We start from the raw sequence: 57671 nt of genomic DNA, 5'->3' as shown, positions 1-57671 counted from the left end.
GTGTACCCCGACTTTTTTGGATAACACATAGATTTCCGTCAGTAAATCGGACATCATCTGTCTTGTCTCCTTAATCTCCATTATTTCGCCATACGTTGTTTTTGTGACGGCTAATAGGCCACTGACACAAATTGCCAAGAATTTTCCCCATAGATCGGATGCAATATCATTGGATATTTCCGAACGTATACCCGCCTTGGCAAAAAGGGCCTTTAATTCCTGTGATCGTTTGGCGTCCGTATCAATAAGCTCTCCAAATACGATAATGGGATCTACTCCAAAATGGTTGATGGTTCCGGGGGATTCTATTTTGGAGATTATTCGGCATAAACCACCAAGGATATGTTTTTCGTCAATCGCTTCTTTTAATTCCTCTGAGGCCAAGATTCCATTTTGTAAGGGTAAAACCATACTATCATCGTGGATTATACGCTTTAGATCCGTACTGATTTCCTTGATCTGCCATGCCTTAACACATAGGATGATCAAATCGGATTTTCCGATTTTAGGGATACTGTCGGTTGCGGTTAAATGATCGGTATGGAAATCCCCAAGAATACTTTTTACGTGTAATCCGTTTTCTTGTATCGCTTTTAAATGTTTCCCCCGTGCCAAAAAGGTTACGTCAAATCCTGCTTGGGCCAATTTAGCACCAAAGTATCCGCCTACTCCTCCTGTTCCGATTATTGCAATTTTCATCCTGTTACTGTTTTCGTGGTATTGAGATTTTTTTCGTATATAAAGCAAGGGGTATCATTGATGCTGATACCCGTCATATGCTTCGAATTGTAAATTTCTGACAATAATCAGAGGCAAACAAGTTAGGGCGGATATATTTCGGGATGAATGGGTAGTGTCCTAAAAGGTGACACGGATTATTGTGATAATAGTTTTAAGGTTGAGGCTCAATCGCAGTATTTTTTTTAATTCCTGATTTCTTGTTTTTGAGATACATAAAAGCGGAAGTAATCAACAGAATAGAACAGCCATAGATCAAATTCTGAAAGACGGAATGGAATAGGCAGACGATTAGGACTATGGCTGAAATGGAGGCTAAAGCGTAGAACGCAATTTTGAATTTCGAAAAGTCAATGCTCACCAATAAACTTGTTGCCAGACCTACCAACCCTAAAATCGGGGTGGAATAAATCAAGATGTAATCTAGGATTCCCAATACGGCTTTTGAGGTTCTTTCACCTGTACTCACATAGTTGAACTGTATGTCTGCCGAATACACTAAAACGGTACCCAATAGCAGAAAAATGTAACCTGCACTGCCTTTCCATACCTTGTTTAAATAAGGGAATATTATCGCTATTTCAGGATTTTTGGTTCTTTTGGGTAATTCAACAAGAAATACCAACATCAAGGATATTAAACTAAAGACAAAGGCGAGGGAAGAATAGTAAGCGGTGATGGTCACGGTGAATATCCCCAAGAGGATAAACAAAAAGACCTTGACGATTTTATGGACGTTAGATCTATTCAGGATAAGATTAATACCCAAAAAAATCATGGATAGGGTAATGGTCGGTTTCAATATTCTTTCATTAAAAAGCATAAAGTCTGCCTGTGAGAAAAAATCAAATCGAAAGTGATTGTTGAAATACGTTGATTTGGTATACAAATTAGCCAAGAGTCCGACTACTATCAACAGGATTCCAATTATGGCATTGATGTTCGTTTTTCCTATTTTGCTTTTATCCAAAGCACTCTTGATTTCCTTGGTCGGATATCCCCTTTTTAAAAGTTCCTGTGCGATTCTGATCTTGTCGTATTTCTTATATGCTAAATCGGAAATGGCGTTTGATATTTCGGTCATACGGGTATAAAGTATTGGTTAGAATATACTAACATAAATACCGTTGTCCTTATTGTATTTTATTGTAAGATTCCTACAAAATATTACGCTAGGTAATTCAGTGTGGATAAACCTAAGCAAAAAACGATAGCTTATTGGGTAGGGTATTTGCCCATAGCTTTCCGATGTGTATCGATTCCTTACTTTTGTAAGCTGAAATACATTTTATTAATCCAATACAAGAATGACCGATACACTTACAATAGCCCTGGGACAAATGGATGTGGTTCCCGGGAGACCCCGATTGAATGTAGACAACATGCTACGCATGATCCAGGAAGCAAAGGAGCAATCCGTTGATTTGATCTGCTTTCCCGAAATGTGTGTGGGCGGTTATTTATTGGGCGATAAATTCCTTGAGGATGCCTATTGCGAAGAGCTTATGAGTTATAACGAGGAGCTTCTGGCGGCCAGCAATGACATCGCCATAGCCTACGGCAATATTTATGTGAATGGGTCCACCGAGGGCCATCACCCCAACAAGGATGGGCGTAGTAGAAAATACAATGCCGTATATGTGATGCAAAACGGCACCTATGCCGAGCGTGTTCAGGAGAACGGTATTCTACCCACAGGGGTACAACCCAAGACCTTGTTGCCCAATTATCGGTTTTTCGATGATGAGCGCTATTTTTTCTCCTTATACGATGTCGCCATTGATTATGGAAAAGACCTGAGTGCATTGTTGTCCCCATTCCTGATTTCGAAAGGTGACCAAAGAATCCCTATTGGAATGGAGTTGTGCGAAGACCTTTGGTGCCATGACTATAGGGCCGACGGAGAACCCATAAACATCACCAAAATACTCATAGCGGCAGGGGCGGAGAGCATTGTAAACCTATCGGCATCGCCATGGACCTTTATGAAGAACAATGCGAGGGACCGGCGTGTAAAGTATTTAAGGGAACAATCGGGATCCTTTGTAAAGTACTATTATGTAAACTGTGTCGGGGTACAGAACAACGGGAAGAACGTGATCACCTTCGACGGGGGTTCCACGGTCTACAACGAAGAGGGGGATCCCTGTATCTTATCCAAAAAGGGTTGGGAAGAGGATTTAATGGTCATTGATGAAAAGGCTTCCTTTTTACCTACAAAAAGGCCTAGGGGTAATACCATTAGGGAAAAATACCTCGCCATTTTCAACGGATTGAAAAATTCGAGTAACATGCTGGGCGATGACCCCCATTTTGTCATTGGATTAAGTGGTGGTATCGATAGTTCCTTGGTAGCGACCCTCTTGGTGTTGGCCTTCGGGAAGGAAAAGGTCGTTGGTGTGAATATGCCCTCCCAATACAATAGTGATAAGACCAAAGGGGCGGCAAAGGCACTGGCCGAAAATTTGGGAATTGAATACTTGGTACTTCCGATTGAGGACATGGTAAAGTCCAACACCCATATTTTGCAGCTGGACGGGAAACCGTTGAGTGAATTCAATCTGGAGAACGTACAGGCGAAAATACGTGGGGCTTCCATACTTTCCAACCTGTCCGCCAAATACAGGTACTTTTTCACGAACAATGGCAATAAGGTGGAGATTGCCCTAGGGTATGCCACCCTGTACGGCGATTGGGGTGGTGCGATTACGCCCATTGGGGACCTGACCAAAACCGAAGTTGCCGATATGTGCCACTATATCAACGATGAGGTATTCGGAAAGGAAATCATACCCGAACTGTTATTGCCCGATGCCTTATGGCGATTCGGGGAAGCGCAGATACAACCGACGGCCGAATTGAAAAGCAACCAGGTAGATCCGATGAAATTCGGTTACCATTGTAAATTATTGGAGGAGATAACCAATTTTAGGAAAAAGAGTATCGAGGATATCATGACCTGGTATGTTGAGGGGAACCTGCATGAAAAACTGGGTATTGGGTTAGACATGATGTTGCGATGGCATATTGACGACCCGAAGGAGTTTTTGAGGGATCTGGAATGGTTTTATGATACCATTCAAAAAAATGTTTTTAAAAGGGTGCAGAGTCCGCCGATCATTCTTACCAGTAAATCGAGCTACGGGTATGATATTCGGGAATCGATCTTACCGGTATTGAAGACCAAAAAGTTCAAGGCATTGAAAGAAAGAATCATGGCGATGGATACCTATATGGCGAAGTAGGGCAATGCCTGGTTTTTAGGGGGTACGATAAGGATGATAAGCGGGACCCTCTGGTATTTTAGTCGAATTTTTTTTAGTGTTACATCACAAATGGAACGTGAATTGGAACACCATAAAATTAAATATGCAATTTGTTACGTTAATCTTTTGAATAGGAGGAATTTCTATGGTACTTTTATAGTACTATTAAACACTATTAAGATGGCATTAACAAAACAAACAAAAGGCTCACAAACTGAGGTAACATTTACGATTGCGGAGCATGAGGCTCCAAGTACGGCCCCCATTCTACTTTTGGGTGACTTTAACGATTGGCAGACCAATGATAGTTCTTGCCAAATGGAGAAAGAAGGGAATACTTATGTAAAGCGTATAAAACTAAAGAACGGTAAACGCTATGAGTATCGTTATTTGAGTGAAGACAAAGGGTGGTTCAATGACCACGCAGCGGATGCGTATGTGCCTTCGCCCTATGAAGGGATAGACAACGGGGTGGTCGATTTAACCACTGTGGGAGAGAAAAAGAAGGTCGTAAAAAAAGCGGTTAAGAAAACCGTGAAAAAACCCGTAAAGAAGGCCAAAAAGGATGACCTGAAAAAAATAGAGGGGATAGGTCCGAAGATAGCTTCCATTTTAACGGAAAAGGGTATCGGTACTTTTAAAAAGTTAAGTGCGACCTCGGCTGCAAAGCTTGAAGGAATCTTAAAGGAAGCCGGACCCCGTTATACCATGCACAAACCAGGTTCGTGGCCAAAACAGGCTAAATTGGCCGATCAAGGAAAATGGGCGGAATTAAAAAAATTACAGGATAAATTGGACGGGGGAAAATAATACCCTGAGTCGAAAACAACGCAAAGCCCCAAGATCATTCTTGGGGCTTTTTGTTTGGTTTTACGCCTTGATTCGCTACTAAAAAGATAGTAGGCCGAAAAATTTTTCGATACGTTTTTCGAACCGTATGGAGGTGTTGATTGCAACGAACTTGCCGAAATTCGGACCGGAATTTATTTTTAAGGTCGGTCCCCTACAGTAATGTAATTGTTAGGGCCGTTAAATACTATTTCAAGATGGGGGGAATATTTTCGATTCCGTACAAAACCATCAATGTCTATGGTGGTTTCTTTTATAAGTGAAAATATGGATAATCAAGGCTATACAGGCCAATAAGAGTAGTGTAATGGCCGCCCAATCGGGAATGGTAAAGATGAATCGATCAATCAAAAGGGTCGCGGAACAGATACCAAGTCCTACGGATAGGAAAAGTAGATTCTTATTTTCCATGGATATATAATATATTTTCAGTTTCAAAAGAATTTGGTAATTCGAACCTCTTCGTAGATTTAAACCGTTTTATGCAATACGCCTAATTTGGGGATATAGGTATTGCACACCATCTCATTACCTCCCATAAATTTCTGATAATATTCGGAGGTAACCAAATTTGTGGGACTTATTATTCAGAATGAATGATAGGGCCTTAATTGAAGTTGTAGACCGTTTTAAGTTAAAACCTGTATCCCAACCTTATGTGCAGATTTGCCGTTGTTTCGCCTTCGTTTTCTAAATATCCGGCCTGTTTGGCAAAAATATACCTATACCCGATTCCGATTCCAACTTCATATGTAAAGTGATCGCCAATGTTTCTTCGTATACCCCAAGTTGGAATTATAGAGATATCACTTATGACACTGATATTATCGGTATTGGAAATGACAAACCAATCCGGATGGTAACTTGTTTTCAGGGAAACGAAATTTCCGCTGTTCCCATCAATGCGTCTGGACTTTCCCATTCTTTTGTTTAGATTGTAATACCACCGTGGTTCTAAGGTGATTACCGGGGTTAATAGAAACCCGGTTTTGTCATAGTAACTACCGCCCCAAATGCCTGTATCGAAACCAAGTTCTGTCCGCAGTGCCACTAGATTGGATAACTTTGTCTCTTGATGTCCCCAAATTCCCAGAAATCCAGTTTGGATTCCGTAAGTAGATTGTTCTACACTTGCGTTTTGGGCTATTGCGGTTAAAGAAAGTCCACAAAGCGTGAGGGTCAGCAAAATTATTTTCATATAGCTCCTTTTTTTATCATTGAAATCTTGTAGGAATTTTATCAATAATTATACCGCTTTCTAAAATTGTATGGATATAAAAAAGGATTTTTTTGGAAGGGCAATTTTAGGCTTTGTTTGTTTGGAATTTAGTTTTGGCAAAGTTCTGTAAAATCGATAAAGCACCTGTAGTTGTATCTGTGGTTGTTGTAGCCAAACCTATGGTGGCTGGTTTTCTCTTGCTAAAGCGGGCCATAAAAGAAAGTTGGTCAATATTTCGACCGAAGCTAAAAAAGCTAAAAGCACTTTTTCTTTTATTGATAAATATTGTAGAATTCAGACTTTATGGATTCAAAATTTTAGGGTAACCCCATTATACACGTTCAATTTTGTTAATTATTGAATTAACATTCCCTTTAACAGTATTTTGGTGAAATATGTTTCGAATAATTCTAATTTTATTGTGAATTATTCAAAGAATCTCATATTTCTGTAGAAAATTGATAATCAACCTTAAGCATATCAAATCAAGATTTTTGGCCCTCATTTTTATAATGGGATTGGCTCAGGAGATAATGGTTAAATATTCGGCTGATACCGCCATAGTCTTTGCATTGGAACTGGATGGTCAGGATGACTCGGAATCCGATGTTGATGGGAATGTTTTGGATTTTGATCTTCCTGTTGATCAAATGCTCCTGACTAAAGATTTTTCAATGGATAAAAGGTTTAAGATAGCCACCTACTTGAATTTAGGCTTTCAAATAATAGGAATCTCCCAACCCACACCACCTCCGGAATATTTAGGATAACAATTTATGCTTACCGTAAAACAACGATGTTTATGGTAATTGACCATCACTAATTATTTAGGGCCGTCCGATTATTGAATATCTTGGAAGGTCCGTATACCCTTATATTCTAAACTTATAATTTCATGAATTTATTTAAACACTGGAAAAAGGACTTGCCAGCAAGTCTTGTTGTTTTCTTTGTCGCATTACCATTATGCTTAGGAGTCGCACTAGCGAGTGGTGCGCCGCCATTTGCCGGACTTATTGCCGGATTAATAGGTGGGGTCCTGGTAGGTTACCTCTCCGGCTCCTCAATTGGGGTGAGCGGTCCCGCTGCCGGATTGGTGGTCATCGTTTTTAACGCAATAGCCGAATTGGGAAGTTATGAACTCTTTCTTACCTCCGTGATTTTAGCAGGAATCATTCAAATTTTATTGGGCGTTTTTAGAGCAGGGGTAATCGGTTATTATTTTCCTTCGGCAGTCATCAAAGGAATGTTGAGCGCCATAGGGATAATGATTTTTGTACAACAGATTCCGTTGGCAATTGGGTTTAGTGGGGAAGTGAACACCGACCGAATAGACCTTAGTGGCCTTCACGATCATATTACCCCTGGAGCCATATTGGTTACGGTGATATCTTTGTTGATATTATTGACTTGGGATGGAATCCTGGCCAAAAAGAATAAGATTTTTAAACTCGTTCCCGCTCCCTTAATTGCTGTAATCGTAGGAATCATTATTTATGCGACCTTAGGGTCGTCCGGTTTTTTTGCTTTGCATGAAAGCCAATTGGTGAATGTACCGGTTCCCAAGGATGTATCTTCTTTTATGGGGCAGTTTACATTACCTGATTTTTCAGCCTTAACCAATGAAACAGTTTACATAACGGCCTTTACTATTGCTATCGTAGCAAGCCTTGAAACATTATTGAGTGTCGAGGCATCTGATAAACTTGATCCTTATAAGCGGCAGACACCCACGAATAGGGAACTTATTGCGCAAGGAGTTGGGAACACCGTTTCCGGTTTGATCGGGGGTATACCCATTACGCAAGTAGTTGTCCGTAGCTCGGCCAACGTAATGAGTGGGGCAATGACCAAGTTGTCTTCCATCTTACATGGACTGCTAATTTTGCTTAGTGTTATTGTGATACCGACGTTGCTCAATTTGATACCCCAAGCTGTTTTGGCGAGTGTTCTTCTGGTAATTGGTTATAAACTGGCCAAACCCAATTCTTTTGTTCAGATGTACAAATTGGGAAAGACCCAATTTGTACCTTTTATCCTGACTGTAGTAGGGATTGTGGCCACCGATCTGTTGAAAGGTATTATGATAGGGTTGACCATAGGGCTGATCACCGTTCTTTTAAAGTCGTATTACAATTCGCACCATTTGCTCCTTAAAGAGTACCAAGGGAAAAAGAATCTTTTTCATATCAACTTTGCCGAGGAGGTTACCTTCATAAATAAAGGACGAATCATTAAGGAGTTGGATGCATTGAAAAAAGGGGCTTATTTGGAATTGGATTTTAGAAAGACCAAGGTGCTGGACTATGATATCCTGGAGTATTTGGATGAATTTTCAATAAAGGCAAAAAACAACAACATCAACATTAAAATGATTGCGGAAAAGGAAACCTTGGACAATCCGGAAAGTTTTAGGAAATATTTTGGGCATCAAGTGTTTCAAATGGAACATTGATAATAAAAAGAAAACATGATGAAATCAGATTTTTATAAAAGTTTAATCGAAAATAATAAGGAATGGGTACTGTCGAAATTGGATAGTGATCCGGAATTCTTTAAAAAATTGGAAAAGGGACAGCAACCGCCATTGTTTTGGATTGGATGTTCAGACAGTCGTGTGCCTGCCAATGAGATTATAGGCGGAAAACCCGGGGAGGTATTTGTACATCGGAACATTGCCAATATGGTCGTACATTCCGATATGAACATGCTTAGTGTTTTGGACTACGCTGTTAATGTGCTTAAGATCAAACATATTATCGTTTGTGGGCATTACGGATGTGGTGGTGTGAAAGCTGCGCTGGGAAATAAATCCTATGGACTTGCAGATAATTGGATCCGTCATATTCGGGATGTTTATAGACATCATCAGGTTTCCTTGGGAACAATAAAGGATAAATCCGAACTTTTTGACCGTTTTGTAGAGTACAATACCATGGAACAGGTGTATAATTTGGCTAAAACCTCGATTGTACAGAATGCATGGGATAGGGGGCAGGACCTTTATCTTCATGGTTGGGTCTATGGTGTTGGGACGGGAATCGTCAAAGATCTGGACGTTAATTTCGAGTGTAACTCCCAATTGGAGGAGTTCTATAAACTGGCCGTGGTTTAAGAATATACCCGTAGGGTGTTTGAATTTTGTTTTGACAAAGTTCCCTAAAAACAATAGGGCTAAAGTGGCCAAACCTATGATTGGAGCATTTTAGGGATATATGATTTGGGCAATTAAGAAGGGGCAGTCGATAATTCGGCTGCCCCTTTTATGCTAATAAAATCGGATTTTAGACCGATGCCAAGTCCAAGGCCATTTTTACGGATTCAACGATTGGTGTGGTCGGTCTCCCCAATATTTTGGATAATTCATGGGAATCATCAAATAGGTCATCCTTTGAGGCGCTAACGTCCCAACTGGCCAAACCTAAGGCCAAACCATCGGGTAGGCCAATGTTTTTAAGGATATTGGCATACTCATCTTCCGGAATGTTGTTGTAGGGAATGGTTTTTCCGCTTTGCTCGGAAATTATCCCTGCCAAATCCGACAAGGTATAATAGGTGTCCCCAGCCAGTTCAAAGGTTTTTCCTTTATTGTCTTCATCGGTAATTACAATGGCTGCGGCCTCTGCATAGTCCGCACGTGGGGCCGATGCTATTTTTCCGTCCCCGGCACTACCTAAAAAGGCACCTCCGCCCATTGCTCCGGGAATTGATGCGGTGTAGTTCTCGGAATACCATCCGTTCCGAAGAAGGGTATAATCGATACCCGATTCCTTCAGTGCTTTTTCCGTAGCTAAATGTTCCCCTGCCAAGTTGAGGCTTGAGGTTTCCAAATGTAAGAGACTGGTATAAACGATCCATGTAACCCCGGCTTCCTTTGCTGCGTTTATGACATTGATATGCTGCACTGCACGTCGCCCCAGTTCACTGCCCGAAATGAGGAGTAGGCGATCGATCCCTTGAAGGGCCCCGGTCAGGATTTCCGGTTTACTGTAGTCAAACTCACGGACTTCAACCCCTAGGGCCGATGCTTTTTCCGTATTACGGGCCAATGCTACTATATGATCCGCAGATACCCTATTTTTAAGTTGTTCTACAACAATGCTTCCTAATTGGCCCGTAGCCCCTGTTATTGCAATTTTCATAACTGTAATTTTTTAATGTTTAAATTTTACAGAACAAAAGTACAGTGGGAGGAAGGGGGCGAAAAGGTAAAAAACTGCCGCCCTATGGTAAATTTATAAAGGATGCTGTTTTTGGTAATCGGTGGGTAGCGTGTTTACCCTTGCCTTGAAGTATTTAGTAAAATTCGTAGGGTCGTCAAAACCAATTTCATAGGCAATTTCTTTTATGGTGAGCGTGGAATAGACCAATAGGCGTTTGATCTCCAATATCACCCGGTCCTCGATATATTGTTTTGCGGTAGTGTTCGTGTATAATTTTAGGGCCTTGTTTATTTGTTTGGGGGTTACGTTCAGCTTTTGGCAAATATCGGCAACCCGTATTTTGTAGTTGATGTTTTCTTCCAGTGTTTTTCGAAACCTCATGTATAGGTTGAGCGAGTCGTTACACACAATTTCAACCCGTTCCCGTTTGTTGCGTTCTATTTGGATCAGAAAATTTTTAAGCAGATTGCGTTGGTATTCACCCGAGTCAAAAAGCAGCCCCTTTTGTTGTTCGGTAATCATTTCCTGCAAGAGCGTCAGTACTTCCTTGTTTGCGATATGGCTTTGGGGGTTAATGGCGTGATTGAAAATAGTATAGTCGTAGAGGTAATGATAGTCCTGCTCTTCCTTGATCAGGAAATCGGGGGTAAAGAGCACCGCATAACCTTTTAACTGGGGGTTGTTTGTAAAACGCTGTACTTGTCCCATGGCTACCGGAATAACCGTGTTCTCGGCATAGGCAATGGTTTCAAAATCCACTTCGTGGATTCCACGGCCCTTTGTGATAACAATAAGTTGATAAAAATTCAGGCGATGCGGATCATATCCATTCTGATTGGAGAAATCAATGACCTTTTTTAAGGGGATTATCTCCAAGCCTAAATTGGACTGTTTGCTTTCAAAGTCGAATTCGGAAATTATTTCTTTGTCCATAAATGTTGCGCAAACGGATTTGTATTCGAATAGCCGATGTCAAAAAACAATTGGCTAAAACCTTCTTTGGTGGCCAAATTTCCTATAAAAAGGGGTAGTAAACAAACTAGGGAACGCAAATTCTTGAAATTGCCCGATGATCGATAGTGCCGGTAACCTATAAAGTGGGAATTGTTCTTTAGGGTGTTTTGGTGGAAGGGGGTTAATGCGATAGATATTCAATGAGTACCATAAGAAGTAGAAGGACCAATACGGCCACAGCGACGGTAAGGTATATTTTCATTGTTTTCTTCCGGTCTTTGTATTCCGTGGTCAATGGCGTTTCCTTACTCGCTACGATTCCGTTTTCAATGATGGTTCGGTCAATTTGATGCATGGCAACTTCAGGTAAAAAATATCTGATTCCCCCATCGATACTAACCTGGTTGTTAAAATCGGAGTACCAGAGGATTCCGTTTTTCCGTAATGCGGATTCAAATACGGTTTTGTCCTTCAACAAGACATAAAGTGTATAATGATCTTTGTGTTTTAGGTCAAGATCAGTGTCCGAAGGGGTTTGTTCCATAGTGTGCCAAAGTTAGTCTTAAAATCCTTTCAATAGTGCTTAAAAACCGAAGTGTTGGCTAATGGCATTCTTCGAATATCCGTTCATCCTGTTGCTTTCTTGACCTTTCCGAAATAGTTCAAAGTAGGCAAATGGGTGGGTTTCCATAGGGAAAATGGAGTATAGTTCCCCCGCTATATGTTACTTCGGAGGGAGACTATCCCCCAGGTTATGATACTTTGGATCAAGATAAAGGTAACTACCGAAAAAAGGCTTCTGAAAAAAAGGCTTGTTTTTTTATACGATGATTTGGAGAAAAATTGATAATAGATCCATATCGAATACACTATGGGTATTAGGGTGAACAATTGAAAGACGATGGTCAGGACCTCTTTGTCATCATAAAATAGCGTGACCAGCATAAAAGGCACTGAAAGAATAACCTGGGCAGCCGAATTATAGGTGTTCAGAATAATGTTTTCCGCAAAATTATAGGTGCTTTTCCTAAACCACAGAAAGGTGGCAAGTGCCATGATGGGGATATTCAAAAAATAGATCAATCTCGGGTAGGCTTTGGTGAATTGCTCAAAGTCATTGGCAAAATCCTTACTGTCTTCAGACATAATATCGGCCATTCTTAAACCGGAATATTCGTCGATGAAATAGGCTAAGGTGATCAATAATAAAAGTAGGCTAAAGGCATTGAAATAAATAATCCGTTTTCCTTCCATATAGGCCCTGACACCATGTCCGGGACGCGTAAATAGTTCTTTGATGGTAAATAAAAGCCCTTTGTTAATGGAGAAAATCCCACTTAATAATCCATAGTCAAAAATATATTGGAGTGAAAATCTATGGGTGGATGTTTTTTGTCCGCATTTCGGGCAGAATTTTTCTTCAATGGTATGATCGCAATTCAGACATTTCATAGTGTATTGTTTGAGGTAATGGGTTTAAGGTCTTCCAAAGGGAATGTGTTACAATGAAAGAGGATCGTAGTACGCTTCATATACCTTTATTTTGATTGTGTTGATAAAAACCCCTTAAGGCTGTTCCTTATAAAATAGTCCCACCCCTGTATACAGCTTTCCCTCGTGAACTCTGGGACGTTTTGGGGGAAGTCTTCAGTAATTCCCATTGAAACCCGCAGGTTGACAAATTCCTTCTTGTCGACCAGTTCAAAAGTAACGGATGAATCCCCAGGGTATTCGGCATATTTCCAATTATAGGTGATGCTTTGGTAAGGTGTTGCTTCGGTGATCTTCCAAAGATGGGTGAATTTTCGATGATCGGACCCTACCACAAACTGGGTCTCAAAGCCAACTTCCGGTTTAAATGCATCGATATTGTCAAAAAACCACTGTTTCATTTGGTCCACCTTGGTCCAGGCCTTCCAGATATCCTTCACCGGGTTATGGAATACCTGTTCAACAACAATGGGGGTATCGGAAGTTTTCATAGATTGGGAATGTAAACAGTGCCTTTGGGCAAAAACCATAAGTCATACTTAACAAAGGCATTGCTTTTCTTTAAATACTATTGTTCAGTATTTTGGCTTTTACGTCATTTAAATAACTTCGTCCTATGGTATAACGGGTATTGTCGATTTCGAGACTGTTGCCTTCCACGACCTGCACCTTATCGATGCTGATGGTAAAGGATCGGTGGATGCGAATGAATTGGTCGGCAGGCAGTTCTTCGGTAAAACTACTCAAGGTTTTATGGACTATATATTTTCCTGTGGTGGTTTTGATGCGGATATAATCCTTTAAACTTTCCACGACCACTATTTCATCCAAATAGATTTTCTGCAATTTCTTTTTATCTACCTTGACAAAAATACTGGGGTGTTCGTTGGCGTTGTTTCGTTCGGTTGGGCCATGGGCCTGTTTTAGTTTTAGGATTCGATTGACCGATTTTAAGAACCTGGGAAATGGAATTGGTTTTACCAGATAATCGATGACCTCCAATTCAAAACTCTCCAAAGCGAACTCCTCATGGGCGGTCGTAATGACGATTAACGGGGCTTCGTGTAAGGTCTTTAAGAATTCGAGGCCATCTAAAATAGGCATATTGATATCCAAGAAAATGATATCGACCTCATGGCTTTGTAGAAAGGTTGATGCATCCACGGCATTGGAGAACGTCTCAACAAGTTCCAGTTCCTTAACTTGTCCGATGTAGTTCTTTATTACATTGATGGCCAATGGTTCATCATCTACAATAATCACTTTTAAATCCATTATACCTTTATCTTTAGTTCAACATGAAATACATTGTCCTTCTCATAAATCTGAAGGTCATATTCGTTCTTCGCATAGGCCAATTCTAGGCGTTTTTTAACGTTCGATAGCCCAATACCACCATTTTTGGAGGATGGTTTACCTTTTTTTCTTTTCTTGGGGATGGTGTTCGATACCTTAAATAAAAGAACATCATCTTCGATCATGATATTGACATCAATATACATTTTCCCAAGACTTTGACTGGCTCCATGTTTAAAACAGTTTTCAATGAATGTTATAAGCAACATGGGGGATATTTTCTTGTTCTCCAGATTGCCGGAGAGATTCATGTTCACCACCAAGGAATCATCAAAACGTATCCGTTCCAAATCTATGTAATTCTGGATGCAATCTATCTCTTTTTTTAGGTCTTGTTTGGGTTTATTGGATGCATATAAAAGATAGCGCATCAATTCGGACAGTTTTAGGACGACCTCAGGTGCCTTGTCCGACTTTTCCAAAGTCAGCGAATAGATATTGTTCAATGTATTGAAAAAGAAATGGGGGGAAATCTGTGATCTTAAAAATTTCAATTCCGTGGTCAATTGCCGTTTTTCAAGATCGTGCAATTTATTGGTCTCCCGAAGCCAGTCGGCGGTGATCTTTATCGCGGTCACAAAGGATACCACGTACAACTCCCCGAGCATGGTGGTAATGGCATAGTTCAAGGTTAAGGTATCCACAACCTCGGTCGCCTCGGGCATTACATTGGTACTGACAAAATAATAGGTAAGGTTGAATTTGACCAAAAGCATGATCGATAATGACCCCAATACGAACAAAGCGTAGGTAAAGTACTTTTTGTTGTAAACGTATTTGGGCATCAGGTAATACACATTAAAATAGGAAAGCGCGATGTGTATCGGAAACCCGATAAGGTTGGTTTTTAGTGAATACAATAAGTCGTCGTGAATATGGCTCCATCGTAAGGTATTGAAAATAAAGTAGATAGACCAAAATATGATATGATGTACATAGGAAATGTCATAGTCTTTGGATGCATTTCTCTTGATAATCCTATAAAGTCCTTCATTCAAAGAAGGCTGTTCTTCCATTGGGTTTAATTCCTTTTTAATGACGTTGGGCATTGGTGTGTCGTTGTTGGTCTAAAAATGTTCGGATTATCGTAAAAAGTACAAACATTTATGATTTGCGATTTGTGGGGTAAGATACTTAATTTTTGGATTACTCCTGTTAAATATGGCTCTAAGGCCAATGAACTTTTAGATTTTTTAAACCAACCAATACAATGAAAAAACACGTTGTTTTAGCTTTAATTTTAATGACAATAGTTTCGTCCTGTGCAAAAAATGAAAAAACTGTACAAACAAAGAACGTTGTTGATTATGTAGATCCATTCATTGGAACAGGCGGGCACGGACATACCTACCCTGGGGCAACTTCCCCTTTTGGCCGTGTGCAACCTAGTCCAGATAATGGCACAACAGGATGGGATTGGTGTTCAGGATACCATATTTCCGATTCCATAATTTCCGGTTTTGCCCAATTGCATTTGAGTGGTACGGGTATTGGGGATTTGGCCGATGTGCTTTTAATGCCCACAAATGAAGAAAAGGACCTTGCCCTTTTTGGAAAGTCAAGGGATTCACTACCGTATACGTCACGTTTTTCGCATAATGAAGAAGAAGCCACACCAGGTTATTACAAGGTGGTCCTCAAAGACCCCAATATTGATGTGGAACTAACAGCCAATGATTATGTGGCCTACCATAAGTATACCTACAATGCGGCGGACAAGCCTTCCTTTGTCATCGATTTGGGTTATGCGGTCAATTGGGACAAGCCCTTGGAAAGTCAATTGAAATTGGAAAGCGGTCAACGTATCGTTGGCCATCGTTTCAGTACCGGATGGGCCAAGAACCAAAAGGTATTCTTTGTCATAGAAACCTCAAGCCCGATCATTGGTCAACAGCTAATGGGCGATGCCCCTATAGGTGATGCGGCTACCGAAGTCAATGGGGTTAAGGCGGGCGGTCAGTTTTTCTTTAACGAAAATACCGACAGTGTTGAGGTAAAAATAGCGGTATCATCGGTTAGTATCGAAAATGCCAAGGAGAACCTGAGACTACAGGGTAGCCCAAGCTTTGGTGAAGTACGGGAAAAAACACGTGCGGATTGGAGCGGCCTCTTGTCGAATATTTCAGTGGAGACCCCAATAGATAGCTTAAAGACGATTTTTTATACCGCACTCTACCATGCCCAAGTGGCCCCCACGATGTTCAATGACTTGAACGGGGAGTTCAGAATGCAGAACGATAGCATTGCCAAAACCGATTTTAAGATGTATTCGTCATTATCGTTATGGGATATCTATAGAGCGGAAACACCGTTACTCAGTATTATAGATCCTAACCGTTTGGACGATATGGTCAAATCGATGTTGGTCTATTATGATGAAAGTGGGGTTTTGCCGATATGGGTATTATCCGGTAATGAAACCGGAACCATGCCAGGATACCATTCCGTTTCCATTATTGCGGAAGCCATTATGAAAGGTCATACGGCTTTTGATGTGCAAAAGGCCTTTACCGCGATGAAAGAGACCATGATGGGTGATGAAAGGGGATTAAAGGCGTATAAGAAATACGGTTATATTCCCTTTGAGGTAATGGATCAATCCGTTTCCATAAGTCTTGAGTATGCCTACAATGATTGGTGTGTGGCCCAGGTTGCGAAGAAATTGGGTAACGAAGAGGATTACGCCTATTTTGATAAGCGTTCTAAGGCCTATCAGAATTTTTTCGATGTCAAATCAGGATTCTTACGGGGTAAATCAAAAGACGGAAAGCATTTCCATGAACCTTTTGATCCAAAGTCATCGAATCATATCGAGGATACGGATTATACCGAGGGCAATGCTTGGCAACATAGTTGGTATGTATTGCATGATGTGGACGGATTGATCGAACTACATGGAAGTAAAGAACCATTTACCCTCATGGTAGAGCAACTTTTTACTGAGGATTCCGACTTGAGCGGTCATAATGTGTCGCCCGATATTTCTGGACTTATAGGTCAATATGCCCATGGGAATGAACCGAGTCACCATATTGCCTATATGCTCAATAAGGCAGGTGCCCCGTGGCGCACCCAATTTTGGGCACGTAAAATATTGGACACACAATATAGCACACAGCCTGACGGGTTGAGTGGAAATGAGGATTGCGGACAAATGTCTGCATGGTATATTATGAGTGCGATGGGAATCTATCCTATGAATCCGGCCTCAGGGGAGTATGAGATTGGTAGTCCGATCTTTGAGAAAACGACATTGAAATTACCCAACGGGAAAACGTTCGTGATTTCGGCTCCGAATACTTCCAAAGAAAATATTTATGTGCAATCGGTAACATTGAATGGTGAGCTATTGGATAAGACCTACATCATGCATGGGGATATCATAGCAGGGGGCACACTAGAAATTGAAATGGGACCCACACCGAATAAAAAATGGGGTGTACAAAACGATACTAAATAATTCCAAATGAACATAATAGATATATCCATAATCCTTATTTATGTCGCCCTTACCCTAGCTGTAGGTATCTGGGTGTCGAAAAGGGCATCTAAGGGTTTAAAATCATATTTCCTCGGTGGTAACGGAATAAAATGGTATTATTTGGGATTGAGTAATGGTTCGGGTATGTTCGATGTTTCGGGCACCGCCTGGATGGTAGGAATCCTTTTTTTATACGGGGTAAAGAGTTTTATGTTCATGTGGCTGTGGCCCGTTTGGAACCAGATATTCATCATGATGTTCCTAGCGGTGTGGATTCGAAGATCCAATATCATGACCGGTTCGGAATGGATGCTGACCCGTTTTGGCGATGACCGTGCAGGTAGGGCCGCCCACAGTATTGTTGCGATTTTTGCCGTGATAGCGGCCGTTGGGTTCATTGCCTATTTTTTTGAAGGGGTAGGGAAGTTCATGACCGTAATTTTACCTTGGGATTTCACATGGCAGGTCGGGGAAACCGTTTTGCTCCTCTCGGAGCAATCGTATGCCTTGATCATTATCGGTTTAACGACCTTGTACACCGTAAAAGGGGGGATGTTCTCGGTAGTGGCTACCGAGGTATTGCAATATGTTATCATGGTCATAGCCGGTATTCTCGTGGCAGGGTATGCCTTTTATGAATTTACCGATCTACAGATCAACGCCATTATTTCAGAGGAATGGAAGAATGTCTTTTTTGATTGGGAACTGGGGAGTCATTGGAGTAGTAAATACAATGCCTTCAACAATTTGATCGATTCCGAAGGCTATAAGATGTTCGGTGCCTTTATCGGTATGTCGCTTTTTAAAGGATTTTTTGCCAGTATTGCTGGGCCTACCCCCGGTTTTGATATGCAACGGATCCTTTCGACAAGGACCGTAAAGGAAGCGGCTTACATGAGTGGTTTTACGGCTTTGGTATTATATATCCCTAGGTATTTGCTAATTGCAGGTATCGTCGTCATTGCTTTAGTGGTTTTGGGTCCTGGGATGGCCGCCGATGCCGGATTGAAGGGGGCAGAGTTGGAAGTATTGCTTCCGAAGGTCATTAATTTCCATGTCCCTGTAGGTATTAAGGGACTCTTGTTGGCTGGATTGTTGGCGGCGTTTATGAGTACCTTTTCGGCCTTTGTCAATGCAGGTCCGGCCTATATCGTAAATGATATCTATAAAAAATATTTTAAACCCGTAGCCTCCGATAAACATTATATCCGGGCAAGTCATATCGCTTCGGTCGTCGTGGTAGCCCTAGGGGTTTTTATGGGCTTCTTTGCGGAATCCATAAATTCACTCACCCTTTGGATAACCAGCGCCCTTTATGGGGGGTATGTGGCCGCGAATTTTTTAAAATGGATTTGGTGGCGGTTTAACGGATGGGGATATTTCTGGGGTATGGCCTCTGGGTTGTTTATAGCGACCTTGCAGTTTATACTGGATCAGAATAAGGCCAATCTGGAAGTGGGTACATGGTTGCATGATTTGGCCCAGATACCTGCTATCTATGTCTTTCCCGTCATTTTTGCAGTATCTTTATTGGGGTCATTCCTAGGTACGTTCCTCACTCCGGCAACAGGCATGGAGACCTTGGGGAAATTCTATATGAACGTGCACCCTTGGGGCTTTTGGAAGCCTGTTGTAAAAGCCTTGAACGAAGAAGGTAGAACGATAAGTAAGAACAATGAATTTTGGAAGGATATGGGTAATTGTGCCGTGGGTATCATTTGGCAATCAAGTATGATTGTTCTGCCCATATACTTTATGGTCAGGGATTATCCAAAAACCTGGGCGGCATTGGGTATTTTTATAGTGACCTCCGTCATCCTGAAATACACTTGGTTGGACAAAATCAGAAAAATCCCAAATTAATTCGTATAACTTAAATTAAAGAAAGAGATAGCATGAAGATTCCTTGGCAAGATAGACCCGATAATAGTAATGACGTTCTTTGGAGATATAGTGAGAATCCCATTATAAACAGGAACGATATTCCCTCATCCAATAGTATTTTCAACAGTGCCGTTGTGCCTTTTGAAGATGGCTTTGCAGGGGTTTTTAGATGTGATAACAAAGCGGTACAAATGAATATTTTTGCTGGTTTCAGTAAAGATGGCATCCATTGGGAAATCAACCATGAACCCATTCGGATGCAGGCCGGTAATACATCCATGATCGAATCGGACTACAAATACGATCCTAGGGTGGTATTTATTGAAGACCGATATTGGATCACATGGTGCAATGGGTATCACGGACCTACGATCGGTATTGCTTATACTTTTGATTTCAAGGAATTCTTCCAATGTGAGAATGCCTTTTTGCCCTTCAATAGAAACGGGGTGTTGTTTCCTGAAAAAATCAATGGTCGGTACGCCATGTTAAGCCGTCCCAGTGATAATGGGCACACACCTTTCGGTGATATTTATGTGAGTTTCAGTCCGGATATGAAATATTGGGGTGAGCATAGATGTGTTATGAAAGTAACACCTTTTCAGGATAGTGCCTGGCAGAGTTGTAAGATAGGTGCGGGCACTGTTCCTATCCTAACCGACGAAGGGTGGCTTATTTTCTACCATGGGGTAATCAATACCTGTAATGGATTCCGTTATTCGGTAGGTTCCGCAATCTTGGATAAAAACGAACCGGATAAGGTAAAATACAGGACACAACCTTACCTCTTGGCACCCACTGAATTGTATGAGCAGGTTGGCGATGTACCTAATGTGGTATTCCCCTGTGCGGCCCTACATTCCATCGAGGAAGATAAAGTAGCCCTCTATTACGGGGCAGCGGATACGGTAACGGCAATGGCCTTTGGTCGTATTTCGGAAATCCTTGAATTCACGAAGAAGAATAGTCTATAAAACATCGTAAGTTATGAATCGGTATCTGGATACGAAGAAAGTCATTAGCCTTATACTTTTTATATTGTATATGGGGTCTGTTTGGTTGGTTGCCCAAGAGGCTCCACGCAAGTATGTGTCCTTTAAGGCCATCGATGGAATCCAGGTTGATGGTATGGACCAGGAGGATTCATGGAAAAAAGCCGATTGGAGCGATACCTTTATTGATATCGAGGGAAAGAAAGAGCCTGCCTACAAGACGCAGATGAAAATGGTATGGGATGAAAAGTACCTGTATTTCTTCGCGAAATTGGAAGAGCCCAACGTTTGGGGGACATTGAAACAAAGGGATACGGTCATTTTCTATAACAACGATTTCGAGATTTTCATCGATCCCGATGGGGATACCCATAATTATATGGAATTTGAGATGAATGCCTTGAATACGGTGTGGGATTTGTTTTTGACAAAACCTTACCGAAACCAAGGAAAGGTACTTGATAGTTGGGATATTCAAGGTATAATGACAGCGGTACATGTAGATGGTACCTTGAACAATCCCAACGATATCGATAAGGGGTGGAGTGTTGAGATTGCCATTCCATGGGAGGTTTTAAAAGAGGCCAATTCCCATAATGATATTCCTGTCAATGAATTTTGGCGTTTCGGTTTTTCGAGGGTCAATTGGGAATTTGATCTAAATGATGGGCGATATGCAAGAAAGAAGGATACAAAGGGGAACTATTTACCAGAATACAATTGGGTATGGTCCCCACAGTGGGTCATAAATATGCATGAGCCTGAAAAATGGGGCTATGTGTATTTTTCCGATAAGGAGGTAGGTGCCACGGATACTTTTACGATACCCGAGGATGAACATATAAAATGGTACCTCTATGAATTGTACAGGGATATGATTGATGTGGACAAACAAGCGGTTGTTGGGAAGAAAGCGAATGGTCAGGTCTTTGCGGCATCTAAAAAAATCTTGGGGAAAAAGATAACCCCGATTGTGGAGTATCAAAAAGATGGATTCGTCCTTTGGACAAAGAGTCCATTCACAAATAAGACCTTGATGATCAAGGATGATGGTAAATTTTTAAGTATTGATTGAGTCTATGCGTAGAAGTAAGGTCCTTTTTTCGGTACATATGAATCGCTATTTTTTCATTGCAATATTCCTTTTGGCTTTTTCTTCCTGTAAAGAGGGGGTGGAAGAACCTACGAACGGTGAAAACCTCACACAATATGTGAATCCGTTTATAGGCACTGACGGACCTGGAAATACGTATCCCGGTGCGACCATGCCCTATGGTATGGTGCAGTTGAGTCCGGATATCGGAACCCCGGGTTGGGACAGGATTGCGGGTTATTACTATCCAGATACCATAATCAGTGGTTTTTCGCATACCCATTTGACAGGAACAGGGGCCGGAGATCTTTATGATATCCTGGTCATGCCCTCAAACAGCAAGTCAAATAAAAGAATCAAGGAGAATAGTTATAGGCCCTATTCAACCTTCAGTCATGATAAGGAAAAGGCATCTCCAGGGTATTATTCGGTCGATTTGTTGGATTTAGATATTAAAGCGGAAATGACCGCAACCAGGCGGGTAGGTATTCATCGTTATACCTTTCCCCAGGATGATAGTACAAAAATCCATATCGACTTGGGTTATGCCTTAAATTGGGATAAGCCGACCGACACCTATTTGGAGGTGGTCAATGATACCTTTATAAGGGGGTATAGAATGTCTACGGGCTGGGCCAAAGACCAACGACTCTATTTTTCAATGCATTTTTCCAGACCGTTTAAAAGCTATGTGGTGTATAATGATGGCCAAGTGGTTGATGCCCCCGTTCGAGGTATCAATACTAAAATAGAGCTGAATTATGCGATGTTGAAAGGAGAGTGCTTGATTATGAAAACGGGACTTTCAACAGCGGGTTTTGAAGGGGCGGATGCGGCGGTAGCCGAAGAAACCCAAGGGTTTGGATTTGAACGATATAAGGAAAAGGCCCGGAAAGTATGGGAAAAGGAATTGTCGAAAATACGGGTAAAAAGCAGCGATACGGACAAAAAGAGGATATTCTATACCATGATGTATCAATCCATGTTGGCACCTACTTTGTTGAGCGACCTGGATGGTAAATATAAAGGGGCCAATGATACAATTGGTGTAGCGAAAGGTTTTGATCGTTACGATACCTTTTCCCTCTGGGATACCTTTAGGGCGGCACATCCATTATTCACCATTATCCAGCAAGAAAAAGTGCCCGATATGGTACAGTCTATGTTGGCGCATTATAAAGAGACCGGAATTTTGCCTGTATGGTCCATGCAAGGCAATGAGACCAATATGATGATCGGTTACCATGCGGTACCTGTTATTGTCGATGCCTATTTTAAAGGATTTGCGTTTGATAAGGAGTTGGCATATAAGGCATGTAAGGAAAGTGCGATGGTCAATGGGAGACAAATCGATGTTTATAGGGAAAAAGGATTTATCCCCGTAGATGATGCCCATGAAAACTGGTCGGTTTCCAAGACGATGGAGTATGCCTATGACGATTGGTGCATTGCCATGTTCGCCAAGGATTTGGGTTATGAAAAGGATTATAAGGAATTTTTGAGCAGGTCTGAAAACTGGAAGAACCTCTACAACGAAAAAACATCATGGCTGCAACCAAAAAGTGGATCGGGTAAATTTATAACCCCGTTTGTCCCTAAGGAATACTCTCCCTATTTCTGTGAGAGCAATGCCTGGCAGTATTACTGGTTCGTACCCCAGGATATTGAAGGACTCATTGCGAAAACAGGAGGTCAGGAACGTTTTAATCAAAAGTTGGATTCCATGTTCACCTATGCGCCACAGCCGGGGGACAAATTACCGATTTTCAGTACAGGGATGATAGGGCAGTATGCCCATGGTAATGAACCAAGCCACCATGTAGCCTATTTATACAACTATTTGGATCAGCCATCGAAGACCCAATCCTTGGTGCGGCAAATCCTGGAAGAACAATACGCCAACGCTCCCAATGGCCATTGTGGTAATGAGGATTGCGGGCAAATGTCATCCTGGTATATTTTCGGGGCACTGGGCTTTTATCCCGTGAATCCCGCACAGGGTGTCTATGATTTGGGGATTCCCCTGTTTAAGGAGGCTGAGGTATCCGTAGGGAAAGGGAAGACCCTAAGGGTCATACAAAAGAATTATTCGAAAGCGAATAAATTCGTGGAATACGTAACTTTAAATGGGGTTACGCTGGATAGGAATTTTATAACACACAAAGAGGTTACTGCCGGTGGGGAATTGGTCTATGTGATGACCGACGATCCAAAAAAAGCAGATGGAAAAAAATTGAATTCTCCGGAAGTAAATAAAATATACAGATAATTATGGAAATCGGAAAACAACTGAAAACAAGTATTGTGGGCATGGCAGCACTTTTTCTTTTTGCTGCATGTGAAGAAAGGGCTTCTAGTGAAGCTGCAAACGAAAAAAGCGGCACGGCGGAGGTATTGGGCTATGTTAATCCGCTCATGGGGACCGATTCGGATTTTAGTCTTTCAAACGGAAATACCTATCCGGCCATTGCCACCCCCTGGGGCATGAATTTTTGGACCCCCATGACCTCAAAGATGGGGGATGGGTGGACCTACAAGTACCATGACAAAAAAATCAGGGGTATAAAACAAACCCACCAGCCCAGTCCATGGATCAATGATTATGCGGCATTTTCCCTAATGGCGGTAACGGGCGATTTAAAATACAAGGAAGACGAGCGTGAATCTTATTTCTCACACAAGGCGGAAACCGTACGACCCGATTATTACAGTGTGTATTTGGCCGATTATGATGTCGTCGCTGAGGTGACGCCAACAGAACGGGCCGCTCATTTTAAGTTTACTTTTCCTGAAAATGAAAAGTCCTTTATAATGTTGGATGCCTTCAATAAGGGTTCTATGGTGAAAATATTGCCGAAGGAAAGAAAGATCATCGGGTATTGTAGAAATAACAGTGGTGGTGTTCCTGAGAATTTCCATAATTATTTTGTGGCTGAATTCGATACCGATTTCGAAGTGGGCCATACTTGGAACGATGATTGGAAATTAAATGAAGATTCGTTGGATGCCGAAGGGGATCACGTAGGTGCCATTATCGGATTCAAGACCAAGAAAGGACAGGCCGTACATGTAAAAGTGGCATCTTCCTTCATTAGTCCTGAACAGGCGCAACTCAACTTAAATCGTGAAATCGGAACGGATACTTTTGAGGCGACCAGGGAAAAGGCCACTGCGGCCTGGGAAAAGGAACTGGGTAGGATCGAGGTCACTTCCTCAAATACCGATGAGTTGAAAACCTTCTATTCCTGTTTGTACAGGGTACTACTGTTCCCCAGAAAATTCTATGAATTCGATGCGAATAATAAAGTGGTACACTATAGTCCGTATAACGGTAAGGTAGAAGATGGTTATATGTTCACCGATAACGGATTTTGGGATACGTTTAGGGCGGTATTTCCATTTTTCAATATGATGTATCCCGATATTAATGCGCAGATTATGGACGGCTTGGCCAATACGTATAAAGAATCAGGATGGTTGCCCGAATGGGCCAGTCCAGGCCATCGCGATTGTATGATCGGATCCAATTCCGCTCCTATTATCGCCGATGCCTATTTGAACGGGGTAAAAGGTATTGATACTGAAACCCTATTGCAGGCCGTACTGAAAAATGCCACCCAAAGTGAGGGTAGGCCGGTCAACAGTGTAGGTCGTGCAGGACTCGATTATTATAATGAACTAGGTTATGTGCCCTATGATGTGGGTATTAATGAAAATGCGGCACGTACCCTAGAATATGCCTATGCCGATTTTACGATTGCCCAAATGGCACAATCGATGGGTAAGGATAGTCTGGCCCAAGTGTATTACGATAAGTCATTGAATTATAAAAACCTATTCGACCCATCGACAAAATTGATGCGGGGCAAGAATAAGGATGGGCAGTTTCAGACCCCTTTCAATCCCTTAAAATGGGGTGATGCTTTTACCGAGGGCAATAGCCTGCACTATACGTGGTCGGTTTTTCATGATGTGCAAGGTCTTATCGATTTAATGGGGGGCGATGATGAATTTGTGGGAATGTTGGACAGTGTTTTCGAAATGCCACCCCATTTTGACGATTCCTATTACGGGTTTACCATTCATGAAATACGGGAAATGCAGATCATGAACATGGGGAACTATGCCCATGGTAACCAACCCATACAACACATGATCTATTTATATGATTATGCCAAACAACCTTGGAAGACCCAGGAAAAAGTTCGGGAGGTATTAACCAAATTATATACCCCTGCCCCTGATGGGTATTGTGGTGATGAGGATAACGGACAGACCTCGGCTTGGTATGTATTCAGTGCTATGGGCTTTTATCCTGTGGCACCGGCAACCAATCAATATGTTATTGGAAGTCCATTGTTCAATGAGGTTAAATTGCATTTACAGAATGGGAACACCTTTACGATCAATGCAGATGCAAACGGAAAGGGAAGACCCTATATCCAAAGTGCCTCGTTGAATGGATCCGAATTCAATACCACTTGGATTGGAACCGAGACCGTTCAAAAGGGAGGTACACTCTCTTTTGAAATGGGAAGTGCCCCCAATAGGAATTGGGCCATTTCAGAGGAAGCATTGCCTTATTCCTTGAGTAATTCAAAATAGAATACGGGTTTTATGGACTTTGGTTATTAAGAAATTGTAAGGTATAACTTTATGAAGAACAGAGTACTACTTATATTGTTTGTATTGATCTTTGGGTTCCTTTGTGCATCGGTCATGGCCCAAAACCCCTCGGTTGATTATGCTAGTCTAAATACCCCTGAACACCTTGATGGTGTAAGGTTTGTTGAAAGACAACATAGTGGTAGGTTAGGGACTGACCCTATAAAGTATAATTCGCCTTTTCAGGAACCTAAAGAATTCAGTGTTGGGGTTTTTAAGAATCAGCCTGTAAATTTTGGGGGTGAAACAGGGGATACCACTACGGTGAAAAGATTGCAAAATGGACGCGTAATTTATAGAAAAATAAAAGTCCCTGTTTATAAGAAGGGAACTGATGTTTCGGTTGAGGTCAAGCTCAGGTCCAATGGGGATAAGTGGGATAAATCCGGCTCCTGTTTTGTAGTTACCAATCCAGAACTCATAGATGTTGTCGATGTATCCTTAGGTAAGGAAAAGTTTCCTGAAAATTCGATTGTGGATAAGGGGTATGGAGGGATTTTGAAAACCGATGATTATGTGCCCGCATTGGAATTAATGCGTTTTATGTCCCCGTTTGGGGTAGGACATTATAGTGATGAAAAAAAGTATCCCAAAATCGAATATAACAGACCGGTCTATATCCCCAAATGGGAAAACGAAGTAGTTTGGGAGAAGGATATCTCCGAACTGGAATCTGTGGTAACCGGGGAGTTCTATATTGGAATATGGATAGATACCTGGACCCCCGAAGGGTATTCCGTGGATGTATCATTAAAATATTCAGGAAGGCCAAGACCTAAATTGAAAGTTATGCCCTTACTGAATACGGTGTACTATGTTGAGGGTCAAAAAATACCGGATTTCTTTGCTGCCACGACCCTTGATTTGGATTTTAGGACAAAACAGGAATTGAGGAATGTGGATTTGTATTATACAACAACAGGGCATGGAGGTCATAGTGGAGGCGATGAATTCATTAAATTAAAAAACGAAGTGTTTTTGGATTCAAAATTGGTGTTAAGCAAGATCCCCTGGCGGGATGATTGTGCTTCATTCAGAAGGTTTAACCCTTCTTCCGGGGTATGGACGAAGAAAGATTCCGCTTATGCCTACAATGAAAATTTTGAACGGGAATTCAAGGAAATTGAAGAACGTTTGGCTTCTTCTGACCTATCAAGGTCAAATTGGTGCCCCGGTTCTAGTGTAATGCCCTATAGGATTCCCTTGGGGGAACTTAAAAAGGGATTGCACGGATTACAGGTTAAAATACCTGGGACCGCCAATAAAAAGGACCAATTCAATCATTGGCTTGTTTCAGCATATATCACATACACAGAGTAACTTAACATATATTCATTTAGGGTTTAAGAGGTTAAAAATCAGGTAACATGCAGTATAAACTAACAGTAGTATTTTTGTTGATTTTTAGTATTTCGTGGGCCCAAAAGTCCCCTGTCGACTATGTGAACCCTTTTATCGGCACCTCCAATTTCGGAACCACCAATCCAGGGCCAATTGCAGTCCGTGGTATGGCAAATGTATCTCCCTTCAATGTGGCAGGGCCTCAAAATCTTCCCTTGGAGAAAGACAGTCGATGGCTATCTACCCCTTATGTACACGAGAACACCTTTTTAACGGGTTTTAGCCATGTGAATCTGAGTGGGGTGGGCTGCCCGGAATTAGGGGTCATTTTGACGATGCCGACTACGGGTAAGATCATTACCGACCACCTGGAGTATGGTAGTACCTATTCCAATGAGATTAGCCAGGTAGGCTATTATTCCAATGTTTTGGACAAATATAATATTAAGGTGGAGGCCACGGCAACCACGAGGGTAGGGGTCAGTAAGTATTCATTTCCTGCTGGGGAGTCGAATATTCTACTCAATTTGGGATTGGGGCTGACCAATGAGGAAGGTGCCAATGTTAAAGTGGTATCTGCCACGGAAATCGAGGGAGTACGTTCCGTAGGTTCCTTTTGCTATTATAAGCCGGAAGAAGCCTACCCTGTATATTTCGTAGCGCGATTCTCCAAAGCTGCGGATGAATTTGGGGTTTGGAAAAAGCCCACAACATATAAGGGAGTCGAATCTGAATGGATGGGATATAATGGTAAAACCCGACTGATGAAAGGTTTTACCAAGGAAGTGGTCGGTGATAGCATTGGCGCCTACATGCGTTACAATTTTGATAGTCCGACACAAGTGGAAATGAAAATCGGCATTTCATACGTTAGTTTGGATAATGCCAGGGAGAATTTGGAAAAGGAAACGTTGGATAGGACTTTTGATGGAATATTGCTTGATGCGCGAAAGGAATGGAACCAATACCTGTCCAAGATCGAGGTTGAAGGAGGGAGCGAAGAGGATAAGACTGTATTTTACACCGCTTTGTACCATACCTTGATACATCCGAATACCTTGAACGATGTCAATGGGGACTACCCCAAAATGAAAACCCGGGAGACCTTAAAAACGAAAGGTACCCGGTATACGGTATTTTCCCTTTGGGATACCTATCGCAATTTACACCAATTGATGAGTTTGGTATATCCCAAACAGCAATCGGATATGGTGAAGAGTATGCTTCAGATCTATGATGAAAGTGGTTGGCTTCCCAAATGGGAATTAAATGCCACCGAAACGACAACCATGGTCGGTGACCCAGCGGGAATTATTATTGCGGATACGTATTTAAAGGGAATCCGTGATTTTGATGTGGAAAAGGCCTATAAGGCCATGCTGAAAAGCGCTGGGCAATTAAAGGACAATCCGTTACGGCCCGGACTTCAAGATTATATTACGAAGGGATATCTCACCACAAAAACCACCAATAGTGGATCGGTGTCCACCACCCAAGAGTATAATATTGCCGATTATGCCATAGCCCAATTGGCAAAGGAAATGGGGGAACAAAGCGATTATAAGCGTTTTGGTAAAAGGGCCATTTCGTATCGGAAATTGTTCGATAAGGAATTCAACCTCCTTAGGCCCCGAAATGATGATGGTAGTTGGTTAACTCCCTATAATCCCGAGTCGGGGGCCAATTTTGAAAAGAACCTTGGTTTTATCGAGGGCAATGCATGGCAGTATACCTTTATGGTTCCCCATGATATTAAAGGGTTGATGAAATTAATGGGAGGACCAAAACCTTTTGCACAACGATTACAGGATGTATTCGACAAGGGCCAGTTTGATATGGCCAATGAACCGGATATTGCCTATCCCTATCTTTTCAATTATGTGAAGGGGAAAGAATATAGGGCCCAAAAATTGGTATCGGATCTATTGGACGAACATTTTAAGAACAGTCCGGATGGTATTCCTGGAAATGACGATACCGGTACCATGTCGGCCTGGGCCGTTTTTTCCATGATGGGAATATATCCTGTGAACCCCGCGGCACCCATGTATGCTTTGGTCAAGCCTAAATTTGATAAAATAACGATTCATTTGGATGATGAATACTATAAGGGGAGAAAGCTTGTGATATTGTCCAATACGGTCGAAAATAAGGAGCCTATCGGTGAAATCCTTATCAATGGGAAACCCCATAAAGAATATTTTATATCCCACAAAAAATTAGTAAATGCTTCAAAAATCCAAATCGATTAAAAGAATAAGAATGAAAAATATAGTATTGAAGGCCCTTGTGGTCCTATCATTTGTTTCATGTAAATCAGAGGTCAACTCATCAAAAGTTGGGACTCCTGGGAAAGAAAAGGATTCGGCAATAACGGCATTACAAGCTGAGATCAAGGCCGAGACCTTGCGTTCGTGGAATGATTATAGAACCTACGCATGGGGTCATGATGTATTGCTGCCACTTTCTAAAAAGTCCTTTGATTGGTATGAACATTCCTTGGGTATTTCGCCAATAGATGCCTATAGTACTTTAAAAGTAATGGGCTTGGATAAAGAGGCCAAGGAAATTGAGGACTATGCCCTGGCCATGGATTTTGATAAAGATCAGTATGTTCAGGTCTTTGAGGTAAATATCAGGATTTTGGGAGGCCTCCTATCGATGTATCATTATACCCGGAATGAGGCGATTCTTGAAAAGGCAAGGGATTTTGGGGATCGGATATTACCGGCTTTTGATTCCCCCACAGGTATTCCTTTTCATTCCGTAAATCTTAGGACGGGTAAAACCGGGGGTAACCACGGCGAGGGTAAGGGCGATGTCGTCAATGTGGCACAGGCTGCGACCTATTTGTTTGAGTTCGGAATTTTAAGTTATTACACCAAAGACCCAAAATATTACCAAGCAGCAAAGGGGGCCACAAAAGCCGTTTTTGAACGAAAGTCGGAAATAGGATTGCCTGGGGAAAATATCAATGTGGTTACCGGGGAATGGGAAGGTACCCAATGGCACCATTTGCAAGCTGGGGTAGATGCCTATTATGAGTATATGTACAAAAGTTATATGATATTCCCAGATCCCGAGATCAAGGAAATTTGGGACTATAGCCTGGATAAGATCAACACCTATCTTTTGGATGAATATAAAGGAAGAACCTTTTACACGATTGTGGATATGCATACCGGTGAAAACCTAAAGAGGTCCGTTTCCCTTTACGATGCCTTCTGGCCGGCAATACAGGCGGTATCCGGTGATGTGGAGGCTGCGGAAAAATCCGAGGCAACGTGGGACTGGCTTTGGGACAAATACGAAATGTTACCGACCAGATATCATTATGGAAAGGATACCGTTGAATATGCCAATTTTGAGATCAATCCGGAAATCATAGAATCTGCCTACTATTTACATGAAATAACAGGAAAGGATGAATACATGGATATGCTTCAAAAATATTGGAGGGATATAAAAAAGCACTGTAAAGGGGAGGTTGCCTTTCACTCGATCAATGATGTTAGGACCAAGGAGCCCAAGGACTATTTGGCCACGTATTTCTTTGCCGAAACCATGAAGTATTTCTATATCGGTTTTTCACAGGGGGATTTTGTTTTTGAGGACCATGTGTTCAATACGGAGGCCCACACTTTCAAAAAATCGGATTTTGATGCCGAACAGGCCCCGGAAAGATTGGGATACCAGGTGAAATAGCTTTCATACGAGTTGTTTAAAAAATAGCTTGAATCTATTTTTTTTTGGAGGGCTGGAGGTTCTTTTTATGGTGTGATGAAAATTTTTGTTCTAATACATCTGTCTTGTTTTGCAAGCAGGTTTCACAAATAAAATACATGATTATGAAAAGATTGAATTATGTATTGGGAATTGGAGTAAGGTATTAAAGAATCGAATAGTCTTTTGAAAACTATCTGTAAGGCGTCAAAGAAAGAATATAGCTTAGGTCTATGTCCCTATAGGTCAAATATACTATTGATATTATTGGCATTGATTCAATGCCTGACTCTTTTCACAATAACATGAATATTTGAGGTAGTTTTAAGAAAAGTGTCGCATATGAAAATCAGTATTGCGAACATTCATAGAACTTTCTAAATGAGAAAAAATAAGATTATTGGAGCCAAAGGTCTTTACTGATAAAGAGAGGTAAATCATACTTTTCTGTAGGATGATTTTCGGAGAGCCTTTCTTAATTATTGGCTGATTCCTACTAATCCCCTAAGTTTTTGGATTTAAACTTTTTTATAGAATTGTTCTTTAGCTTTTCAAGTTTGTTATTGGTCGAAAACATTTCAAAGTCAGGGGTGAAATATCAACTTTAGTACATTAACAATATTTTAGTAAAATTATGATATTGTTAATATTTGAAAGATTCAAAACGATTAATTAACAAAACTAAACTAACATGAATCAAAAATTTAAGTATGTATTGTTGTTTGTTGCTTTGCTCTTAATACAAGGAGTTGTTGCGCAAACTATTTCCGGTACGGTAACTGATAATTATGGCACACCTGTTCCGAGTGTCAATATTATCGAAAAAGGTACTACCAATGGTACCTCAACGGATTTTGATGGTAATTATACCATTACTGTTACAAATAGTTCAGGGATGTTGGTCTTTTCCTCCCTTGGTTTTTTAAGCAAGGAAATAGCGATAGGGGGGCAATCCTCTATCAATATTGTTCTGGAAGAAGATGTTGAACAGCTTGGGGAAGTTGTTGTAACGGCTTTGGGTATTAAAAGAGAGAAAAAGGCTTTAGGTTATTCTGTCCAAGAGGTGTCAAGTGAGGATATAACAACTTCAGGTGATGGAAACGTTACAACGGCCTTGCAGGGAAAAGTCGCTGGGGTGAATATTACTACGACAGGTGGTATCGGTGGTAATTCGAGAATTGAATTAAGGGGAAATAGTTCCTTAGCAGACAACAATGATGTTTTATGGGTTGTTGATGGGGTTCCTTTTTCATCAGGTGATACCAGTGACGGTGATATTTGGGGAGGTGTTTCCAACGGAGGAGGCCTTTTGGATATCAACCCGGAGGATATTCAGTCCATGTCAGTATTAAAAGGTGGTAGTGCTGCAGCTTTATACGGGTCTCGTGGTGCCAATGGTGTTATTGTTATAACCACAAAAAAAGGTAGTGAATCCCAAGGTCTAGGTATTTCCTATACCGGTAGTGTAGTTGCTTCAAGTGCAGCATATTTCTTGGATTTACAAGAAGAATTCGGACAGGGTTCAGAAGGGGTTTATGATAAATTCGGAACTTCAAGCTGGGGTCCTCAATTTGATGGTGGTTTAAGAGAGTCATGGACAGGTGAAATGCTACCTTACTTAGCGGCGAAAGACAGGCTTAAGGATTTTACAAGAACGGGAGTTACCAGTAGGCACTCTGTTTCCCTTTCCAATGGAGGGGAGAAAGGGTCTTATAGGGCCACTATTTCTAAAGATTGGACTGAAGGTATTTATGCTAACCATGAGATAAACAAAACAAATTTCGATTTAAATGCTACATATAGTGTTAACCCATGGCTTAATGTAGATGCTAAGGTTTCATATATAAATACAAAAGGGCAACAACGTCCGGAAATAGGCTTTTATAGTGTTGTTTCTTATTTTAATTCGATGCCTATGAATATAAGGCTGCAAGATTTGCGTCCTGGGTATGAAATTGTTGGTGGTGAACATGTTGAGACCTTATATACCACGGCAAATGCAAGTTATCGAAACCCTTATTTTTTGCGTGAACAAACGGTTAATAATGATGAGCGTAATCGATTCTTCGGAAATTTTACCGCAAATATAGATTTTAACGAGAATCTTAAATTACGATTGAGATATGGGTTGGATAATTACAGGTATGAGACCGAAAACGGTTATCGCTACGGGGATAATGTAAGCGATTTGAGACCTAATTATATTACGGCCGAGAAATTCTTCTCCGAAGAAAATATGGAATTATTGTTGAGTTATAACAAGGATTTAAACGAAGATTTCAATCTCGGTGTCAGTGCAGGGGCAAACAAGATGTACCGTGATACGGATAAATTATCAGCTGAATCAGGAAAGTTGATATCAGAAGAGACATATTTCCTATCCGGGGCTGAAGATTCTGGTACGATCAAAACCACTGAGGAGTTTACAGAAAGGGAAATTCAATCAGTCTATGGTTTTGTGGATTTATCGTATAAAAATTATTTATTCTTGAATGCGACAGCTAGGAATGACTGGTCTTCTACTTTGCCAGAAGACAATAACTCTTATTTTTATCCATCTGTAAACCTAAGTGCTTTGGTTTCGGAAATGGTTGAAATGCCTGATTGGGTTACCTATTTCAAGGTCAGGGGTTCTTGGGCTCAAGTAGGTAAGGATACCGATCCTTATAATACTTCGCAGGTGTACACGCTAGGTTCTGGCAATTTTAACTTAACAACAACCAGTGAGCCTGATTTGTTGGTCAACAGTGATTTAAAACCTGAAATCTCGACTTCTTCAGAAGTTGGGGCAGAACTTAAATTGTTCAAGGGGATTTTAGGAATTGATTTCACATATTATTCTGAAGACACTAAAAACCAGATTGTAATAGTGGATCTTGACCAAAGTACAGGTTATAAGGGTAGATATGATAATCTTGGATTGATAACAAATAGGGGGATAGAACTTATGACTACCATTACCCCTATTAGAAAGGATGACTTTAGGTTAGATATTACATTGAATTATGCCAAGAACAAGGGTATTGTAGAGGAATTGGTTACCTCGGTTGATGATGATGAATTTTATACTTTCATTGAGGATAATGGAGGTGTTCAGGTTAGAGGTACAGAAGGTGAGAAGATGGGTGATATTTTCGGTTATGCCTATGAGCGAAGTGAAGACGGTCAGATTATTATCGATGACGATGGTTTGCCGGTAAGAGCAGGAGAAAGACAGGTTCTGGGTAATATTCAACCTGACTTTACGGGTTCTATTGGACTTAATGTCAGTTATAAGGACTTTTTCTTAAGTGCATTATTTGGAATGCAAGAAGGAGGTGAGATTTATTCCTTGACAGAAGCTGGTGCTACTGGTTCCGGTAATGCTTCAAGGACGGCACAGAACAATAGAATGGCTTTTTTCCCAGAAGGTATAAAAGCAGATGGGACTTCGCCTACACAAATTGTTTCTGCCCAAGATTATTGGAGTAGGGTTTCAGGAATAACAGAAGAATTCATTTATGATGCTTCATATATGAAATTGAATGAGATTTCCATCGGTTATAATATACCATTGTCCCTTTTGGGAAATAAAGGATCTAACTTTATTAGAGAGGCTAGAATATCACTTATTGGTCGCGACTTATTCTATCTGTACAAAGATACACCAGGTACGGTTCCAGATGCTAGTTCTTATAGTACATCATATGGTGCTAGAGCTTTTGATTTTTCTCCTGTTCCCGTAACAAGATCAGTAGGATGTTCGGTAAACCTTAAATTTTAATAGTTAAAGACATGAAAAAAAGAATAATATTTTTAGGAATTGTACTATTGACTTTTGCGGTTGGTTGTACTGAGGATTTTGATGAGATAAATACACCTAGCAATGTAATTACTAAGGTCGATCCATCTTTTGTGTTTAATCAAATGTTGCAAAATCCAACTCGGAATTATCAAAGAAATATTAGTTTGTACCCGGATTTTTATTCCCAGTATTGGGCTAATATAGTGTCAGGTTTTGAATCTCCTAGATACGAATATGTCGATGGGTGGATTGGAAACCAATGGAATGAGTTTTATACTGGGCCTTTGGCTGATTATAATGCCCAATTAGGTTTTTATGGAGAAGATCCCGCATATAAAAATGCCTTGGCTCAAATGGAAATTTGGATGTGCGCTGAATGGCAAAGGATGACCGACACCTATGGTGATATACCCTATTTTGGAGCCGGGACTGGAGAAACTGTTCCTTATAATTCCCAACAGGAAATTTATTATGATCTGATAAGTAGGTTGACAACAGCCGTGAATAGTATCGATTCTGATGATGCTACCCAATATGCATTTCCCTCGAATTATGATATCATTTTCGCAGGTGATTTGGAAAAATGGAAGCGCTTTGGTAATTCTATGCGATTAAGATTGGCAATGAGAATGTCTAATGTTGATTCGGACAAAGCAAAAACGGAGGCCGAGGCGGCAATAGCTGATGGTGTAATGTTGAGTAATGCCGATGGGGCCCATATTCCATTATGGTCTTCAGGATGGTATGATTATCACCATCAAATGGCCTGGGCTTGGGATAATACACGGGCATCAAAAACCTTTACAGATTATCTATATAGCCAATCAAGTGTAGGTGAGGACCCTAGAGCTTGGAAATGGTTTACCTATAAAGAAGACGATGATACACTAGCGGACGAGAGTGTTATTACGGGTATCGAAAATGGTTATAATACATTACCCGCAAATGCAAAAGCTTATGCAACTATTAATTTGGATGGAGGCTATGTTGGTTTTGTTGGTAATGGTGCAGATGTTTTGATGTACATGCCTTATATGTTTTATTCGGAAACCGTGTTTTTAAAAGCAGAAGCAGCCCTAAGGGGTTGGACCTCCGGTGATGCCAATGCGTTGGTTGTCGAAGGTGTTCAGGCATCTATGGATTATGTAGGTGTTGATGCCACGGCCGCCAGTGATTATATTAATGGGTTGCCAAGTTTAACAGGGTCTAAAGAAGGTCAATTAAAACAATTGATTACGCAAAAGTATATTGCCAATTTCCCTAATAGTTCTGAAGCATGGGCAGATTTTAGAAGAACGGATTATCCTGATATTTCATTGCCATTGGACGGTGTCAGTGGTAGTGCAAGTGTTGCCCCTGAAACATGGGTTAAACGAATAAGATATCCAGATAATCAACATAGTTTGAATAGTGCAAGTATGCCTAGTATGCAAAATACCATTGATTCAGACAGGATGGATATTCGACTTTGGTGGGATACCGCGGATACAAAAACTAAGTCTGGCGGTTTAATGAATAGCAACTTTTAACCATTAAAAAATTATTATGAAATTAAATTATAGTATAAGCAAAATAGTATTGGGCTTATTGTCAATGGTCATGGCTCTTTTTTTAGTTGTTTCATGCGATAACGACGATGATGATCCAACAGGAAGTTTCAGCCTTACAGAATTGGAAGGCGTAATTTCCAAGGCAGAAACCCTTATATCCGATAGTACGGAAGGGATTAACGCGGGAGATTACAAACCTGGATCTAAAGCTGAATTGGAAAGTGTTATAACTTGGGTTAATTGGAGAATTAACAACTCTAAATCCCAAGAAAATATTAATGATGCGGCTTATAAATTGAACGCGGCTATTGAGAAATTTTTGGCTAGTACCGTTTCAACTTCTATGCCTTGGATTCAACAAGAAAATGATACCTATATTAAGGTTTCAGATAATATAAAAACAGTATTGGATGGAGCATTCACTATCGAAACACAAGTGTATGTAGTTGACCTAAATCAAAAAGGGTACTCGAATAACTTGTTTTCTGCCGAACAATCTGGGCCTGATAGTGGTTTTGCGGTTCGGTATTTTGCCAATGGAAATATCCAAATTGTTACTGGTGATGGTAGTACTTGGAAAGATTCTGGAGAGCAAGCCGCTGGTAAGATGACAGGAGGTGAATGGATTGATTTAGCGTATACAAATTCAGGGTCTGATCAAAAACTATATATTAATGGGGAATTAGTAGCAGAACAAAGCCACACCCATCTTTTAGCTGCTGATGCATCTTTTGTTATAGGGAACAGCCCAACTTGGACTGATAGGATTGTAAATGCTTTGGTAAAGGAATTTAAAGTTTGGGATTCAGTTTTGGATGAAGCTACCATTCAATCAAACATTGGTTCGTCAGTTAGTGGTACCGAATCCGGTTTGGAATGCTATTTTCCATTGGGATCTGACTTAGGGACTAGTTTTAGCGATGTAACAGGAAACTATACGGCTACCTTAGAGGGTAAAATTGATTGGGTCTCTGAACCGCCGGTTATTGTTGTGGATTACTCTAATTTAAATGCGGCAATACAAGAGATCACTGATTTTAAGACTACTGTTGTTGAAGGTACGCAGGATGGGGACTATCCAGTTGGAACACTTGATTATTTGAATGAATTGATAGCCCAGGCAAATGATGCTTTGGAAAATGAAGGAAGACAAACAGCATTAGACGATATGGCCACATCCTTGTCATCGGCCATAACTTTGGTTAAAGGGATGTTGGTAGGTGACACCGATGGTATTTATATTGATCGGGATGATTCCGATGCTGTAGGGTTGCGAATTACTCCGAATTACACTCCGCAAGGGGATTATACTGTGGAATTCGAAGTTAAGGTTGAGTCATTGTTTGGTTATGGTACAGGTGAGTTCTTTAATAATGGTACGTTTGGAGTTTGGGTAAACGGTTATGAGGAGCTTACTGAAGAAAATGTATTGAAATCCGGTGGATTGTGGAATTTTACAGATGCAGGTGCAGGTTGGCAAGGGCCAGAATCGGATCCTTTAGCGATAAAAGTCGACCAATGGCAACATGTGGCAATCGTACATGATGATGCAGCCCGTACTACCACACTTTATGTTGACGGGGAGCAAGTAGGACAAGATTCCGATATAGGAGTGCCTAACGTGTCAGGATGGGGTGAGATATGGCTTGGCAATGGCTGGGGCAAGATGGATGGATTTATTAAAGATTTCCGACTATGGGACGTAGCTCGTTCACAAGGTGATTTAAATTCTGAGATTTCCGGTTCTGAAGCAGGTTTACATATTTATTTCCCATTGGATAGGGTAAATGGCGTTAAGTTTACTGATGAGACCGGTAATTATAGCGGCGAAATGAGAGGAATAAAATGGAATGATTAAACTTGATTTTTTAAAATGAAATAAGAGGCGGGGTTTATTCCTCGCTTTCTTATTTTGAACGGTTTTCTCGGAAGCGGAACCCATTCTAATAAAAAAAGCACCCACATACTGTGAGTGCTTTTTTTATTCGTGTTTTCTACATGAATAGAATCTTGTAGCCTAAATCTTGTTGTAATAGTAATCTATGAATCGTAATATGTCGGTATAGCCCGGTTATAGACGAATGGTCAACAGTGATGATTACTACGGATTTCCCAATGTTCCGTTATACCGAATTAATAATAAAAACATTCTGAATCAGGTAATGAATGTTGGTTGTTGTTCATTTCCATAACGAAGAGCCTGAATTTTCGTCTATTGGTTTTGGGGTCATAATCCAAGTTTTGCCCAAATGAAGTCCTGAAAATAATATAAATACGTTTGATGGCTTAGTTGTAAAAGGGTTTTAAAGGCAGTGTATGAATGAAAAGTTGGATGTAATGAATTGGGGCTGGACTATGATCAACTTAGTTGTTTCTCGGTATTTTTCAGTGCCAGACAACCAAGGATAAGGATAATTGTGGGAATTATCAAGGAATAGAAGGAAAAGACCCCCATGTGGAACAAAAGCATTTGATTTATGGAAATGAATGCTGTGTACGAGTAGATCGCCCAATTCTGCATATGCCAAAAAGCGATCATGCATGCCATAAGGATTAATGCGGAAAGAATCAGATAGGGCGGGTACCAGCTATCGATAAGGTGATCTGGCATGGTGTATATAGAGAGAATGACGAGTAGTATTTCAATAAAACCAAGAGTGCAAATAATAATTATGGGTAATGGTCTTCGTATTTCATCCATCATGGGAACGCTACTATTTTTAAAATGACACTAAAGGTATTCAATGAAGGAGTATTCGGTTATTTTGATCTTAATGGTTCTTTAAATGATAAAATTATGACGCTAACCTATATTCTTGTATAATTTAAGTACAAGTTGGGACATTAATTTGCTTTAAGGAAATTAAGGATAAAAAATACCTGAAAACCAGTAGAAGAAACTACTTGAAAATCGGTAGCACTTTAAGGAGGGGTGTCATCCCTGAATATGGCATTCAAATCAAATGTTTTTCTACGGCAACTTTGATTAATGATGCTGCATTTGGAACTTCCAATTTTTGCATAAGATTACGCCTATGGGTCTCTACTGTTAGAGGGCTTATAAATAATTCCTCAGCGATGTTATTGGTGGTTTTGCCTTCAGCGATTAAGGTGAGAATGTGCTTTTCCCTTCGGGTTAGTTTTGGTTGATCGTTACTTTCCTGGGTAACCGAGTCCGCAAGTATTTTTTGGACTTCACTGCCAAAATAGAAATCACCTTGATGCACTTGGGTAATGGCATTGACCAACTCTTCCCCAGTGACATTTTTCAATAGATATCCTTTTACACCTTTTTTGATCATTTGATTAATGATACTGGGTTCGCTATATGTGCTAAGGCCGATGACACCGATATTCGCTCTGATATTTAGGATTTTGGGTACCATTTCCACACCATTGATATCGGGTAAGTTTACATCCAATAGAACAATATCGGCAGAATTATGCTCTAGATAGGTGAGGGTATCGGTTCCGTTCATAAATTGGTTTTTTATGAGAACACGCTTATCGTCACTTAACAAAGTTTTAAGTCCTTCTATCACCATTGGGTGATCATCAACTATGATAATATGTATAGGTTTATGTTGCATCTAAGGTAATTTGAACATTAACGGTGGTACCTTCATTCACTTCGGAGTGGAACTCTAAATTTCCCTTAAGGTAGGCTACTCTTGTTTTTAGGTTGGAAATGCCCATACCATCTTCCTTATCAACAAGTGTTTCTTCTTTAAAGCCTATTCCATTGTCCTCAACGGTAATGTCGATTTTGGTATCGTCTTTTATAAATTGAACCAATATCTCTGAAGCTTTGGCATGTTTTATGGCATTATTGATAAGTTCTTGCATTATTCGGTACATGGTAACTTGTTGGTTTAAGTCTATACCTTGTTCACTACCATAAAATTGTAGGGTAACTTTCGTTTCATTACCCGTTCTACTACTACAATAATCCTTTAATGCGGCCTTAAGACCAAATTTGACCAGGGTTTCAGGCATCATGTTTCGGGCAATGGTGCGTAGTTCGGTCAAAGCATCATCAAGGTCCTTCATGACCTTCTTTAGTTGTGCCTTGGGGTATTCCTTTGGCTCGTCCTTGTCCAGTTTAGAGAGGTTTAGGCTGATGCCGGATAATCTCCCGCCAAGGCCATCGTGTAGATCAATGGCAAGCCTCTTACGCTCGTTTTCCTGACCTTCTATCATCGCCGAGAAAAGCTGGTTTTGTTGCTCCTGTTTTAAGGTTGAAACCTCTGTTTCTTGTTGTTGTTCCTTTTTTCGTGCCTTTCTGAGTTGGCTATTGTAGCCGTAATAGCCAATAAAGAGTATTAAGGAGAGTACACTCGCTATTGCCCAAAGCATGTAGTTTTGCGATTTTTTCTTTTCAAGGGCAAGAGCGGTTTCACTTTTTTCATTTTTCAATGATAGGATCTCCTTCTCTTTAGTAGCGGTTTTATACTGTATCTCGAGCTCCTGCATATCATTTTCTAATTCACTGGCTCTAACACTGTCTAGTGCGGTTACATATTCCTTTAAGTAATTATACGCCTGTTGATAGCGATTAAGTCCGGCTTCATAATTAGCCAATTTATAATAAGAACCTACCTTATCATTGATGGAATGCTCTTCATCAGTGAAGTTGATATACTTTAAGGTGTACGCTTTGGCTTTTTTAAAATCGCCCATTTTATCATAGATATCCGCATATCTTTGATAGAGTAATTTGAAATAATAATTGGATTTATGGTCCTTATAATATTCAGAAGATCGATCAAGGGCTTTTAAGGCTTTGTCAAATTTCCCAGACCTCCCGTAATAGAATCCGAGCTCTCCAAAATAAAGACCTTCATAGAAAGAATTCGGGATTTTGTCCAAATTAGTTTTGGCGATATCAAGTACCGATTTCATTCGATCCAGTGAATCCATTTGCGCTAAGGAAGTTGCAAAAGATAAACTATGGTAAAGAATATCCTCTGGTTCACCTATTTCCTTAAATTGTTCTTGACTTATTTCAAACATTTCATAGGCCTTGTCAAAACGGGCCATGTTATTGTATTTTATGGCTAAATTGGTGTTTCCGTTGGCCACGAACATTTTGTCTCCCATTTGCTGGGCAATCGGTATGGTCTTTGCCACATATTCGATTTCTTTGTCTACGTTGCCCTCATATCCATAGGCTACGCCCAAGTTATAATTACCGCGCAACCAAATTTTCATGTTTCGTGCCGAAGAATCCTTAGCGATCAGTTTATCCGCAAAATTATTTCCTATCCGAAAATATTTTTTTGCATTTTCAACATCAAAATAATCAAGGTAGCCACCAGCCAAATTAATATTGGCATCGGCCATCCCTCTCAGGTAATTTATCTTTTTACTTAAGGCTATGGCCTTAAAACCATTTTCGAAGCATTTTAAGGAATCTATACCGCCATAGTTCCGAGCCAGTTCGCTTAGGATATTGACACGTGTGGTATCGTGTTCTGCTATTTTGAGGGCATTTTCAAGACTGTCAATACGTGTTTCCCGTCCTGTTTGGGACATGCCGGTCAGTGATAGGAATAGAAAGAAAGTTAATACTGTTAAACGCATTCAGACGATTGGATATTTCATTTGATAAGTGGCAATATACCATAACTATACGGTAGAATTAATACCTAATAATCAATATACAGGAAAACCAGTAGGGAAAATAAAGCTATCAGGGTTCTTAAGGAATAGGTGACCTCGACAGGATCGGCTTTGACTTTCCTAACAAAGCTCTGCTTTGAAAATCAAAAATCCTCACTTAAAAATTCAAGTAAACTTGATTTTTACGCAAGGATTATGATTTATTCGTGACCTCGACAGGATTCAAACCTGTAACCTTCTGAGCCGTAATCAGATGCGCTATTCAGTTGCGCCACGAGGCCTTTTATAGGGGTGCAAATATATTTCTTTTTACCTTTACAACAAAATATGCTTAATCTATTTCTATGAATTTAAAAACCTTTATCCGCGATATTCCCGATTTTCCCACTGCTGGAGTCATTTTTCGGGATATCACACCCCTTCTAAAAGACCCTAAGGCCATTAAATTTACCGAAGAAGCACTACTGGACCTAGTAGGGAATCTGAAAGTGGATAAAGTTGTCGGTATGGAAAGTAGGGGCTTCTTTTTTGCCCCCATGTTGGCCGCTCGGTTAAATGCGGGATTTGTACCTGTTCGCAAGCCGGGTAAGCTACCTTTTGCCACCATGCGACAGGATTATGATTTGGAATATGGTAGCGATGCATTGGAGATGCATTCCGATGCGATTATTGCAGGGGATAAGGTATTGGTCCATGATGATGTTCTTGCTACGGGAGGCACTGCCCAAGCCACTTGTAGGTTGATAGAAAAAATGGGTGGTGAAATTGTACAATGTAATTTTCTATTGGAACTCGATTTCCTAAAGGGAAAGGATAAACTTGTCGATTTCGCAGTGAAGTCATTATTGCATTATTAACATAGATATAATCGTACGTCTGTACATCGGATGTGCTTTAAATAACCACAGGAATGAAAGGATCTTCACTGAATAGGCTTGTTTTTATATTGGCATTTGGAATTGTCTCTGTTACGGCATTTGGTCAGTCCAGGGTAACCGTTAGACAGAATGGAGCCAACACGGAACTGTATTTTACGAAGGCGGTTAAGGCGCCTACCTACAATGAGGTAGTGGGGTCACCCTATCTATACGAAGAATTTGTGCCGGCCAAGGTGAATGATATCGACAAGACCTTGTTCGTGCGTTTCAATGTATACGATAACAGTATCGAATTTAAAGGGGATGATGGTAAAATTTATTCCATGCCTAAATCCAATGATTATGTCATTGAATTATTGAATGGGTCGAACAAGGTTTACGAAACCCATGAATATGACGATGATCGTAAAGAAATTGGGAATACGTTTTTTGAAAAGGTGTATTCGGATGATGATTTTGGTCTTTATCTCAGGGAAATCATACTATTCACTCCGGTTAAAATGGCAAAGAATAGCTTTGAGACCAACAAGCCCGCAAAATTCAAGAAAGGAAAGGCGGATTTTTATTTTCAGCAATTGGATACTGATACGCCTACCTTACTGAAATTGCCCAAACGCGAAAAACAATTTCTGAAAATTTTCGATGAACATTCAGCAGCGGTGAAGGACTTTATCAAAAAAGAAGGGTTGGATCTGGAAGAAACGGAGGATTTGATTCGTTTTTTCCAATTTTATTTTGCCCAGTAAATTCAATTATGGTTCTTACCGCTGAGTGCCCTTGTGGTTACAAAATAGCGCCAACCTATAATGGCCAACTGAAACTTTGAGGCTTTAGCCAGATCCAACCCTTGTTTTGTGTACGAAGGCAAAATAACCTTATTGATTTTGGCAAGAAGGTTGAATATAATTGTTCCCATAGTAGTATAATGGTTCTAAAAGTAGGAAAATCCACGGTGGTATTGTTTGGGTATTTGGACTTTTATTCTTTTTTTGTCGTTATTTCCACCACCCCATTTTGACCTTTTTTACCGTATTTCTTTTTTGCGGCATCGTCTTTTAACACATTTACCGTTTTAACGTCGGATGGGTCTAATTGCTTTATTTCTTTTTCATCGACCTCCCTGCCATCGATAAGGAACAAGGGTTTTGTGTTGTTGTCACTTTGTGTGAACTCTATTTTTTTGACTTCTTCTTCCTCTTCCCCTCCTTTTTTGGTTGTTATTTCCACCACCCCGTTTTTACTTTTTTTACCATATTTCTTTTTTGCGGAATCGTCTTTTAACACACTTATCGATTCAATGTCTGTAGGGTCTATTTCCTCGATCGCCTTGTCTTCGGACACCACACCGTCAATGACAATCAATGGTTTTTTGTCACCATCATTCTTGACAATGAATATATTGTCGTTTTTTGCTATGCTCTTGATATCCTCGTCCTCATTTTCTTCCGATATTTCCACGATGTAGACATTTTTACTTTTTTTATCATCGGATTTCTTGATCTTGATGTGTTTTTCGTGAACACCTTCATCCTCCTTCATTTGATTGAACTCCTTTCTACTGACTATTTGGCCATTTACTTTAATGGTCTCTTTTCCATCTTCATCAATGATCTCAATCGTTTTGTGCTCACCATCAGTTTCATTTGTGGTGACCCATACGATTTGGTCTTCATCATCTTCTTTATGGGTTTTTGATTGTTTGTCGACGTTTCCGATTGATATTGAATTTGAAGCCTCATCATATAGTACCAGTATCGGGTCTATCGGGTCATCCCCGTTTTGATGGATGGAAGAACTGCTCATTTTGGTGCCCTTCTCCTTGGTGGTCGCAAAATCAATTGAAATTTCAATGATCTCATTTTTGGAATTATATACAACCGTATAGGAGAAATCAATACCCTTTGTTAAAAGGTCTTTCTTGATTTGGATCAATTCTTTGTCAGAGGTGTTCTTGTCGATTAGGATTTCTATACGTTGGTTGGGTGTCTGTGATATGGTTGAATCTGTTACCGTTTTTAGGGGTACGTAAACATCTTTAGTGTTGAAGCTTACGAGAAATAGGGTTAACACGGGGAAGATAAGCCCGATTTTTAGAATGTTCCTTTTGTTGGATCTTGATTTGTTTAACATGACGATTCGTTTTTTGATTAATGAATTGTAGAAATTATTGACCAGGGGGGAATACAGGTTGTTTCCTGAAACCCTTAATAAGGTATACTGGTAGTCTTTGATGGATTCGACTTTTTTTGTGGCACATGCGTCGGCCATAAACTCTAGATTCTGTTTTACGGTGGTTCGGTACAACCAACTAAAAGGGTTTATCCATAGGAATACCGTAAATATTTCCGTCAATAGAATGTCGAGGGAATGCCATTGCAAACTATGGGCTTCCTCATGTTTTATGATAGCGGATAGTTCCTCTTTGGAATACGGCTGTGGATTATAGAAAATGTGGTTGAAAAAGGAAAAGGGGGTAACAGGATTATTGATTTCGACATGGTGGAATTTTCCTTTTCGAACAACGGTATTTCTTTGTATCAATTTCAAAAGAAAGGCAAACTGCAGAATGAATTTTGTAGCGAAGAACAAAACCCCTAAAAGGTATATGCCAAATAAAACCGTAATCCAATCCAAGGGAGAAACAGCTTCGGGTGTGGCAAGTGCCACACCTTGTGTGCTGTATGATGATGGGGTTACGGCAATTTCGATATAATGGGTAAAGGTTACGAAAGGTAGTAGTAAGGCGCTAAATAAACCTATAATCAGAAAGTGTCGATTTATGGTATAAAAGGTTTCTTGTTTTAAGAAGAATGCATAGGTCAAATAGAATAACGCTAATATTCCTGAAGCCTTAGTGATGTGGATCAATAGTGGTTCCATTATTTTTTCTTTTCAATGAGGTCTATGATTTCCTTCAGCTCTTCTACGGATATCTTCTCTTCCTTGGCGAAAAATGAGACCATGCTTTTATAGGAGTTGTCAAAATATTCGGCAAGTTTGGAATTGACGAATTTTTTACGGTAGTCTTCAAGACTTACCAAAGGGTAATACCTGTGGGTCTTGCCAAAGGCTTCATACCCGACGTATTTCTTTTCCTCAAGATTACGTACAATGGTCGATAAGGTGTTGTAGTGGGGTCTGTTGCCTTCTATCTCGGCCATAATTTCTTTTACGAATGCCTTTTTCAGACGCCATAAAATAATCATGATTTCTTCCTCCTTATTGGTTAACTTCTGCATTTGCCTGTGTATTTTATCCAAACATAGAAGGAATATCCATATCAAACAACTATTTTAATAGTTATTTAACTATAAAAGTAGTTATAGGTGGTTTTACTATTTGGATATATCGGTTTATAGAAACAAAAATCTTAGTCTATATTTGTCAAAAAGCATAAGAATGCAAAATATTCTATTTATTGTTCTCGGACTGACATTTTTGATAGCGGGAGGGAATTGGCTTTTGAAATCGGCAGTTGCCTTATCGTTGCGATTGAATATTCCCAAAATCGTTATAGGAATGACCATTGTTTCCTTTGCTACATCGGCACCTGAGCTTATTGTGAGTATAAAGGCGGCCCTGGATGGTTTTCCTGATTTGGCTTTGGGTAATGTAGTGGGGTCCAATATTGCGAATTTAGGTTTGGTATTGGCTATCATCCTGTTGTTGGGGAGTATAGAGGTGCGAAAAAGTTTTTATACTACCGACTGGCCTATGATGATGTTGGCCTCAGTGCTGTTTTTTGTGTTTATTTTCTTTGATGGTGAATTGGTACGGTATGAGGGCATTATTTTGGTTGCAGGCCTTTTCATTTTCTTGGTTTATCTTTTGAAATACCAAAAAACCGCGGTAGTCGAGGATCCATTGGAAGATGATGTTCCCTTGCCCTTGTATAAAACGGTGTTGTTCTTGGGAATTGGAGGGGTCGCACTTTGGGGAGGTTCGGAGCTGTTGGTGAATGGTGCTGTGGGACTTGCCAATAATTACGGGGTTAGCGAGCGCATAATCGGTATAACCATAGTGTCGATCGGAACGAGTATTCCGGAATTGGCTGCTTCGATAATTGCGATAATCAAAAAGGAAAAGGCGATATCCTTGGGGAATTTAATAGGGTCCAATATTTTTAATATTATGGCCGTATTGGGTATTACCTCGTTGATTACGCCCATAAAAGTGATGGATCAAGGGTTGTTGGGCAATGATATCTTTTGGATGCTCGGTATTTCTTTCTTGATTCTACCTTTGGTGTTCTTCCCAAAAGGACTTCGATTGGGTTGGCGGGACGGATTGATACTGCTTGCTGCTTACTGCTTGTTTATTTATTTTACGATACGGTAAATAAAAAACCCTGACGATAAACGTCAGGGCTTTCAGGATAAAACAATTAACTAATATCTATTGTTTTTTTAAACCTTTGCGGATTTAACGGTTTTAACGATTATTCCTGCAATTTTATATGGATCACCATTAGAAGCTGGTCGTCTGTCTTCCAACCAACCTTTCCATCCTTTTTCTACAGTGATGATAGGGATTCTAATTGAAGCCCCTCTATCGGATATTCCGTAGCTAAAGTCTGATACGTGTGCTGTTTCATGAAGACCTGTAAGACGCTCTTCGTTAAATGCACCATATACTTCCATGTGTTCTTCGGTTACAGGTCTAAAGGCCTCACAGACTTTTTCGTAAACCTCTTTGGAACCACATGTTCTTAATAAAGTGTTTGAGAAATTGGCATGCATACCAGAACCGTTCCAATCACCTTTTACCGGTTTTGGGTGGTACTCAATATAGAAACCATATTTTTCAGTTAAGCGATCTAATAGGTAACGGGCTACCCAGATTTCATCACCTGCTTTTTTGGCACCTTTCGCGAAAATCTGGAATTCCCATTGTCCTGGGGCAACTTCTTGGTTTATACCTTCAAAGTTTAGACCAGCCTTAAGGCATAGATCAGCGTGTTCTTCGACAAAATCCCTACCCCAAGTGTATCTTCCGCCTACTGAGCAATAGTATTTACCTTGTGGCCCAGGGAATCCACCTCGTGGGAAACCTAGAGGTAAATCAGTCTTAGTGTCCATCAAAAAGTATTCTTGTTCAAATCCAAACCAGAAATCATTGTTGTCATCATCGATTTTTGCACGGGCATTTGAAACGTGTGGTGTACCGTCTGCATTTAATACCTCGGACATAATCAAGTATCCGTTCTCCCTGGAAGGATCTGGATAAATAGCAACAGGTTTCAATAAACAGTCTGAAGAGCCACCTTCTGCTTGCTCCGTAGAGGAACCATCAAAAGACCAGATATCGCAATCTTCTAGCTTACCGCTAAAATTTTCTTCGATCTTCGTTTTACTTCTCATGTTCTGAGTGGGCTCATGACCATCCAACCAGATGTATTCTAATTTTGATTTGCTCATAATAATAGGATATAATTGATATAATTTTATAGTCGAACAAAAATAGAGGATTTGAGCTATATATCTAATTTTTAAGGGGGTAATTATGAAAAATTATGATATAATTTTGTTTACCCCTGTTTTTTTTAGGGTATTTTGAGTAAAAGTTATTTTTGTCTTGTTTTAATTATTAAATCGTTAATCATTATTTTTGCCTAAATTATTTATTGTATGTCCAACTTAAGGTTTGAAGCGATTATAGAAAGTCAAAAACGAATCCCTTTGCCTATTGAGGAAAATGGGAGGCGTTCCGAACTTTTTGCGGCCAATGTTTTCAATGAGGAAAAAATGCTGCAATACTTAACCAAGGATGCCCTGGAAAGTGTAAAGGGAGCCATTGTTTCTGGTACTAAGATTCAACGGAAGATAGCAGACCAAGTGGCCGAAGCCATGAAAGGATGGGCCATCGGTAAGGGGGCCACGCATTACACCCATTGGTTTCAGCCCTTAACGGGGTCTACCGCTGAAAAACACGATGCTTTCTTTGATCTATTGCCCGATGGAAAGGCTTTGGAAAAATTCGGTGGGGGACAATTGGTACAACAAGAACCGGATGCTTCGAGCTTTCCCCATGGAGGAATCAGAAATACATTTGAGGCTAGGGGGTATACTGCTTGGGACCCCACTTCCCCAGCTTTTATTTATGGTACCACCCTTTGTATTCCCACTATTTTCGTGGCTTATACCGGTGAGGCTCTCGATAATAAGGCTCCATTGCTTCGTGCATTGCATGCTGTTGACGATGCTGCTACCGCTGTGGCCAAGTATTTTGATAAGAATGTCTCCAAAGTGAATGCGACCTTGGGTTGGGAACAAGAGTATTTTTTGATCGATAAGTCCTTGGCGATGTCACGACCCGATATCGTATTGACAGGACGCACCTTGATAGGCCAAACTGCGGCAAAGGGACAGCAATTGGATGATCATTATTTTGGTGTTATCCCGAGTCGTGTCTTGAGTTTTATGCGTCATCTTGAAGTGGAGTGCACCCAATTGGGCATTCCTGTGAAAACAAGGCATAATGAAGTGGCGCCAAACCAATTTGAATTGGCACCGATTTTTGAGGAAGCCAATTTGGCGGTTGATCACAACCTTCTGTTGATGGATGTGATGGACAAGGTTGCCAAAAAACACAACATGAAAGTGCTTTTTCATGAAAAGCCCTTTGCGGGAATCAATGGTTCCGGCAAACATAATAATTGGTCCTTGGCGACAGATACGGGAGTTAATTTATTGAGTCCAGGGTCTACCCCCATGAAGAACCTGCAATTCTTGACCTTTTTCGTTAACACCATAAAGGCGGTCGATAGCTATGAAGAGCTTTTGCGTTCGTCCATTGCCTCTGCCAGTAATGACCATAGGTTGGGGGCCAATGAAGCGCCACCTGCCATATTCTCGATTTTTATAGGGAAACAATTGGGTAGTGTGCTTGATGAATTGGAAGGGGTTTCCAAAGGTAAATTGTCGCCAGAGGAAAAAACCGAGCTTAAATTGAACGTGGTTGGTAAGATTCCGGAGATAATGCTCGATAATACCGACCGTAACCGAACATCGCCATTCGCCTTTACCGGCAATAAATTCGAAATGCGTGGGGTGGGTTCAAAGACCAATTGCGCCAAACCCATGACGGTTTTAAATACGATAGTGGCCAAACAATTAAGGGATTTTAAGATTGAGGTCGACAGTTTGATCGATAAAAAGAATCTGAAAAAGGATGAGGCCATTTTCAATGTTTTGCGGGAGTATATCAAAACTTCAAAAAGAATCCGTTTCGATGGTGATGGTTATAGCCAGGAATGGGAAAAGGAAGCGAAAAAAAGAAAATTAAGCAATAATAAATCCACACCCGATGCTATTCAGGTGTTGACTTCCAAGGAGAGTTTGGAGCTTTTTGACTCCATGAACGTAATGAGTGGGGTCGAGGTGAAGGCGAGACAGGAAATTGAGTTGGATTCCTATATCATGCATTTGCAAATAGAAGGTAGGGTCTTGAACGAGATGGTATATGGGTATGTTATACCTGCCGCAATTGAATATCAGAACATTTTGATCGCCAATGTAGGTGGTCTAAAGGGGATTTATGGTGCGGGTTATAAAAAAATGTGCGAAAGTCAGTTAGCGATCATAGAGGGAATGACAGAACATATAGCGGCTTTGAAATCAAAGACCGATGCCATGGTGAACGAAAGGAAGAAGGCAAATGTTATTGCCGATAGCAATAAGAAGGCCTATGCGTATTGCGATAAGGTGAGGCCATATTTTGAGAGGATACGATACCATTGCGACAAACTGGAACGTCTGGTCAGTGATAAGCATTGGCCGTTGACCAAGTATAGGGAGTTGCTATTTGTGAAGTAAGTATCCGCAACGGCCAAATAGTTGCGCCATAAAGTTTAAGAATGAAAAGCTCGCGATATGTGGGCTTTTTTTTAACGAATCCATTATTTTTGCCACAAATTAAAACACATGGGGACATCAAACAGTGAAAGGTACAAGCAGCGAGGGGTTTCGGCTTCAAAAGAAGATGTGCATAATGCCATAAAGAATATTGATAAAGGACTTTTTCCTAAAGCCTTCTGTAAAATTGTCCCTGATTACTTAACCAATGATGATGATTATTGCTTGGTGATGCATGCTGATGGGGCGGGTACAAAATCATCCTTGGCCTATATGTATTGGAAGGAAACAGGGGATATATCGGTTTGGAAAGGAATCGCCCAGGATGCCTTGATCATGAATATCGATGACCTCATTTGTGTTGGTGCGACAGACAATATATTGCTATCCTCAACAATAGGTCGAAATAAGAATTTAATTCCCGGGGAAGTTATTTCGGCTATAATCAATGGTACCGAGGAATTGATCGCTGATTTGGCCAAGCACGGCATGGTCATCCATTCCACGGGTGGGGAAACCGCCGATGTGGGTGATTTGGTGCGTACCATTATTGTGGATTCCACAGTGACGGCAAGATTGAAACGGGATGATGTTATTGATAATGCCAACATTAAAGCTGGCGATGTTATTGTCGGGTTGGAATCTTTTGGTCAGGCCGTATACGAGAAGGAGTATAATGGAGGTATGGGTAGCAATGGGCTTACCTCTGCCAGACATGATGTTTTTGCCAAATACTTGGCGGAAAAATATCCGGAAAGTTATGATGCTGCCGTTCCCGATGATTTGGTGTATTCCGGTCATACCGGTTTAACCGATAAAGTGCCGGGTGCTCCCTTGGATGCCGGTAAATTAGTATTGTCACCCACCCGTACCTATGCGCCGATTGTTAAAAGGATATTGTCGAAGTATAACGCATCGGATATTCACGGAATGGTGCATTGTAGTGGAGGGGCGCAAACAAAGATCCTTCATTTTATAGATGGGCTTCATATTATTAAGGACAATCTATTTCCTATACCTCCCTTGTTCAAATTGATACAGGAGCAATCGGGTACCGATTGGCGCGAAATGTATCAGGTTTTCAATTGCGGACATCGCTTGGAAATTTATACGAATGAAACCGTGGCACATGATTTGATAAATATATCAAAAGCGTTTGGTGTTGATGCAAGGATTGTGGGTAGGGTAGCGGATAATCCCTCCAAAAAATTGACCATCGAAAGCGAATTCGGCACTTTTGTTTATGAGTGATTAAAATCGGTCGGAGGCCTTTTACACTGGGGTTCGACGATGGACAAATCTTAAAATTCACCCTTAATTTCAGTGTTTTGGATGGATTTTAAGTAAGTACTTAAGTAGTTGACCGACTTTATGATTTCTCTTATACGATTAGTTTAAATACGACGTTGATAGTAGTAAAACCCATGCTATGGAAAGAAAGGATTTTCTCAGGACATTAGGGGCTGGTGCTGCTTTCGCATTAACGTTCCCTTGTTTGCAAGGATGTTCCAAGGATGATGAAAACGGCGATAAGGTCGAAGCGCCAACGGGTATTGACTTCACTATTGATTTAAACTCCACCGAAGGGAAGAAATTGTCTAACAACGGAAGTTTTATTTTAAAGGATTTGGTTGTTGTGGTCAAGGACCTGGATGGTAATTTTGTCGCTGCAACCCAAGTGTGTAGTCATGAATCCTACGATCAAGTTCGCTTCTTATCGAATGATGGTGGTATTTTTTATTGTGATGTGCATGGTTCGCGTTTTGCATTGGATGGTGCGCCCTTGAACCAAGTGGATGGCAATGCTGCCAAACCCTTGAGGATCTATAACACCGAACTCAATGGGGACATACTTCGCGTTTATGAATAGTTGTTTAATCCTAAAATATTTTAAATTGAAAAGGTTCGTTTGTTTTGTGTTTTTGGTCAGCTCGGTTTTTGTTTCCGCCCAAGAGTGGCAAGCTACCTTTTCAGATGCCGTATCTGTATCGGTAAGGGAGAAAAAACCCATTGTTCTGGTTTTTTCAGGTTCAGATTGGTGCGCTCCATGCATAAAATTGGAAAGGGATATATGGCAATCGAAAGAATTTACGGCTTATTCCAAGGAGAACTATGTTCTTTACAGGGCTGATTTTCCGAGGAAAAAGAGCAATCAATTGGCAGGCGATATCACGGAGCAGAATCGTAAATTGGCCGAAACCTATAATCCAAAAGGTTATTTCCCATTGGTGGTTGTATTGAACCCGAACAAAGAGGTTTTGGGTACGACAGGCTATAAAAAGATTACTCCAGATGCATATATTTCCCTGCTAAACTCATTTGTAAAGTGAGAAAACTCCTCCCCCTGATTTTTGTTTTCTTTTTCGTCCTTGGTTTTGGCCAAGAGCGCAAATACGTTACGGTGCATAGGACCGAAAAGTTAATGGGTTGCCGTTTTGATATCACCGTGGTAGCCGCAAATGAGGAAATCGGATATATCAACATCGATGAGGCCGTTGCCGAGATCAGGCGTATTGAAAAGATGGTTTCTTCGTGGGATCCCGATTCCGAAACGGCTTTGATCAACAAAAATGCAGGCATTAAACCGGTGGAAGTCAGTGTGGAACTGTATAAACTTATAGAGCGCGCTAAACAGATATCGGAGATTACCGATGGGGCTTTTGATATTTCTTATTCCTCAATGGATGAAATTTGGAAATTTGATGGAAGCATGACCTATATGCCATCCAAAGAAATGATTAAAAAATCAATAGCCAATGTGGGCTATGAAAAAATAGTTTTAGACCCGGAAGGGCACACCGTCTTTTTAAAACAAAAAGGGATGAAAATTTCTTTTGGGGCCATTGGTAAGGGCTATGCCGCGGACAAGACCAAGGAACTGCTGGTTTCAAAACAAGTGGTTGCCGGTATCATAAATGCCTCGGGGGATTTAACCACTTGGGGTACCAAAGCCAGTGGGGAAAAATGGTTGATCGGTATTGCGAACCCATTAAGCAAGAATAAGATATTTTCTTGGTTGCCCATAGTCGAATCATCGGTGGCTACCTCTGGTAATTATGAGAAGTTCGTGATATTCGATGGTAAAAAGTATACACATATTATAGACCCTAGGACCGGATATCCGTCGCAAGGCGTAAATAGTGTTACCATTTTCGCCAAAAGTGCTGAGCTCTGTGATGCTTTGGCAACCGCGGTTTTTATCATGGGTAAGGATGCTGGTCTTTCGTTGATCAACCAACTCGGTGGTACTGAGGTTATTTTGGTGGATAGCAATAATAAAATTCACAAAAGCAGTGGTATCCTTCTGGATAATAATCCCTAACTTTAATATATGAAAAAGATTGTGCTTCTATTGGTCTTTGCGGCCCTATCAAGCTCCTGTGTCGTGGTAAGGGAATATGACAAGGTGTACTTGAATGATGAGGAGATGGTTCTGAGCGCTAAAGGTTCTGAGCGATTTGAGACGAACTTCCAGATATATCGTGAGGCAGCTGCCGGTGCGAATGGCGGTAAGTCTGGTGGTGGATGTGGCTGTAATTAAGTCCACGATCAATCGATTTCATTAAAAATTGAATGGGCAAGTGGGGTCAACCTCAATAAATAGGAAAACTTTTTACCCGAATACGTAAATTAATAACTTCATGTTCCTTTGAAAAAACTTAGTGTAATAGTGCTATTATTCACGTTGAATTGGGGTTTTGCCCAAGAAGAAGGGGGAAATACCTACCAAAAACGTGTTTTGGAAACCGCTGAAATAGATTTGCTTTTCAGTTATTACAACCAAGATGGTGAAAATGCTGCGGTGACCGGTGGGGAAGGTACCGAAGAATTGACAGATGCCACATCGAGTATTGTGGTGAAAATGCCATTGAACCCCGATGATGTACTGACGGTTGATGTGGGTATTTCGGCCTATTCCTCGGCTTCCTCGAGTAATATTGACCCTTTTGATAAAAGCAGTAGAACGGCGAGTCCATTCAGTGCTTCTTCCGGTGCTTCCCAAAGTGATGCCTTGGTGCATTTCAACCCTACTTACGAACATAGTTCCGATGACCGCAATTCAGTGTATTCGGCCCAAGCCTATATTTCATCTGAATACGATTATTTTTCACTGGGTTTTGGTGGGGGATATACCCGCTTGTTCAATGAGCGGAATACCCAGTTCGGCGCGAGCTTCCAGGTCTTTTTGGATTCATGGAATCCACAATATCCTGTAGAATTGAGGGATGGTTTTTTTGATTCAAGAATTTCAGGAAGTGGTACCTACAATCCAAGTTTTGTGGCATTTGATGATGAAACAAGAAATTCATACTCCCTTTCATTGAGTATTTCCCAGATTTTGGGTAAACGGCTTCAAGGTTCAATCTTCTTGGATCTTGTATCCCAAAAAGGATTGTTGAGTACCCCGCACCAAAGGGTTTATTTTAGTGACTTCAATGACTTCTTTATCGAGGATTTTCAGTTGGCTGATGGGGTAGAGCAATTGCCCGATAGCCGTTTTAAGATTCCGATAGGAGCCCGTTTGAATTACTATTTGAACGATTTGATCGTATTGCGCAGCTATTACAGGTACTATTCCGATGATTGGGGCATTTCGGCCCACACAGCCAGTTTGGAGGTCCCTGTCAAATTAAGTGATAAGTTTACGCTATATCCCAACTATCGCTATTATGATCAGACCGCTGCGGATTATTTTTACGGGAAGGAAGCAGCTACTTCCTCCCTCGATTTCTATACATCGGACTATGATCTCTCAGCCTTTAGTTCGCATCAATACGGAATGGGTGTCCGTTATAAGGATATCTTTGCGGGAACCAAGGTTTTTACTTTTGGTTTAAAGACCATCGATCTTCGATTCAACAAATATGATCGTAGTGATGGACTATCCTCTTATATTTTTAGTTTAGGGACTACCTTTGTTGGTAATTAGTAAGGGATTTGTCCTGTTTACTACTTCGGCATCTTACTGAAAATTGTTCATAAACTAATGGGTTTTGCAGAATTGGGCAATACCACATATGTTTAAATTTATCGTAAATTCGCAGCGAACACAGGAAAGTATATGATTGATAAATTAAATATCGTAAAACAACGTTTTGATGAGGTTTCAGACCTTATTATCCAACCCGATGTGATTACGGACCAAAAGAGGTATGTACAGCTAACAAAGGAGTATAAGGATCTTAAGAACCTTATGGCCAAGCGTGATGAGTATGTGGAGTTGTCCAATAATATTGCGGAAGCGGAAGAGATCATTGGGGATGGTAGTGATCCGGAAATGGTGGAAATGGCCAAAATGCAATTGGAGGAGGCCAAAGGGGCATTACCTGCGTTGGAGGAAGAGATTAAACTTATGTTGATCCCCAAGGATCCAGAGGATGCCAAGGATGTTGTTGTTGAGATACGGGCAGGGACCGGTGGTGATGAGGCCAGTATATTTGCGGGAGATCTTTTTAGGATGTATACAAAATACTGTGAGAACAGAGGTTGGAAAACAAATGTCATCGACCTTAGTGAAGGTACTAGCGGTGGTTATAAGGAAATACAGTTCGAGGTCAATGGAGAGGACGTTTATGGCACCCTCAAGTTTGAAGCTGGGGTGCACCGGGTTCAACGGGTTCCGCAAACCGAAACCCAAGGTAGGGTGCATACGAGTGCGGCCACGGTAATGGTTTTACCTGAGGCGGAGGATTTTGACGTGCAGATAGACCCAAAGGATGTAAGGATCGACTTTTTCTGTTCTTCAGGACCAGGTGGGCAGTCGGTGAACACTACATACTCTGCAGTACGGCTTACACACGTTCCTACGGGGTTGGTGGCGCAATGCCAAGACCAAAAATCCCAACATAAAAACAAGGAAAAGGCATTCAAGGTGCTTCGTTCCAGATTGTATGATATGGAGTTGGCCAAAAAGCAGGAAGAAGATTCCGCTAAAAGGAATTCCCAGGTAAGTAGTGGTGACCGTTCAGCGAAAATCAGAACCTATAATTATCCTCAGGGTAGGGTTACCGATCACAGGATTGGACTTACCTTGTATGATCTTCAAAATATTATCGATGGGGATATTCAAAGGATCATCGACGAATTGAGTCTCGTTGAAAATACAGAAAAACTAAAAGAGGCATCAGATATTTTTTAATTTTCGTGGAATGGATCTTGAAAAACTCATTGGGCAAATTCATGTAAAACAATCCTTTCTTTGTATTGGATTGGATACCGATTTAGAAAAAGTACCTCCCCATCTTTTACAGGAGGAAGATCCGATATTTGCCTTTAACAAGGCGATAATCGACGCTACCCATCACCTGTGTGTGGCATATAAGCCGAATACGGCTTTTTATGAGGCCTATGGACTCAAAGGGTGGAAGGCCCTAGGGAAAACCATAGATTATTTGAATGCTAATTATCCTGAGGTTTTTACGATAGCGGATGCGAAAAGAGGCGATATAGGAAATACATCAACACGATATGCCAAGGCCTTTTTTGAGGAATTCGGTTTTGACTCCATTACCATTGCCCCCTATATGGGCAGGGATTCGGTAGAACCATTTTTGGCCTTTGAAAACAAGCATACTATTTTACTGGCATTGACCTCCAATGAAGGCGCTTATGATTTCCAGACTCAAAAAGTCGATGGAACGGCCTTATACGAGAAAGTGTTGCAAACCTCCCTGACCTATAAAAATGCGCATAATCTAATGTACGTTGTTGGTGCCACCAAGGCTAGTTTCCTAGGGGATATCCGAAAGATTGTTCCTGATAGTTTTTT

At 40.7% G+C, this 57671-nt stretch carries 47 protein-coding genes and 1 tRNA gene (2 of these 48 cut by a window edge); 29 read left to right on the top strand and 19 right to left on the bottom strand.

All coding sequences use genetic code 11. The features are described from left to right. Positions 1–699, bottom strand: partial view of a ketopantoate reductase family protein gene (locus LX92_RS06085; protein ID WP_109649393.1) — the 5' portion only. 231 nt of this gene lie to the left of the window's left edge; only the first 699 of its 930 coding nucleotides appear in the window; the start codon lies at positions 697–699; its stop codon lies beyond the left edge, outside the window. A gap of 193 nt (positions 700–892) precedes the next feature. Then, on the bottom strand, positions 893–1822 hold the full coding sequence (locus tag LX92_RS06080; protein WP_109649392.1) for a hypothetical protein: 930 nt from the start codon (positions 1820–1822) through the stop codon (positions 893–895). A 223-nt stretch (positions 1823–2045) separates the two neighbouring features. Between LX92_RS06080 and nadE the strand changes: the two genes are divergently transcribed. Further along, on the top strand, positions 2046–3983 hold the full coding sequence (gene nadE / locus LX92_RS06075; RefSeq protein ID WP_109649391.1) for an NAD(+) synthase: 1938 nt from the start codon (positions 2046–2048) through the stop codon (positions 3981–3983). 201 nt (positions 3984–4184) lie between these two features. After that, positions 4185–4814, top strand: coding sequence for an isoamylase early set domain-containing protein (locus LX92_RS06070; RefSeq protein ID WP_146197807.1), 630 nt, complete (start codon positions 4185–4187; stop codon positions 4812–4814). Between the two features lie 270 nt (positions 4815–5084). Here LX92_RS06070 and LX92_RS06065 read toward each other — a convergent pair whose 3' ends face one another. Next, a complete protein-coding gene (locus tag LX92_RS06065; protein WP_109649389.1) occupies positions 5085–5264 on the bottom strand; it encodes a hypothetical protein in 180 nt (59 codons plus the stop codon). A 223-nt stretch (positions 5265–5487) separates the two neighbouring features. After that, positions 5488–6051: a hypothetical protein gene (locus LX92_RS06060; protein ID WP_109649658.1), complete on the bottom strand. Its 564-nt coding sequence runs from the start codon at positions 6049–6051 to the stop codon at positions 5488–5490. A 515-nt stretch (positions 6052–6566) separates the two neighbouring features. Between LX92_RS06060 and LX92_RS06050 the strand changes: the two genes are divergently transcribed. The 3 genes from LX92_RS06050 to can all read left to right on the top strand — a co-directional run bounded on the left by LX92_RS06050 (position 6567) and on the right by can (position 9187). Then, positions 6567–6842: a hypothetical protein gene (locus LX92_RS06050; RefSeq protein WP_146197806.1), complete on the top strand. Its 276-nt coding sequence runs from the start codon at positions 6567–6569 to the stop codon at positions 6840–6842. Between the two features lie 125 nt (positions 6843–6967). Beyond that, positions 6968–8527, top strand: a complete 1560-nt coding sequence (locus LX92_RS06045) for a SulP family inorganic anion transporter (protein WP_109649386.1) — start codon at positions 6968–6970, stop codon at positions 8525–8527. An 18-nt stretch (positions 8528–8545) separates the two neighbouring features. Next, positions 8546–9187 (top strand): carbonate dehydratase, encoded by a 642-nt coding sequence (gene can, locus LX92_RS06040; RefSeq protein ID WP_109649385.1) that lies wholly within the window; start codon positions 8546–8548, stop codon positions 9185–9187. A 169-nt stretch (positions 9188–9356) separates the two neighbouring features. Here can and LX92_RS06035 read toward each other — a convergent pair whose 3' ends face one another. The 7 genes from LX92_RS06035 to LX92_RS06005 all read right to left on the bottom strand — a co-directional run bounded on the left by LX92_RS06035 (position 9357) and on the right by LX92_RS06005 (position 15085). After that, positions 9357–10214 carry an SDR family oxidoreductase gene (locus LX92_RS06035; RefSeq protein ID WP_109649384.1) on the bottom strand — a complete coding sequence of 286 codons (858 nt, stop codon included), beginning with the start codon at positions 10212–10214 and terminating at the stop codon, positions 9357–9359. 93 nt (positions 10215–10307) lie between these two features. Continuing rightward, positions 10308–11168, bottom strand: a complete 861-nt coding sequence (locus LX92_RS06030) for a helix-turn-helix domain-containing protein (RefSeq protein WP_109649383.1) — start codon at positions 11166–11168, stop codon at positions 10308–10310. A 202-nt stretch (positions 11169–11370) separates the two neighbouring features. After that, positions 11371–11733: a hypothetical protein gene (locus LX92_RS06025; RefSeq protein WP_109649382.1), complete on the bottom strand. Its 363-nt coding sequence runs from the start codon at positions 11731–11733 to the stop codon at positions 11371–11373. A gap of 173 nt (positions 11734–11906) precedes the next feature. Continuing rightward, positions 11907–12641: a DUF3667 domain-containing protein gene (locus LX92_RS06020; protein WP_109649381.1), complete on the bottom strand. Its 735-nt coding sequence runs from the start codon at positions 12639–12641 to the stop codon at positions 11907–11909. Positions 12642–12727: 86 nt separating this feature from the next. Continuing rightward, positions 12728–13171 carry an SRPBCC family protein gene (locus tag LX92_RS06015; protein ID WP_109649380.1) on the bottom strand — a complete coding sequence of 148 codons (444 nt, stop codon included), beginning with the start codon at positions 13169–13171 and terminating at the stop codon, positions 12728–12730. Positions 13172–13241: 70 nt separating this feature from the next. Further along, the gene (locus tag LX92_RS06010) at positions 13242–13955 is read right to left on the bottom strand and encodes a LytR/AlgR family response regulator transcription factor (protein WP_109649379.1); all 714 of its coding nucleotides are present in this window, start codon (positions 13953–13955) and stop codon (positions 13242–13244) included. After that, positions 13955–15085 carry a sensor histidine kinase gene (locus LX92_RS06005; protein ID WP_223308265.1) on the bottom strand — a complete coding sequence of 377 codons (1131 nt, stop codon included), beginning with the start codon at positions 15083–15085 and terminating at the stop codon, positions 13955–13957. Before LX92_RS06005 ends, LX92_RS06010 begins: the two co-directional genes overlap by 1 nt. Before the next feature lie 161 nt (positions 15086–15246). Between LX92_RS06005 and LX92_RS06000 the strand changes: the two genes are divergently transcribed. The 12 genes from LX92_RS06000 to LX92_RS05945 all read left to right on the top strand — a co-directional run bounded on the left by LX92_RS06000 (position 15247) and on the right by LX92_RS05945 (position 38407). Beyond that, complete coding sequence (locus tag LX92_RS06000; RefSeq protein ID WP_109649378.1) at positions 15247–17496, top strand: GH92 family glycosyl hydrolase; 2250 nt, start codon at positions 15247–15249, stop codon at positions 17494–17496. Between the two features lie 6 nt (positions 17497–17502). Next, positions 17503–19380 carry a sodium:solute symporter family protein gene (locus LX92_RS05995; RefSeq protein WP_109649377.1) on the top strand — a complete coding sequence of 626 codons (1878 nt, stop codon included), beginning with the start codon at positions 17503–17505 and terminating at the stop codon, positions 19378–19380. A gap of 32 nt (positions 19381–19412) precedes the next feature. After that, positions 19413–20375, top strand: coding sequence for a glycoside hydrolase family 130 protein (locus LX92_RS05990; RefSeq protein ID WP_109649376.1), 963 nt, complete (start codon positions 19413–19415; stop codon positions 20373–20375). A 13-nt stretch (positions 20376–20388) separates the two neighbouring features. After that, entirely contained in the window at positions 20389–21468 is a 1080-nt protein-coding gene (locus LX92_RS05985) for a carbohydrate-binding family 9-like protein (RefSeq protein WP_109649375.1), read from the top strand. 37 nt (positions 21469–21505) lie between these two features. Next, the gene (locus LX92_RS05980) at positions 21506–23755 is read left to right on the top strand and encodes a GH92 family glycosyl hydrolase (protein WP_109649656.1); all 2250 of its coding nucleotides are present in this window, start codon (positions 21506–21508) and stop codon (positions 23753–23755) included. Between the two features lie 2 nt (positions 23756–23757). After that, on the top strand, positions 23758–26091 hold the full coding sequence (locus tag LX92_RS05975) for a GH92 family glycosyl hydrolase (RefSeq protein ID WP_223308264.1): 2334 nt from the start codon (positions 23758–23760) through the stop codon (positions 26089–26091). Between the two features lie 51 nt (positions 26092–26142). Further along, positions 26143–27471 carry a PNGase F N-terminal domain-containing protein gene (locus LX92_RS05970; protein ID WP_223308263.1) on the top strand — a complete coding sequence of 443 codons (1329 nt, stop codon included), beginning with the start codon at positions 26143–26145 and terminating at the stop codon, positions 27469–27471. Positions 27472–27518: 47 nt separating this feature from the next. Further along, positions 27519–29744: a GH92 family glycosyl hydrolase gene (locus LX92_RS05965; protein WP_109649374.1), complete on the top strand. Its 2226-nt coding sequence runs from the start codon at positions 27519–27521 to the stop codon at positions 29742–29744. Between the two features lie 10 nt (positions 29745–29754). Beyond that, positions 29755–31197, top strand: a complete 1443-nt coding sequence (locus tag LX92_RS05960) for a glycoside hydrolase family 47 protein (RefSeq protein ID WP_170117797.1) — start codon at positions 29755–29757, stop codon at positions 31195–31197. 709 nt (positions 31198–31906) lie between these two features. After that, positions 31907–34978 carry a SusC/RagA family TonB-linked outer membrane protein gene (locus LX92_RS05955; protein ID WP_109649372.1) on the top strand — a complete coding sequence of 1024 codons (3072 nt, stop codon included), beginning with the start codon at positions 31907–31909 and terminating at the stop codon, positions 34976–34978. A gap of 11 nt (positions 34979–34989) precedes the next feature. Beyond that, positions 34990–36528 carry a SusD/RagB family nutrient-binding outer membrane lipoprotein gene (locus LX92_RS05950; RefSeq protein ID WP_109649371.1) on the top strand — a complete coding sequence of 513 codons (1539 nt, stop codon included), beginning with the start codon at positions 34990–34992 and terminating at the stop codon, positions 36526–36528. Positions 36529–36544: 16 nt separating this feature from the next. After that, positions 36545–38407 carry a LamG-like jellyroll fold domain-containing protein gene (locus LX92_RS05945; RefSeq protein WP_109649370.1) on the top strand — a complete coding sequence of 621 codons (1863 nt, stop codon included), beginning with the start codon at positions 36545–36547 and terminating at the stop codon, positions 38405–38407. Between the two features lie 501 nt (positions 38408–38908). Here LX92_RS05945 and LX92_RS05940 read toward each other — a convergent pair. The 4 genes from LX92_RS05940 to LX92_RS05925 all read right to left on the bottom strand — a co-directional run bounded on the left by LX92_RS05940 (position 38909) and on the right by LX92_RS05925 (position 42452). After that, on the bottom strand, positions 38909–39253 hold the full coding sequence (locus LX92_RS05940; protein ID WP_109649369.1) for a hypothetical protein: 345 nt from the start codon (positions 39251–39253) through the stop codon (positions 38909–38911). 250 nt (positions 39254–39503) lie between these two features. Beyond that, on the bottom strand, positions 39504–40139 hold the full coding sequence (locus tag LX92_RS05935) for a response regulator (protein WP_109649368.1): 636 nt from the start codon (positions 40137–40139) through the stop codon (positions 39504–39506). After that, complete coding sequence (locus LX92_RS05930; protein WP_109649367.1) at positions 40129–42132, bottom strand: tetratricopeptide repeat-containing sensor histidine kinase; 2004 nt, start codon at positions 42130–42132, stop codon at positions 40129–40131. The genes LX92_RS05935 and LX92_RS05930 overlap by 11 nt, the downstream gene beginning before the upstream one ends. 246 nt (positions 42133–42378) lie before the next feature. After that, positions 42379–42452: transfer RNA gene (locus LX92_RS05925), tRNA-Arg, on the bottom strand. 63 nt (positions 42453–42515) lie between these two features. On the opposite strand from LX92_RS05925, the gene LX92_RS05920 reads away from it, so the two are divergent. Beyond that, on the top strand, positions 42516–43028 hold the full coding sequence (locus tag LX92_RS05920; protein ID WP_109649366.1) for an adenine phosphoribosyltransferase: 513 nt from the start codon (positions 42516–42518) through the stop codon (positions 43026–43028). Between the two features lie 53 nt (positions 43029–43081). After that, positions 43082–43795 (top strand): hypothetical protein, encoded by a 714-nt coding sequence (locus LX92_RS05915; protein WP_109649365.1) that lies wholly within the window; start codon positions 43082–43084, stop codon positions 43793–43795. 2 nt (positions 43796–43797) lie between these two features. Here LX92_RS05915 and LX92_RS05910 read toward each other — a convergent pair whose 3' ends face one another. The 3 genes from LX92_RS05910 to LX92_RS05900 form a co-directional block, all read right to left on the bottom strand. Continuing rightward, entirely contained in the window at positions 43798–43965 is a 168-nt protein-coding gene (locus LX92_RS05910) for an SsrA-binding protein (protein WP_109649364.1), read from the bottom strand. Between the two features lie 62 nt (positions 43966–44027). Continuing rightward, positions 44028–45929 (bottom strand): M56 family metallopeptidase, encoded by a 1902-nt coding sequence (locus tag LX92_RS05905; RefSeq protein WP_170117796.1) that lies wholly within the window; start codon positions 45927–45929, stop codon positions 44028–44030. Next, positions 45929–46288 carry a BlaI/MecI/CopY family transcriptional regulator gene (locus LX92_RS05900; RefSeq protein WP_109649363.1) on the bottom strand — a complete coding sequence of 120 codons (360 nt, stop codon included), beginning with the start codon at positions 46286–46288 and terminating at the stop codon, positions 45929–45931. The genes LX92_RS05905 and LX92_RS05900 overlap by 1 nt, the downstream gene beginning before the upstream one ends. Before the next feature lie 160 nt (positions 46289–46448). Here LX92_RS05900 and LX92_RS05895 point away from each other — a divergent pair, with 160 nt between their 5' ends. Continuing rightward, positions 46449–47387 (top strand): calcium/sodium antiporter, encoded by a 939-nt coding sequence (locus tag LX92_RS05895; RefSeq protein ID WP_109649362.1) that lies wholly within the window; start codon positions 46449–46451, stop codon positions 47385–47387. A gap of 68 nt (positions 47388–47455) precedes the next feature. Here the strand turns inward: LX92_RS05895 and LX92_RS05890 are convergent, their stop codons facing one another. After that, on the bottom strand, positions 47456–48466 hold the full coding sequence (locus LX92_RS05890; protein WP_109649361.1) for a glutamine synthetase beta-grasp domain-containing protein: 1011 nt from the start codon (positions 48464–48466) through the stop codon (positions 47456–47458). A 210-nt stretch (positions 48467–48676) separates the two neighbouring features. Between LX92_RS05890 and LX92_RS05885 the strand changes: the two genes are divergently transcribed. From LX92_RS05885 to pyrF, 9 genes are all read left to right on the top strand, one after another. Beyond that, positions 48677–50863 (top strand): glutamine synthetase III family protein, encoded by a 2187-nt coding sequence (locus LX92_RS05885; protein ID WP_109649360.1) that lies wholly within the window; start codon positions 48677–48679, stop codon positions 50861–50863. A gap of 108 nt (positions 50864–50971) precedes the next feature. Continuing rightward, the gene (locus tag LX92_RS05880; RefSeq protein ID WP_109649359.1) at positions 50972–52153 is read left to right on the top strand and encodes an AIR synthase related protein; all 1182 of its coding nucleotides are present in this window, start codon (positions 50972–50974) and stop codon (positions 52151–52153) included. A 178-nt stretch (positions 52154–52331) separates the two neighbouring features. Further along, positions 52332–52772, top strand: coding sequence for a QcrA and Rieske domain-containing protein (locus LX92_RS05875; protein WP_109649358.1), 441 nt, complete (start codon positions 52332–52334; stop codon positions 52770–52772). Positions 52773–52797: 25 nt separating this feature from the next. Then, a complete protein-coding gene (locus tag LX92_RS05870) occupies positions 52798–53232 on the top strand; it encodes a thioredoxin family protein (protein WP_223308262.1) in 435 nt (144 codons plus the stop codon). Then, the gene (locus LX92_RS05865; RefSeq protein WP_244915922.1) at positions 53229–54224 is read left to right on the top strand and encodes an FAD:protein FMN transferase; all 996 of its coding nucleotides are present in this window, start codon (positions 53229–53231) and stop codon (positions 54222–54224) included. The genes LX92_RS05870 and LX92_RS05865 overlap by 4 nt, the downstream gene beginning before the upstream one ends. Positions 54225–54233: 9 nt before the next feature. Beyond that, positions 54234–54443: a DUF4266 domain-containing protein gene (locus tag LX92_RS05860; RefSeq protein WP_109649356.1), complete on the top strand. Its 210-nt coding sequence runs from the start codon at positions 54234–54236 to the stop codon at positions 54441–54443. A 108-nt stretch (positions 54444–54551) separates the two neighbouring features. Then, complete coding sequence (locus tag LX92_RS05855) at positions 54552–55832, top strand: DUF3570 domain-containing protein (protein ID WP_211315834.1); 1281 nt, start codon at positions 54552–54554, stop codon at positions 55830–55832. Positions 55833–55964: 132 nt separating this feature from the next. Further along, positions 55965–57041 (top strand): peptide chain release factor 1, encoded by a 1077-nt coding sequence (gene prfA / locus LX92_RS05850; RefSeq protein ID WP_109649355.1) that lies wholly within the window; start codon positions 55965–55967, stop codon positions 57039–57041. A 10-nt stretch (positions 57042–57051) separates the two neighbouring features. Further along, positions 57052–57671, top strand: the 5' portion of a protein-coding gene (gene pyrF, locus LX92_RS05845; RefSeq protein WP_109649354.1) for an orotidine-5'-phosphate decarboxylase. The gene runs 205 nt beyond the window's last position; 620 of the gene's 825 nt are visible here — the first part of the coding sequence; its start codon is at positions 57052–57054; its stop codon lies off the right edge, out of view.

Origin of the sequence: Maribacter polysiphoniae, from assembly GCF_003148665.1 — a bacterium.
GTDB lineage: Bacteria > Bacteroidota > Bacteroidia > Flavobacteriales > Flavobacteriaceae > Maribacter_A > Maribacter_A polysiphoniae.
The sequence above is the reverse complement of the archived record's forward strand: the minus strand, read 5'-3'. Positions and strand labels throughout refer to the sequence as shown.

Bases quoted from the DNA above. Each gene is read 5' to 3' on its own strand.
- LX92_RS05880 (WP_109649359.1), top strand. From the start codon at position 50,972: ATGGGGACATCAAACAGTGAAAGGTACAAGCAGCGAGGGGTTTCGGCT.
- LX92_RS05885 (WP_109649360.1), top strand. From the start codon at position 48,677: ATGTCCAACTTAAGGTTTGAAGCGATTATAGAAAGTCAAAAACGAATC.
- LX92_RS05910 (WP_109649364.1), bottom strand. From the start codon at position 43,965: ATGGGAACAATTATATTCAACCTTCTTGCCAAAATCAATAAGGTTATT.
- can (WP_109649385.1), top strand. From the start codon at position 8,546: ATGAAATCAGATTTTTATAAAAGTTTAATCGAAAATAATAAGGAATGG.
- LX92_RS05990 (WP_109649376.1), top strand. From the start codon at position 19,413: ATGAAGATTCCTTGGCAAGATAGACCCGATAATAGTAATGACGTTCTT.
- LX92_RS05875 (WP_109649358.1), top strand. From the start codon at position 52,332: ATGGAAAGAAAGGATTTTCTCAGGACATTAGGGGCTGGTGCTGCTTTC.
- prfA (WP_109649355.1), top strand. From the start codon at position 55,965: ATGATTGATAAATTAAATATCGTAAAACAACGTTTTGATGAGGTTTCA.
- LX92_RS05940 (WP_109649369.1), bottom strand. From the start codon at position 39,253: ATGATGGATGAAATACGAAGACCATTACCCATAATTATTATTTGCACT.
- LX92_RS06020 (WP_109649381.1), bottom strand. From the start codon at position 12,641: ATGAAATGTCTGAATTGCGATCATACCATTGAAGAAAAATTCTGCCCG.
- LX92_RS05900 (WP_109649363.1), bottom strand. From the start codon at position 46,288: ATGCAGAAGTTAACCAATAAGGAGGAAGAAATCATGATTATTTTATGG.
- LX92_RS06030 (WP_109649383.1), bottom strand. From the start codon at position 11,168: ATGGACAAAGAAATAATTTCCGAATTCGACTTTGAAAGCAAACAGTCC.
- LX92_RS06080 (WP_109649392.1), bottom strand. From the start codon at position 1,822: ATGACCGAAATATCAAACGCCATTTCCGATTTAGCATATAAGAAATAC.
- LX92_RS05995 (WP_109649377.1), top strand. From the start codon at position 17,503: ATGAACATAATAGATATATCCATAATCCTTATTTATGTCGCCCTTACC.
- LX92_RS05955 (WP_109649372.1), top strand. From the start codon at position 31,907: ATGAATCAAAAATTTAAGTATGTATTGTTGTTTGTTGCTTTGCTCTTA.
- LX92_RS05960 (WP_170117797.1), top strand. From the start codon at position 29,755: ATGAAAAATATAGTATTGAAGGCCCTTGTGGTCCTATCATTTGTTTCA.
- LX92_RS06025 (WP_109649382.1), bottom strand. From the start codon at position 11,733: ATGGAACAAACCCCTTCGGACACTGATCTTGACCTAAAACACAAAGAT.
- LX92_RS05860 (WP_109649356.1), top strand. From the start codon at position 54,234: ATGAAAAAGATTGTGCTTCTATTGGTCTTTGCGGCCCTATCAAGCTCC.
- LX92_RS05965 (WP_109649374.1), top strand. From the start codon at position 27,519: ATGCAGTATAAACTAACAGTAGTATTTTTGTTGATTTTTAGTATTTCG.
- LX92_RS05985 (WP_109649375.1), top strand. From the start codon at position 20,389: ATGAATCGGTATCTGGATACGAAGAAAGTCATTAGCCTTATACTTTTT.
- LX92_RS05970 (WP_223308263.1), top strand. From the start codon at position 26,143: ATGAAGAACAGAGTACTACTTATATTGTTTGTATTGATCTTTGGGTTC.
- LX92_RS06010 (WP_109649379.1), bottom strand. From the start codon at position 13,955: ATGGATTTAAAAGTGATTATTGTAGATGATGAACCATTGGCCATCAAT.
- LX92_RS06000 (WP_109649378.1), top strand. From the start codon at position 15,247: ATGAAAAAACACGTTGTTTTAGCTTTAATTTTAATGACAATAGTTTCG.
- LX92_RS05975 (WP_223308264.1), top strand. From the start codon at position 23,758: ATGGAAATCGGAAAACAACTGAAAACAAGTATTGTGGGCATGGCAGCA.
- LX92_RS05920 (WP_109649366.1), top strand. From the start codon at position 42,516: ATGAATTTAAAAACCTTTATCCGCGATATTCCCGATTTTCCCACTGCT.
- LX92_RS06065 (WP_109649389.1), bottom strand. From the start codon at position 5,264: ATGGAAAATAAGAATCTACTTTTCCTATCCGTAGGACTTGGTATCTGT.
- LX92_RS06015 (WP_109649380.1), bottom strand. From the start codon at position 13,171: ATGAAAACTTCCGATACCCCCATTGTTGTTGAACAGGTATTCCATAAC.
- LX92_RS05890 (WP_109649361.1), bottom strand. From the start codon at position 48,466: ATGAGCAAATCAAAATTAGAATACATCTGGTTGGATGGTCATGAGCCC.
- LX92_RS06060 (WP_109649658.1), bottom strand. From the start codon at position 6,051: ATGAAAATAATTTTGCTGACCCTCACGCTTTGTGGACTTTCTTTAACC.
- LX92_RS05935 (WP_109649368.1), bottom strand. From the start codon at position 40,139: ATGCAACATAAACCTATACATATTATCATAGTTGATGATCACCCAATG.
- LX92_RS05905 (WP_170117796.1), bottom strand. From the start codon at position 45,929: ATGGAACCACTATTGATCCACATCACTAAGGCTTCAGGAATATTAGCG.
- LX92_RS05930 (WP_109649367.1), bottom strand. From the start codon at position 42,132: ATGCGTTTAACAGTATTAACTTTCTTTCTATTCCTATCACTGACCGGC.
- LX92_RS05895 (WP_109649362.1), top strand. From the start codon at position 46,449: ATGCAAAATATTCTATTTATTGTTCTCGGACTGACATTTTTGATAGCG.
- LX92_RS05915 (WP_109649365.1), top strand. From the start codon at position 43,082: ATGAAAGGATCTTCACTGAATAGGCTTGTTTTTATATTGGCATTTGGA.
- LX92_RS06035 (WP_109649384.1), bottom strand. From the start codon at position 10,214: ATGAAAATTGCAATAACAGGGGCTACGGGCCAATTAGGAAGCATTGTT.
- LX92_RS06005 (WP_223308265.1), bottom strand. From the start codon at position 15,085: ATGCCCAACGTCATTAAAAAGGAATTAAACCCAATGGAAGAACAGCCT.
- LX92_RS06045 (WP_109649386.1), top strand. From the start codon at position 6,968: ATGAATTTATTTAAACACTGGAAAAAGGACTTGCCAGCAAGTCTTGTT.
- LX92_RS05980 (WP_109649656.1), top strand. From the start codon at position 21,506: ATGAATCGCTATTTTTTCATTGCAATATTCCTTTTGGCTTTTTCTTCC.
- LX92_RS05950 (WP_109649371.1), top strand. From the start codon at position 34,990: ATGAAAAAAAGAATAATATTTTTAGGAATTGTACTATTGACTTTTGCG.
- nadE (WP_109649391.1), top strand. From the start codon at position 2,046: ATGACCGATACACTTACAATAGCCCTGGGACAAATGGATGTGGTTCCC.
- LX92_RS06070 (WP_146197807.1), top strand. From the start codon at position 4,185: ATGGCATTAACAAAACAAACAAAAGGCTCACAAACTGAGGTAACATTT.
- LX92_RS05945 (WP_109649370.1), top strand. From the start codon at position 36,545: ATGAAATTAAATTATAGTATAAGCAAAATAGTATTGGGCTTATTGTCA.